We start from the raw sequence: 56306 nt of genomic DNA, 5'->3' as shown, positions 1-56306 counted from the left end.
ATCCCCGACGAATGCCTGGATCGGCGTCAGAATCAGCAGCAGCCACAGCGCCATCGAGAACATCTTCTTGACGGCGGGATCGCGTCGGCCGCGCAGCAGATGCCACGCGCCGACCGCCGCGACCACCAGCCCCGCGACGATGAACGCCGCCAGCGCCATATGCGCGAGCCGGTACGGGAACGACGGATTGAAGATGATCTTGAACCAGTCGAGCGGCACGACATGGCCGTCGACGACCTCGAAGCCCTGCGGCGTCTGCATCCAGCTATTGGACGCGAGAATCCAGAAGGTCGAGATCAGCGTGCCGATCGCGACCATCAGCGTCGCGCCGAAGTGTGCGCGCGGACTCACGCGCTGCCAGCCGAACAGCATGATGCCGAGGAAGCCCGCTTCGAGAAAGAATGCGGTCATCACCTCGTACATCAGCAGCGGACCGGTGATGGGCCCGGCGAAACTCGAGAAGCCGGACCAGTTGGTGCCGAACTGATAGGCCATCACGACACCGGAGACGATGCCCATACCGAAGGCCACTGCGAAGATCTTCGACCAGAACAGACAAAGATCTTTGTAGTAGGCCTTGCCGGTTTTCAGCCAACGCCATTCGAGAACCGCAATGAAGCTGGCGAGACCGATGCTGAGCGCGGGGAAAACGATGTGAAAAGAAACCGTGAACGCGAATTGAATGCGCGCGAGATCGAATGCCGATAGTGCCGAGTTCATGATCCTGTTGTGCGTGATGGCCGCGTGAGCGGAATTACGCGCATCGACCGATATCGGTGCGCACTGCGCGGGGCAGATGGCGCAAGAGTAGGGGATCGAAACAAAATGTGTTGCAATGCGCTGTGCGTCAAAAAACCGCCTTGTTTTATGCGAAATACGCTAATCGATGAGGCAAGCCGTTGATGACTCTCGAGTTTCCTTTGGCGGCCGATGCATGGCCGCATGTGCGTCGTTGCGGGTGCTGCGTCAATCGACCGCGCTGCAGCAATGCTTCTCGCGCGGCCTTGCGCGACAAGGTCGAGAGCGGTGCCCGTCGTCAGCCGACAATCGATCCATCCAAACCGACTTCGTCGGCTCGCGCGCTAGTCAGGCGATTTTTTTGTCTCTACGATTCGGCCGTTTCCGTAGTTCGGTTATCCATTGCCGTATTCGCACGGCGTTCTGTCATGCGTCGCGCGCATGCTTCGTGAGCAGCTTCCGCTTCATCCACCTGCCGGCGACGGCAGACTTCATCGAAAAGGAGTCAGCAGATGAGCACGATCAGGACGAAAGACGGTACTTCGATTTTCTACAAGGACTGGGGCAAGGGTCGCCCGGTCGTGTTTTCGCACGGCTGGCCGCTGACCGCCGATGCGTGGGATGCGCAGATGCTGTTTCTCGGCAGCAAGGGCTTTCGCGTGATCGCGCATGACCGGCGCGGCCACGGCCGCTCGGAGCAGCCGTGGGACGGCAACGAGATGGACACCTACGCCGATGACCTCGCCGCACTGATCGAACATCTCGATTTGCAGGACGCGACGCTGGTCGGCCATTCGACGGGCGGCGGCGAAGTCGCGCATTACATCGGCCGGCACGGCACGGGGCGTGTCGCGAAGGCCGTGCTGATCGGTGCGGTGCCGCCGCTGATGCTGAAGACCGCCGATAATCCGCTCGGCCTACCGATCGATGTGTTCGACGGCATCCGCAAGGGAGTCCTCGACGATCGCTCGCAGTTCTTCAAGGATCTGGCCGTGCCGTTCTATGGCTACAACCGCGAGGGCGCGAAGGTGTCGCAGGGCGTGATCGATTCGTTCTGGCGCCAAGGCATGGCCGGCTCGATCAAGGGGCTGTACGACTGCATCAAGCAGTTCTCCGAAGTCGACTACACCGAGGATCTGAAGAAGATCGACGTGCCGACCCTGGTGCTGCACGGCGACGACGACCAGATCGTGCCGATCGACGCAGCCGGCCGACGCACCGCGGAGATCGTCGAGAACGCGACGCTGAAGGTCTATGCGGGCGGCCAGCACGGCATGTGCACCGTGGAGGCCGACAAGGTCAATGCCGACCTGCTCGAATTCATCGGCGCTTGAGCGATCAGAAACGCGCAATGAAGTGATTTGTTGATTGCGGGGCGGCGCACAGCCGCCGCTCGCGCCGGATGCCAGGCGACCGCGGGCGTCAGGCGAATCCACTTCTCGAACAAAAAAGCAGCTTGAGTTATACGATGTCACATGAACGCGATATTCGTATGTCTTTGTTTTTTAAGATACTAGGAAACTGGCCCCGTGCGGTTTAAGGGTAAATGCGGAGTTGAAATCCGCTGGTTCATCGTCGATAGTACGTTATCGTACAACGTGGGTGTGTTATGCGACGCGCACAGCGCGACCCGCCGGCCGCTCGACCCTCTGTCTGTTCTCTGTAGACCTCGCGCGCGGCGCAGTTAAAGGAACCCCCAAATGAAGAAGATTGCCCTGAGTGGCGCCGGCGGCCAGCTCGGCTCCGTGGTGCGTGCTGAATTCGTCGCGCGCGGCGTGCCGTTGCGCTCGGCCGCTGGCTCGAAAGTGCTGACGCCGCTCGTCGAAGGCGAAGACGTGATGAACGGCGACCTGCGCGATCCGGCGGTCGTCGACCGTCTGCTCAACGGCGTGGACGTGCTGATCCATTTTGCCGGCACGAGCGTCGAGCGTCCGCTGCCCGAGATCATCGAGAACAACCTGCGCGGCCTCGTGGAAGTCTACGAAGGCGCGCGCCGCAACGGCGTGAAGCGCATCGTGTTCGCGAGCTCGAACCACGCGATCGGCATGTATCCGGTCACCGAGCATCTGAGCCTCGACTGCGAACTGCGCCCGGACGGCTTCTATGGTCTGTCGAAGGTGTGGGGCGAAGCGCTCGCGCGCATGTACTGGGATAAGCACGGCATCGAAAGCGTGTGCGTGCGCATCGGCAGCTGCCTCGAGCGTCCGACCGAGCAGCGTCACCTGAGCACCTGGTTCGGCCACAAGGACCTGATGCATTTTCTCGATCGCTGCATCGAAGCGGAAGAGGTCGGCTTCATGACCATCTGGGGCGTGTCGGCCAATACGCGCAGCTGGTGGGACAACAGCGTCGGCGCCGCGCGTCTCGGCTACGAGCCGAAGCAGAACGCCGAAGACTACGCCGAAGACATCCTGTCGCGCCCGAATCCGCTCGATGAACTGGGCCAGCGCTTCCAGGGCGGCGGCTTCGTCGGCATCGACTATTCGCGCAAGGACTAAGTCCCGGGCAGTTCGACGGGCAATGCATCACGAGGAGATGGAGTAGTGAAGATCAAGGGTATTCGCTGGTGGATGGTCGCGCTGGTCGCGGCCGGCCTGATCATCAATTACCTGGCGCGCAACACGTTGTCGGTCGCGGCACCGACGATGATGAAGGAGCTCGACATCACGACCGAGCAGTACGCGCATGTGGTCGTGGCGTGGCAGCTCTGCTATGCGTTCATGCAGCCGGTCGCCGGTTTCGTGCTCGACACGATCGGCACCAAGATCGGCTTCGCGGTGTTCGCGCTGGCGTGGTCGGTGGCTTGCGCGGCGGCGGCATGGGCGACGGGCTGGCGTAGCCTCGCGGTGTTCCGCGGTCTCCTCGGACTCGCCGAATCGGCGGGTATTCCGGCTGGCGTGAAGGCGACGAGCGAGTGGTTCCCGGCGAAGGAGCGTTCGGTTGCCATCGGCTGGTTCAATATCGGCTCGTCGATCGGCGCGCTGCTCGCGCCGCCGCTTGTCGTGTGGGCGCTGTTTCACGGCCGCTGGGAACTCGCGTTCGTGATCGTCGGCGTCGCGGGCATCGTGTGGAGCTTGCTGTGGATCATCGTCTACAAGCATCCGCGCAACCAGAAGCTGCTGGGCAACGCCGAGCGCGACTACATTCTGAGCGGCCAGGAAGCGAAGCATCACGATGACATCAACACGCCGAAGCGCAACTGGCGCGCGATGCTGGTGAGCCGCGATTTCTGGGCGATCGGTATTCCTCGGATTCTGTCCGAGCCGGCCTGGCAAACGTTCAACGCGTGGATTCCGCTGTACATGATGACCGAGCGTCACATGAACCTGAAGGAAGTCGCGATGTTCGCGTGGATGCCGTTCCTCGCCGCCGATATCGGCTGCGTGCTCGGCGGTTATCTGAGCCCGCTGTTTCACAAGTACGCAAAAGTGTCGCTGTTCACTTCGCGCAAGATGGTGTTCGTGGTCGGTGCGCTGTTCATGATCGGGCCGGCGTGCGTCGGTCTCGTCGAGAGCCCGTACATGGCGGTGGCGCTGCTGTGCGTCGGTGGCTTCGCGCACCAGACGCTGTCGGGCGCACTGTACGCGATCACGTCGGATATGTTCGGCAAGCACGAAGTCGCGACCGCGACGGGCATGGGCGGCATGGCGGGGTATCTGGGCGCTGCCGCGTTCACCGCGTTGTTCGGTGTGCTCGTCACGCAGATCGGCTATAGCCCGCTGTTCGTCGTGCTGGCGGTGTTCGATCTGATTGCCGCGGTCGTGGTGTGTCTGATGGCCAGGAGTTCGGAGAAGATGCCGGAGCCGCAGTGGGTGTCGTCCGATGCGGTGGCGGCGAAGTAAGGCGAAGTGGGGTCGGATTGTGTGGGCCGATCCGGCGAAAGAAACGGCGCTCATGAGGTGGGCGCCGTTTTTTTTTGGTCGGTTGTGCGGCCGTTTTCGAGTTGGCGATGTCGCGCCGTGAGTGTTGCAGCCGACAAGCAGACTAGTCGCCCAGTAGACGGTTTTAATTCTTCTTAGAAGGATGCGGGAGCACCGGGACAAACTACTCGATGAGAAGCCTCTTTAATTCGTCAAGAAATGAGGCGGTCGTGTAGCCCCATAGTTTGGGAGAAAAATCTTGACCATAGGCATCTTTGAACGCTGAGTCCAAATCGTCCCGGTGTTCGCCCATAAATGAATTGATTTCATGAACCATCTCGAGGTGGCTCTCGCGTGGGCAGTCCCTCTTGTAGCAAGCGATGATATCGGGAATCGTATCTCCCCATATATCGAAATCCTCATTCAGGTATACGCCAAACAGCTGATACATTTTGGGGTAGCGAGTTGACAGCATAAATTCTCTCTATTTAATGTAAGCAGTGACGATATAGTATGGCATTCCGTTGTAGGTTTGATATTTCAGAACGACTACAACCTCATTCATGGGCGTCAGTTTTCCTGTCTCCCTCGTTATGCCATAGCCGACGTTACCCGCCACGCGCCGCGTCAGAGCGAGAGGGCCGCCTCTGCCCGAAGACTGCGCCCATTCCCGAATGATGGTCGCATTGGCGCGCATGACTTCTGAGATGGCCGATTCGGCCCGCTCAAGGTTTGTGAACGACGAAACCTTCTCTCGACGCGGCTCGCGGTTGAGTCTTTCTCGCAACTGCGCTTCGGTCCGTCCGACATGCTTCAAGAGCGTGTGTCCGCCAATCCCGCTCCCTGCTTTCGCTTCGTGCATGTCCAGACTGATCCGGCCCATCGCGATACGCGAAGCCCGTATAGCCTTGATCGAACTAGCAAAGCCAAACGGCACGACCATATCGAGCCACAGACCGATATTGTTCGCCATATCGGGACTGGCCTTCATCGCTTCCGCGAGTTTCGTCGTGCCCTGTTGAGTTAGCGTCGCCGTATCTCGCGCCGTCCAGATCTGACGCAAGCCAGCGGCCGCCGTATCCGAGCCATGTACGCCGAACACAACGCATCCAGCCTTGCTCGCCATGGTCGGTTCAGGCATCACACACAGCGCGCCGGCCCCGACCATTTCCAGCAAACCGCCGACAAGTTGCAATCCGCCCCATAACCGGTTGGAAAGCATTTCGCTGTGGCTGATCGATTGGCGGGTCAGCACCGCCGCCAGTTGCGGCGCACTCAGCACGACACGCACGCCGTCTCCATCTTGTTCGCGCGACATTCGGTATTCCTCTGTGATTGTTCGAGGCCGCCAACGTAGCAGTCGACCAAAGGGACAGGAAATGGGCGATGGATGATTCTTGTGTCCCATTAATCCGATGAGCTGCGAGTCATTGACTGCATATCGCTCGTGGTCATGCACTAGCCACGCGGCTTAACGCGCCGGAGCAGACGGCAATCCGAGGAGACACGGGGCGGGGCGTCGCCATCGCCAAACACGATACGAACGTGTCGCGTCACGCGGCGAAAGAGCCCTACGGCCCGGAAGAGGGAAAGGGCATCACGTGCGAACTACGCACGCCCCCAGAAATGCAAAATGCAATCGAGCCGTCCATCGGTCACATGAACACCGACGGACAACCCGATTGCAACGATTTCGAACCTACATCAAATCACGCAGTCTGCTGCCCAATCTCGTGATTCGCGAGCACTTCGAGCGCGCGCACCATCGCCGAGTGGTCCCACGCCTTGCCGCCGTGCGCGACGCACGCGTTGAACAGCGCCTGGCAGGTGGCGGTGTTCGGCAGCGACACGCCGAGCGCCTGCGCGGTCGACAGCGCGAGGTTCAGATCCTTCTGGTGCAGTTCGATGCGGAAGCCCGGATCGAACGTGCGCCTGGTCATGCGCTCGCCGTGCACTTCGAGAATGCGCGACGACGCAAAGCCGCCCATCAGCGCCTCACGCACGCGCGCCGGATCGACACCCGCCTTCGACGCGAGCAGCAGCGCTTCGCCGACCGCTTCGATGGTCGCCGCGACGATCACCTGGTTGGCGACCTTGCACACCTGGCCCGCGCCGACCGCGCCGATCAGCGTGACGTTCTTGCCCATCATGTCGAACATGGGCTTCACGCTGTCGAACGTGGCCTGTTCGCCGCCGACCATGATGGTCAGCGAGCCGGCCTTCGCGCCGACTTCGCCGCCCGACACCGGCGCGTCAAGATAGTCGGCGCCGGTTTCGCGCACGCGCGCCGCGAACTCGCGGGTCGCCATCGGCGAGATCGAGCTCATGTCGACGACGGTCTGGCCGGCGCGCAGCGCGCTCGCGAGGCCATTCTCGCCGAACAGGACGCGCTCGACGTCCGGCGTGTCCGGCACCATGACGAAGATCACGTCCGCGTTGGCTGCGACCGCGGCGGGGTTGTCACATGCGACGGCGCCGGCCTGCGTCAGTTCCGCGGGCACGCCGCTACGCGTGAACGCTGCCAGCGACACGCCGTTTTTCAGAAGGTTGGCGGCCATGGGCTTGCCCATGATGCCGAGTCCGATAAAGCCTGCTTTTTTCATGGAATGCTCCGAAGATATCGTGGCGGCCGCGTTCAAGCTTCGCCCGCCGGTTTCTGCATGAAGTGTTTCTGCGCCGCTTGAGCGGCGCCCTTGAGCAGCCCGAGATCCGCGCAGACGGCGACGAGGCGCGCGCCCATCGACAGATAACGTTCCGCGTCGGCCTGCACCGGCGCGAGAATGCCGCTCGACTTGCCTGCCGCCCGCGCGCGCTCGAACACATGCGCGATCGCCTGCTGCACGTCCGGATGGCTCGCGTTGCCGAGGTGGCCATACGATGCCGCGAGGTCGGACGGACCGATGAAGACCGCGTCGATGCCGGCCACCGCGAGAATGCTGTCGATCGCCTCGACTGCCTTGCGGCTTTCGATCTGCGGGATCACGCAGATATTGTCGTTGGCGAGCGCAAAGTAGTCGGGCACGGTGCCATAGCGGTTGCCGCGATGGCCGACCGACACGCCGCGGATGCCCTGCGGCGGATAGCGCGTTGCCGCGACCGCGCGGGCCGCGTCGTCAGCACTGTCGACGAACGGCACCAGAAAGTTCGAGAAGCCGCTGTCGAGGAATCGTTTGATCACGACGCTGTCGTTAGCCGGTGGTCGGACGACCGGCGCGCTGCCGCTGTCCTTGAGCGCCATCAACTGGGGGATCAGCGTGAGCACGTCGTTGGGCGCGTGTTCGGCGTCCAGCAGCATCCAGTCGAAGCCGACCGTGCCCAGCAGTTCAGTGGCGATCGGGCTGGCAAGCGATGCCCAACAGCCGATCTGGGTTTTTCCCTCGCGCACCGCGCGCCGGAAGCGGTTGGGCAAGGATTCGTAAGGCGTGACGGCGGGCATGCGGTGTCTCCTCGAACTACGATGTGTCGGGAACAAAGCTTCGACGACCGCAATAAACCACGCAGAATGCGAGGTTATAAGTCGTCGTATGACTGTGGCAGATTAGCACCGAGCCCCTTGGTTGTAACGGTCGTGTAAACCCGAATGACCCTGTCCGACAAGCGTTTCGGGTTGCATGGAGCCCCCGCAATGTTGTAGGATGACCTATATCTGAAGCCTTCATTCAAGGAAAGCCACAATGCCCATTACCGGCGAAATGCTGATCGGTCGCAAAGCAGTGCGCGGCGAAGAAAAACCGCTGCGCGCGTTCAATCCTGCCACGGGTTCCGAGATTGCCGAACCGGTGTTCGGCAGCGGCACCGTCGAGAACGTCGAGCAGGCCTGCGCGCTCGCGCAACAGGCGTTCGACGCCTACCGTCAACTGCCGCTCGCAGTGCGCGCTGAGTTTCTGAATCGTATCGCGGACGGCATCACCGCGCTCGGCGACGAGCTGATCGAACGCGCGATGGCTGAATCGGGCCTGCCGAAGGCGCGTCTGGAAGGCGAACGCGGCCGCACCACCGGCCAGCTGAAGCTGTTCGCGCAAACCGTGCGTGCGGGCCAGTGGCTCAACGCCACGCTTGATTCGCCGCTGCCGGAACGCAAGCCGTTGCCGCGCTCGGATCTGCGCATGCAGAAGATCGCGCTCGGCCCGGTCGCCGTGTTCGGCGCGAGCAACTTCCCGCTCGCATTCTCGGTGGCGGGTGGCGACACCGCCGCGGCGCTCGCTGCCGGCTGCCCGGTCGTCGTGAAGGCGCACCGCGCGCACCTCGGCACCTCGGAGCTGGTCGGTCGTGTGATCCAGCGCGTCGCGCAGGAAATGGATCTGCCCGAAGGCGTGTTCTCGATGATCGTCGGCGCGGGTAACTCGGTCGGCGAGGCGCTGGTTGCGCATCCGGCCATCAAGGCGGTCGGCTTCACCGGTTCGCGCGCGGGCGGCACGTCGCTGATGCGCGTCGCGGCGGCACGTCCGGAGCCGATCCCCGTCTACGCGGAAATGAGCAGCATCAACCCGGTGTTTTTGCTGCCGAACGCTCTGACGGCACGCGGCGACAGCATCGCGCGCGGTTTCGTCGACTCGCTCGTGCTCGGCGCGGGCCAGTTCTGCACGAACCCGGGTCTCGCGATCGCGATCGACAGCGACGCGCTGAAGGGCTTCGTCGCGACGGCATCGGAAGCGCTCGCCGCCAAGCCGGCGCAGACCATGCTGACTTCGGGCATCCACGCCGCGTATCAAGACGGCGAAGGCAAGCTGGCTGCAACCAGGGGTGTCGAAGTCGTGGCACGCGGCGTCGCCGGTACCGGCCCGACCCAGGCTTGCGCGGCGCTGTTCGTGACCGACGCGCAGACGTTCCTCGCGAACCCGGCGCTCGAAGACGAAGTGTTCGGCCCGGTGTCTACGATCATCCGCTGCAAGGACGAGCAGGAAATGCTGAAGGTCGCCGAGCACTTCGCCGGCCAACTAACCGCAACGCTGCAGATGGACAGCGCCGACGTGGCGGCTGCGAAGAAGCTGGTGCCGATTCTCGAGCGCAAGGCCGGCCGCATTCTGGTCAACGGCTTCCCGACCGGCGTCGAAGTGTGCCACGCGATGGTCCACGGCGGCCCGTTCCCGGCAACGTCGGACAGCCGCGCGACCTCGGTAGGCACCACGTCGATCGACCGCTTCCTGCGCCCGGTTTGCTACCAGGACTTCCCGGCCGAGCTGCTGCCGCAAACGCTGGCCGACGGCAACCCGCTGGAACTGTGGCGTCGTCGCGATGGCGAACTCACGCGCGGTTAATCGCGTGACGCCGTCCTGAACGGATGCGCGCCTGGTGCCGAGATCGACACCAGGCCCGCATCGAAGGGAAGGGCAGTTGCAATCACAAAAAAAATGGCCGGGAATATTCCCGGCCATTTTTTTCGCCTGCGTGCTTCGTGAAAATCAGCTGTTCGCGTCGTTCGCTTCATTCGCGCGACGCAACCGCTCGCGGCTATTCGACAGATGCATGCGCATCGCCGCCCGCGCGCCTTCGGCGTCGTGCCGGCTGATTGCCTCGAGGATGCTTTCATGCTCGAGGTTCACGAGCGACAGATATGCATCTGGATCGGCGCGCGCGATGCCGGCCGAGTCGAGCCGGTTGCGCGGAATCAGTGCGCTGCCCATCTGCGACAGGATGTCGACGAAATAGCGGTTGCCGGTTGCGCGCGCGACCGAGATGTGGAACTGCAGGTCGGCCTCCACGCTGTCGAGTCCGTTGTGACGCGTGGCCTCGATCGCGTCGAGTGCGGTACGCATGTGCGCGAGGTCGTCCGGTTTCGCGCGTTGCGCGGCAAGACCGGCGCATTCGGTTTCGAGGCTGATGCGCAGTTCCAGAATGGACAGCACGTCGCGCAGCGTGGTGGCGGGCACCATGTCGATGCCGAGTTTTTCGCGCTGCGGCTCGAGCACGAAGCTGCCGATACCGTGCCGCGTCTCGATGATTTTGCCTGCCTGCAGGCGGGAGATTGCCTCGCGGATCACCGTGCGGCTCACGCTGAGCGTGTTCATCAGCTGCGATTCGGTCGGGAGTTTGTCGCCCGGCTTCAGCACGTTGGCCGCGATCTGCTCGGTGACGTAATTGACGACGAACTCGGCAAGATTGCGAGCGCGTCGTGGCGGTGCCGCGGATGCTAGTGGTGTAGCCATCGAAAACGCTCCTTGTTTGAAAAATCGCGGGGAATCCTGCATTTTTATTATATCGTCGTCTGACGACTGATTATATAAGCGCCGGATCGAATTCGGCGCGATTGTCACATATATCGGCGGATGCCTGAAGTTTGGCGCCTCGGTGCGCACGGCTCGCGCGAGGCGCCGGGCGTCCGCCGGCCGGAAGTACGATAACCGGAACGATAACTGAGCCTATAACTGGCTCACGCCGAGCGCAATTCGACTCGCCGGATGTCCTTGACGATCACCAGATAGCTGATCACCGTCATCAGGGCGTTCGCGCCGACGAACACCAGCGCGCCATTGAACGAGCCCGAGCGCGCGACCAGATAACCGATCACGATCGGCGTCACGATGCCGGCGATGTTGCCGAACATATTGAAGATCGCGCCGGACAGACCGAGCGCTTCCTTCGGCGCCGTATCGGCGACGACGGCCCAGCCGAGCGCGCCGATGCCCTTGCCGAAGAACGCGAGCGACATCAGCGCGACGACGATCCAGTCGGTCGACACGTAGTTGCAGCCGATGATGCAGGTCGACAGCAGCATGCCGCCGACGATCGGCGCCTTGCGCGCTACGGTCAATGACCAGCCGCGGCGGATCAACCCGTCCGACAGCACGCCGCCGAGCACGCCGCCGAGAAAGCCGCAGATCGCCGGCAGCGAGGCCACGAGGCCCGCCTTCAGGATCGTCATGCCACGCGCCTGCACGAGGTAGATCGGAAACCACGTCAGGAAGAAGTAGGTCAGCACGTTGATGCAGTACTGCGCGAGATAGACGCCGAGCAGCATGCGGTTACCGAGCAACTGACGCACGAGCGTCCAGCCGCCAGTCTTCGAGACGTCGTCCGGACCCGTCTTGCGCGCACCGCTGACGAGGCCGCCGCCTTGCTCGATGTACTCGAGCTCGGCGCGCGACACGCCCGGGTGATCGGCGGGATTCTTCATGACCCTCAGCCACGTCAGCGCGAGCAGCAGCCCGACCACGCCCATCACGACGTAGACCGTCTCCCAGCCGAACGCATGCGTGAGCCACGCCATCAGCGGCGTGAACACGACCGCGGCGAAGTATTGCGCGGCGTTGAAGATCGCCGATGCGGTGCCGCGCTCGTTGGTCGGGAACCAGCTCGCGACCACCTTCGCGTTCGCCGGAAACGCCGGCGACTCCGCCGCGCCCATCACGAAGCGCAGCACGAACAGCGCGGTGATCGCCGCACCGGCGCTGCCGAGCAGGCCGACCGAGCTTTGCAGCAGCGTGAACAGCGACCACGAGAAGATGCTCGCCGCGTACACGCGGCGCGCGCCGAAACGGTCGAGCAGCCAGCCGGCCGGCAGTTGCGACAGCACGTAGGCCCAGCTGAATGCGGAAAAGATATAGCCCATGCGGATCGCGTCGAGGCTGAACGCGGTGCGCATCGCGGAACCGGTGACGGACAGCGTCGCGCGGTCGGCATAGTTGAGGGTGGTGATCACGAAGATCAGCGCCAGAATCCCGTAGCGGACCTTGGTGCGTGCCGCGCTAGAGGCGGCGTCGGTCGAACTGGCCGTGCGGCTCAAGTCCATGGGTCATCTCCTGTATCGTTGGGCGAGGTGTGGTCGCTGCGCCGGGCGGTCCGCAGACCACCCGCCTGTCGCGCAAATGCACGAACGCCCGGCAACGTTGCCGTGCCGGGCGTTCGCAACGGGGCCGTCTATGCAGCCCTCGTCGATGAGGCTCGCGAGCTTCTTCGCTCGAAGCCCGACGCCGGTGCGTTACTGCGGTCCGAGCTTCTTGATCAGCGCGTCGAGCTGTTCCAGTTCTTCCGGCGTCAGGTCGGTCAGCGGTGCGCGCACCGGACCTGCGTCGTGGCCGACCAGCTTCGCGCCAGCCTTGACGATGCTGACCGCATAGCCTGCGCGGCGGTTGCGGATCTTCAGGTACGGCAGGAAGAATTCGTCGATCAGCTTGCCGGTCGTTGCGTGGTCGTCAGCGGCGATCGCGCGGTAGAACTCCATCGCGGTCTTCGGGATGAAGTTGAACACCGCCGACGAGTACACCGGCACGCCCAGCGCCTTGTACGCGGCAGCGTAGACTTCCGCGGTCGGCAGGCCGCCGAGGTACGAGAAGCGCTCGCCGAGGCGGCAGCGGATCGTCACCATGTTTTCGATCTCGCCCACGCCGTCCTTGAAGCCGATCAGGTTCGGGCAACGGTCGGCCAGACGCTCGAGCATGTCGGCGTTGAGCTTCGAGTTCGCGCGGTTGTAAATGATCACGCCCATGCCCGGAACGGCCTTGCAGACCTCTTCGGCGTGCGCGGCGATACCGTCCTGGCTTGCTTCGGTCAGGTAGTGCGGCATCAGCAGGATGCCGTGCGCGCCGAGGCGCTGCGCTTCCTTCGCGTAGGCGATCGCCACGCGGGTCGGGCCGCCTGCGCCGGCGAGGATCGGTACCTTGCCTTTGCAGACTTCGACCGCGGTCTTGACGACTTGCGTGTAGTCGTCTTGCGTCAGCGAGAAGAATTCGCCCGTGCCGCCGGCGACGAACAGCGCCGAAGCGCCGTACGGAGCGAGCCATTCGAGGCGCTCTGCGTAAGTGTTGGCGCGGAAGTCGCCGTTAGCGTCGAAGTCGGTGACGGGGAAGGACAGGAGGCCTTCCGAAACGATCTGCTTGAGTTCCTGCGGTGTCGTCATGATCTAAATATCCCGGCGTCGGATGGGGTCGTTGGTAGGATCCAACTAGTACGACAGACGTCGTACTAGTAGAAAATCTTGGAAAACAGATTTCTTATACGTCATCGTACAACAACGAATCCCGTAACTCAACGGGGTGTTAGCGGCATAATGCTGTCCATAGGGTAAATACGGAACATCCGAGCAAACTTTAGCGTTGTAGGATGACGTATGATTGCTGGCGAAGCAGGCCTATCACGCCTCAAGGATTGATCAATGGAACAAACTCCGCTCTACATCCGCGTTCATCCCAATGACAATGTCGCGATCGTCGTCAACGACGGCGGTTTGGGCGAGGGCGCGGTATTTGCCGATGGGCTCAGGCTGCGCGAGCGTGTGCCGCAGGGCCACAAGGTCGCGCTGGCCGATCTCGCCGAAGGCGACGAGGTCATCCGCTACAACGTCGTGATCGGTTATGCGCTGAAGCCGCTGCCGCAGGGCAGCTGGATCAACGAGCACGTGATCCGCATGCCGAGCCCGCCCGGACTCGAAGACCTGCCGATCGCCACGACCAGGGCGCCGGACATGCCGCCGCTCGAAGGCTACACGTTCGAGGGCTACCGTAACTCGGACGGCTCGGTGGGCACGCGCAACATCCTCGCGATCACGACCACCGTGCAGTGCGTCGCCGACGTCGTGCAACACGCGGTCACGCGCATCAAGGCCGAGCTACTGCCGAAATATCCGAATGTCGACGATGTCGTGAGCCTCGGCCACACCTACGGCTGCGGCGTCGCGATCGACGCGCCCGACGCGATGGTGCCGATCCGCACCGTGCGCAACATCGCGCTGAACCCGAACTTCGGCGGCGAAGTGATGATGGTGAGCCTCGGCTGCGAGAAGCTGCAGCCCGAGCGTCTGATGCCGCCGGGTACGATCCCGATCGCCGCGGCAGCGGTGGTCGACGACGTCGCCGACATCGGCGATGTCGCGCTGGACCAGAACGGCGACGTCGTGGTGCTGCAGGACGAATCGCACGTCGGCTTCCAGTCGATGATCACGTCGATCATGAGGATGGCCGAAGGGCATCTGAAGCGCCTGAACAACCGTCGTCGCGAAACCTGTCCGGCGTCGGATCTGGTGATCGGCGTGCAGTGCGGCGGCAGCGACGCGTTCTCGGGCCTGACCGCGAACCCGGCCGTCGGCTTCGCGACCGACCTGCTGGTGCGCGCCGGGGCGACCGTGATGTTCTCGGAAGTCACCGAAGTGCGCGACGGCGTCGATCAGCTGACCGCGCGCGCGGCCAACGCGGAGGTCGCGGCGGCGATCATTCGCGAGATGCAGTGGTACGACGATTACCTGAAGCGCGGCGGCGCGGACCGCAGTGCGAACACGACGCCCGGCAACAAGAAGGGCGGCCTGTCGAACATCGTCGAAAAGGCGATGGGCTCGATCATCAAGTCGGGCAACTCGGCGATCTCCGGCGTGCTGTCGCCCGGTGAGAAGGTCAATCAGAAGGGCCTGATCTACGCGGCGACGCCGGCCAGCGACTTCATCTGCGGCACGCTGCAGGTTGCGTCGGGCATCACGCTGCACGTGTTCACGACCGGCCGCGGCACGCCGTACAGCCTCGCCGAAGTGCCGGTCATCAAGGTGGCGACGCGTTCGGACCTCGCGCGTCGCTGGCATGATCTGATGGACATCAACGCCGGCACAATCGCGACCGGCCAGTCCAGCATCGAAGAGGTGGGCTGGGAGCTGTTCCGCCTGATGCTCGATGTCGCGAGCGGCCGCAAGGAAACCTGCGCGGAGAAGCTCGGGCTGCACAATGCGTTGACCCTCTTCAACCCGGCGCCGGTGACCTGATCAGGCAACCCGCACCATCCAATCTCAGGCGAGCGCCGGTCCAACCGGCGCTCGCTTTTCCGTTCAGAAGACCCGATCGCAATCACAACAGCAAAGAGACATGACCGATTTGAACGTTGACCGCTCCGCGGCAAAGAAACCCTTCCGCCGTCTGCTGCTCACTGGCGCCGCGGGCAACCTCGGCAAGCAACTGCGTCCCGCTCTCGCGCAGTGGGCCGACATCGTGCGCGTATCCGATATCGCGCCGCTCGGCGAAGTCGCCGCGCACGAGGAAGCCGCCGTCGTCGATCTCGCCGATGTAGCGGCCGTGCACGCGCTGCTCGAAGGCGTGGACGCGGTGGTGCATCTCGGCGGCATTTCCGTCGAAGCGCCGTTCGAAGACATCCTCGAAGCGAATATCCGCGGCCTGTACAACGTGTACTCGTCGGCGCAAAAGCACGGCGTGAAGCGCATCGTCTACGCGAGCTCGAATCACGCGGTGGGTTTCCATCCGGTGACGTCGGTGCTCGGCACCGACGCGCCGCTGCGTCCGGACGGCATGTATGGCGTGTCGAAGTGCTTCGGCGAATCGCTGTCGCGCTACTACTTCGACCGCTTCGGCCTCGAAACCGTGTGTCTGCGGATCGGCTCGTCGTTCGAGCAGCCGAAGACCGCGCGCATGCTCGTCACGTATCTGAGCTACCGCGACTTCATCGAGCTCGTGCGCTGCTCGCTGTTCACGAACCGCGTCGGCCACGCGATCGTCTACGGCGTGTCGAACAACCGCACCGCGTGGGTCGACAACACGAACGCCGCGTTCCTCGGCTACCGTCCGCAAGACAGCTCGGCGCAGTTCGAACACCTGTTTCCGCCGAGCGCCCCCGACACGCGCTTCGACGACCCGACCCAGCTGTACCAGGGCGGCCCGTTCGTGCTCGCCGGTCCGATGGAGCCGAAGCGGGAGCCTAAATAATGAGCGCGAATCCGCAAGTGGAACGCTTCGAAGCGGCCGGTCCGTTGCCCGCGGCCACCGGTGAAAGCCCGGTCTGGCGCGCGGCCGAGCAGGCATTGTACTGGGTCGATATTCCGGCGAGGAAAATCGTGCGCGGCTCGCTCGAAACTGGCAAGCGCACCGAATGGCAACTGCCGGAGCAGGTTGCCTGTATCGCGTTCGATCACGCTGGCGCCGTGCTCGCCGGCTGCGAGACCGGCTTGTTCGCGGTCGCGCTCGCCGACGCGTCGAATGCGCCGGGCGGCGAGCCGCTGACAGCGTCGCTGCGCAAGCTCGCGGCGCCTGAATTCCCGCATGGCGGCATGCGTTTCAACGACGGCCGTTGCGATAGGCAAGGGCGCTTCTGGGCCGGCACCATGGTGATGGACATGGCGGCGGCGATCCCGGGCGGCGCGCTGTACTGCTTCGATGAGAAGGGCGTGCTGTCGGCCCCGGTCGTCGATTCGCTGATCACGCAGAACGGCCTCGGCTGGTCGCCGGACGGTACGACGATGTATCTGTCGGACTCGCATCCGCTGCGCCGGCTGATCTGGGCGTTCGACTACGACGTCGACACCGGCGAGCCGCGCAACCGCCGCGTGTTCGCCGATCTGCATCACTATTCGGGCCGTCCGGACGGCGCGGCGGTCGATGCGGACGGCTGCTACTGGATTTGCGCGAACGACGCCGGTCTGTTGCTGCGTTTCACGCCGCAGGGCAAGCTCGACCGGCAGATTCCCGTGCCGGCCATCAAGCCTGCGATGTGCGCGTTCGGCGGCCGCGATCTCGATACGCTGTTCGTCACGTCGATTCGCCCGGCCAACGGCGCGAGCGAGCACGACGGCCATGTGTTCGCGCTGCGGCCTGGCGTGAGCGGGCTGCCTGAGCCCGAATTCGCGGGCCAACTGTAATCTTGCTTACATGAGACATGCGCCGGGACGAAGTTTTTCTCCCGGCGTTTTCATTTTCGGGGTCGTTCGTGTGGCCCTTTATTCGTCACTCGTCATACAACATTTGGCGCAGGACCATGTTCCCGCATCTTTGTTCGGCAAAAATACAACAATTCCGGAGACCCATGCCCATTCGCTCTCATTCAGCGCCAGACGGCGCGGGGCTTGGCGGCGTGCCATGCCGGTCATAGGTGCCGGCGCTTTTCCTGATGCGGGTAAATACCGTCTGTACAAGTTAAAACCCCTTTTATAGACTTCATATGTCGTCGTACAACATATAAGTCCCAACAAACGGCTTTCTGTGTTTGTGTGACAAGTGCAATTCGGTAGGTTTTCAGGTCGGTTGTGCGGCTGTGGTCGATGCCGCATCCATGTCGGAAGCCGGCCGGCATGATTGAAGTAAGTAGTCGAGCTATCGACTGGAGTGCTGGGTCAACTGTGCCGGGGAAGTTGCACAGCCAGTACGGCCAGCGCCCGCACCTGCGAAGGCGGCGGGCGCGAAGCCGGAGACGCGTCAAAACCATGTCACATCCGCTGTCGCTGGGATGGTCTTTTTTCAAGGAATGTCACGATGAACAAGAAGTTTGCCTCTTCCCGTGTTTCGATGATCGTCGCAGCCGCGGCGTTGGCGTTCAGCACGATGTCGGCTGAAGCACGCGTGTTCCGCGTTGCCGATGTACACGGCGACACCTTCCCGACCAACATGGCCGTGAAGTACATGGGCGAGCAGATCAGCAAGGCGACCGACGGCAAGGACTCCGTGAAGGTGTTCGGCAACAGCGCGCTCGGCTCGGAAAACGACACGATCGACCAGGTACGTATCGGTGCGCTCGACATGACGCGCGCGAACGGTGCTGCGTTCAACGAAATCGTGCCGGAATCGATGATCCCGTCGCTGCCGTTCCTGTTCCGCGACGTCGATCATTTCCGCAAGGTCATGTACGGTCCGGAAGGCCAGAAGATCCTCGACGCGTTCACCGCGAAGGGCATGATCGCGCTGACGTTCTACGAGAGCGGCGCACGCTCGATGTACGCGAAGAAGGCGATCAAGTCGCCGGCAGACATGAAGGGCCTGAAGGTTCGCGTGCAGCCGTCCGACCTGATGGTCGACGAAATCAAGGCAATGGGCGGCACGCCGACGCCGATGCCGTTCTCGGAAGTCTATACGGGCCTGAAGACCGGCCTCGTCGACGGCGCCGAAAACAACATCCCGTCGTACGAAGAAACCAAGCACTTCGAAGTCGCTCAGGTCTACTCGGAAACCCAGCATTCGATGACCCCCGAAGTGCTGGTGTTCTCGAAGAAGGTGTGGGACACGCTGTCGCCGCAAGAGCAGCAGATCATCAAGAAGGCCGCGGCTGACTCGGTGCCGTACTACCAGAAGCTGTGGACCGCGCGTGAAGCCGACGCGCAGAAGACCGTCACGAAGGGCGGCGCAACGGTGGTCGCGGCTTCGCAGATCGACCGTGCGGCTTTCGTGAAGGTGATGCAGCCTGTGTGGACGAAGTACGAAAAGACCCCGCAGATGAAGCAGATCGTCGACGAGATCCAGGCAATCAAGTAAGTCTCGCGTCCCGGGCGCAATCAGCAATAGCAACGTTTGTCGCAGCAGCGGCGTGAATGGTCCGCGAGGAAACTCGCGAGACATTCCGCCGCGCTGTTTCGCGTGCGCGGATCGCGTCGGGACGGCTGAATTTCAAGCACAGGTCGGACGTAAGCAAGGACAGGGTCATGAGTTTCCTGAAACGCCCAAATGATTTTCTTTTTCGCGTGCTGCTGGTCGTGGCGTCGGTTAGCCTCGCCGCACTTTGCCTGCTCGTGATTTATAGCGTGGTGATGCGCTACGTGTTTAGCGACGCACCCGATTACGTTGAGCCCATCGCATTGTTGCTAGTGATCCTGATCGCGATGTTCGGCGCCGCACTGAAGGTTCGCGAGGGCGGTCACATCGGACTCGACTCGCTCGTCAAGAAATTGCCCGAGAAGGGCCAGGTGATCGCGAAAGGGATTCAGCACCTCTGCCTGATTGCTTTCGCGGTGGCCGTTTTCGTCGGTTGCTTCGAGATGGCCGAAACCACGATGGGCGACCGCATTCCGATCATTGGCGTGCCGGAAGGCGTGCGCTACTGCATCCCGATCTTCGCGAGCGTGTGCATCGCGTTGTTCTCGATCGAGCATCTGCTCGAGCTCTTTGCCGGGAAACGGGAAGAGCCAGCGCTCGAACTCTCCGCCACGGAATAAAAGTAGAGCCATCATGGAACTTGCCCTCCTTACCGTCAGTTTTCTGGTTTTCCTCTTTCTAGGGGTTCCGGTTTCATTCGCGCTGGGCCTGTCCTGCGTCCTGACGTATCTGTTCGAAGGTCTGCCGACCGCAACCGCGATGCAGTCGATGATCTCCGGCATGAACGGTTTCTCGTTCCTCGCGGTGCCGTTCTTCATCTTCTCCGGCGAGCTGATGCTCCACGGCGGCATCGCCGACCGCATCCTGCGCTTCGCGCAGGCCACGGTCGGCCATTTCCGCGGCGGCCTCGGCATGGCCAACGTGGTCGCCTGTACGCTGTTCGGCGGCGTGTCGGGTTCGCCGACCGCGGATACGTCGGCAATGGGCGGCGTGGTGATCCCGCTGATGAAGCGCGAAGGCTATAGCGCCGCCTACGCGGTCAACGTGACCACGCACTCGTCGCTCGCCGGCGCACTGATGCCGACGTCGACCAACATGATCATCTACGCGTTCGCGGCGCAAGGCGTGAGCGGCGTGCTGAACGGCAAGCAGATGAGCGGCGTGTCGATCGGCGATCTGCTGTTCTCGGGTCTGTTGCCGGTGCTTTGGGTGATGGGCCTCGTGCTGATCGCCGCTTACTGGCAGGCCGTCAAGTTCGGCTATCCGCGCCGTCCCGACGGTTCGACCCAATTGCAGCGTTTCCCGGGCTGGATGGCGGTGCTGCGTACGTTCATCGGCGCGGTGCCGGGTCTGATGGTCATCGCGATCATTCTGTTCTGCGTGGCGCGCGGTATCGCCACTGCGACAGAGGCGGCCGCGATCGCCGTGGGTTATTCGCTGATATTGACCATCGTCGTGTATCGCACGCTGACGCTGAAGAAGCTCGGCCATGCGCTCGGCAAGGCCGCGAAAACGACCGGCGTGGTGCTGCTGCTGATCGGCGTGTCGAACATGCTGCGCTTCCAGATGGCCTATCTGGAGATCCCGGACGCGATCGAACGCATGCTCGACGGCGCGACCTCGCTGCCGTGGCTGATGTTGTTGTACATCAACGTGATTCAGGTGTTCCTCGGTACGTTCGTCGACATGGCGGCGCACATCCTGATCACGACCCCGCTGTTCCTGCCGATGGCGATGCACAACGGCGTGGGCCCGGTTCAGTTCGGCATCATGATCCTGCTGAACTGCGCATTGGGTCTCGTGCATCCGCCGATTGGCTCGGTGCAGTTCATTGGTTGCGCAATTGGCAATGTGTCGATAGGGGAAACTACTAAGGTGGCGTGGCCGTATTACCTCGCTATCTTCTCGGCCATCAATATTGTCACTTACGTACCGTGGTTCTCGACGTGGTTGCCGAGCGTCATCAACGGTCATCCGGTGTTCTGATTCAAATAAAACGTCTTACCCACACTCTGCGGCGCTTGCATAGCGCTGCTTCAAAAAGTTTTTAACAGAGGAGTAGAAATGAAAAAGACTCTCGTGGCTTCGGCAGTGGCGTTGGTCGCGCTTGGTGCACATGCTCAAAGCAGCGTGACGCTCTACGGTATTGTCGATGCTGGGTTGGGCTGGCAGAACAGCTCGACGTCGTTGAGCGCACTGGGATCGTCGAAGCCCTCGCCCGGTGGTGCTTCGAAAGTCCAAATGATCAACGGCGTCTGGGCTGGTAGCCGTTTCGGCCTGAAGGGCTCGGAAGATCTGGGCGGCGGCACGAAGGCAATTTTCCAGTTGGAACAAGGCTTTAACAGCGCAACCGGCGCGCAAGGCGTGTCGGGTCTGGCATTCAACCGCCAGGCATGGGTGGGTATGACGAACGGCCAGTTCGGTACGCTGACGGCCGGCCGCCAGTACACCTCGTACTACACGCTGCTGTCGCCGTATAGCCCGACCACGTGGCTGACCGGTTTTTACGGCGCGCACCCGGGTGATATCGACTCGCTGGATACGCTGTACCGCTCGAACAACTCGCTGGTCTATACGTCGCCGAGCTTTGGCGGCCTGACGGTCAGCGGTTCGTACTCGCTGGGCGGCAACGCAGGCAGCTTCGCCGCTGGCCAGGTTTGGAGCGTGGCAGCACAGTACCTGAACGGCCCGGTCGGCATCGCAGCAGGTATCCAGCGTATCGACAATGCGGGCATCTTCACCCCCGCCACCGCCACGGCCGCAGCCAGCACGAACTGGAATTCGGCGATGTCGAACAACGGCGCACAGCCGGCGGTCTCGGCAATCAACAACGGCTTCCAGACTGCAGCGAAGCAGCAGCGCGTCGCAGTGACGGGCGGCTACGCGTTCACCTCGGCGTTGGACGTTTCGTTCGCATACTCGAACGTTCAATACGCTGCGGGTTCGGGCTCGTTGTTCCACGGCACCCAAATCTGGAACACGGGTGGCGCAGTGCTGCACTGGAAGCCGATCTCGGTGCTGGACCTGGCCGCTGGCTATAGCTACACCCGTGCAACGTCGTCGAACGGCATTTCGGACACGGCTAGCTACAACCAGTTCAACCTGTCGCAGTACTACACCCTGTCCAAGCGCACCGGTCTGTACGCGCTGGAAGCCTATCAGCGTGCTAACGGCAAGACGCTGGCAGGCGACGGCAAGACGATCATCAACGCACAAGCAAGCATTGGTGACGGTCAGAACAGCGCGCCGGCATCGTCGCGCAGCCAGGTCGCTGTCGGCGTTGGTATCATCCACAAGTTCTAAACAGTTACTGAATACGTGGCGGCACGTTGTTTTGCCGCCACATCGACGCGATTTTTTTCGCGTTGTAAGCCTCGAAAGCTGCGCACCTCACGTGCGCAGCTTTTTTTTCGATGCCTCGTTTTTATGCATCGAAGCGCTGGTCTCGCCAGCGCTTTTCCGGGTCGATCAGGCCTCCGACCACAAACGCCCACCCGTCGCCCAGTTTTCGCGCTTCACGTCGGTCAGGATGATGTCGACCGAGTTCGGCTCGACGCCGAGCGATTCGCAGGTGGCTTTCGTGATCGCTTCGACGAACTGGCGTTTCTGTTCCAGCGTACGGCCTTCGAAGAGTTCGATATGAAACGTGGGCATGACGTTGCTCCGTGGGGTTGAGAGTTGGGACTGGAATGAAGCGGACCGGCTCGGGCGTTCAGGCGCGATAGCCGCGATCGAGTCGATCGAGCTTGCGCAGCAGCGCGGGCCATTCGAGCGCGCCTTCGATCGCGCCGCCATCGTAGAGCTGCTCCGCCGTGCGTGCGGCGACCGCGTCGCTCGGCACCACCAGCGGCGCGCCGCAGCTTTGCGCCTGAATCTGGATTTCACAGGCTTTCAACAGCGTCGCCATCAGCACATAAGCTTCGGCAACCGTGCGTCCGAGCGTCAGCGTGCCGTGATTGCGCAACAGCATCGCGGGATGATCGGCGAGATGCGCGACGAGGCGCTCGCCTTCGGCCGGCGTGAACGCGAGGCCTTCGTAGTCGTGATATGCAAGCTGGCCGTAAAAGCGCAGCGCGTGCTGCGACGCCGGCAGCAATCCTTCCGGCTGCGCGGACACGGCCACGCCCGCGGTGTTATGCAGATGCATCACGCAGAACGCGTCGTCGCGCGCGGCATGCACGGCCGCGTGCAGCGCGAAGCCGGTGGCGTTCACCGGATGTTCGCTGGCGCCGACGATATGGCCCGCGATGTCGATTTTCACGAGATTCGACGCGCATACCTCATCGAACGCGAGGCCGAACGGATTGATCAGGAAGTGGCCCGGTTCGCCGGGCACGCTTGCGGAAATGTGTGTGTAGATCAGATCGTCCCAACCGTTGAGCGCGGCGAGACGATAAGCGGCGGCCAGATCGATGCGGGTTTGCTGTTCCGCTTCCGACAGCGGACCGGTCTCGGCGATGCGGCCGGCGGGTGAGTGGGCGAACGACATATCTGTCTCCTGTCGGCTGGAGTGAGTGTTTCAGCACTGACTCCGGCGCCATGCGATTGATCGCCGACGCAAGAAGGTTGCTGAATGCGAGGCCGCGCGACGCGGGAACCGGCTTGGGATGCTACCGCACAATGCCGTGCGGGTGGCGACAGCGCACGACCCATCCGTTACGCGCTGCGGCGCCCGAGCGACTGCATGCTCCACGTTGCGAGCACGAACGGCGCGGTCATCGTAAGCCAACCGCAATGCAGCGCGGCCGCTTGCAACAGCACCGACATCGCGATGCCGCCGAGTGTCGCCGCGTAGCCCGAGTCGGCTAGCGCGAGCGCGGTCAGCGCCCCGTTGAACCCCCACAGGCCGGCGTCGAATGAAGCAACGCTCGCGCCGAGCAACAGGTGTGCCGCGCTCGCCAATGTCGCGCCGCCCAGCGCATAGAGCGCGTGTTTGGGCGAGGCGGCGGCAATCCCGAGCAGCACCAGCACACCCGCTGGCGCGCCCGACGCGAAGCCGGTCTGCGCAACGCCCGCGAGCACGCCGCTGACGAACCGCATCGCGTCGAGCGGATGAGCGGCGTCGGGACCCGCCGACAAGGAACGGCTCGCGATCAGCGGCAACCATAGCCACGTGACGATCAGGCACGGACTCGACAGATAACCGAGCCCACGCACACGCAACCAGCGCGACCACGGTCGCAGCAGCCATGCGGTGGCCGTCGCCGCAAGAATCGCGACGGCCGACGCGCGCGCCGGATCGCCGATGAAGCTGAACGCGGCGAGGCCCGCGAGCGCGCCGTTGAAGCCGGGCAGGCCAGCACGCAGGTCGGCGTCAGCCGAACCGGCGAGCATCGCGCTGACGTTGGCCGCGATCGCGCCGAGCAGCGCGGCGCACACGAGACGCGGCTCGCTGAGAAGCCACGCGCCGAGCATGCACACGCCGGTCGAGGCGTTCGATTGCAGCACGATCTGGCCGAGGCTGCGCAGCAGCGTGCGCAGCGGGGCGCTGAGCGAGGAAGAGGGGGCATCGGTCGCGGCGGCGTGCATCGGCGGCGGGTTCGGAGTCACGACAAACCGCGAGCATAGTCGAGCGGCCAACACTCAGGCATCTAGCGCGTGGATACTGGCTATTTGCCGGCCGTAAGCGCCTGGGTCGGGATTGACTCGCGCGCGCACTTTCGCGCTACGATGAAAGGCCGGCGCGCCCACTGCGCCGTTTCGTGAGGAGACGCCGATGCGTGAATTACGATGGGCCTCGGAAGAGGGCGACGGCATCGAACATCTGGTATTCGATGCGCGCGACGACGGCTTCGCCGTGGAAAGCGTCGTGATCGGGCAGCGCTATGGCAAGGCGTACGGGCTGCATTACACGGTGCGCTGCGACGCGCGTTGGCGCACGCGCTATGCGCACCTGAAGATCGTCGGCGGCGGCGAGCTGGAATTGCATGGCGATGGCGAAGGCCATTGGCACGACGGGCACGGCCTCGCGCTGAGTGCGATCGAGGGCTGCATCGATATCGATATCGCCGCGACGCCGTACACCAATACGTTGCCGATCCGCCGGCTGCAACTGGCCGAGGGCGAACGTCAACCGATCGAAGTCGCGTACATCTCGACGCCGGACTTGCAGGTTACGCGCGCCGAGCAGGCATACACGTGCATCGAGTTGAATGGCGAGTACCGCTACGAAGGCATTTTTCGCGAGTTCACCGCCAATATGCGCGTGGATAGCGATGGCCTCGTGATCGACTATCCGACCTTGTTCGCGCGTTTGCCGCGCGCGCGTTAGGTTTAGCTTTCGGCGTCGCGGTTGCTACGCCGCGCCGTGCGCGCGGCGGACTACCCGTGCGTGCCGCCTGCCGCGTTTGAAACGTCGTCGGGCCCGGTCGATGCGCCGCGGCCGAGCGTGCGTTGCATCAGTGTCGTGTCGAGCCAGCGGCCGTGCTTGTAGCCGACCGCCTTCAACGTGCCGGTCAGCTCGAAGCCGAGCTGCGTATGCAATGAGAGCGAGCCGCCGCTGCCGCCATCGGCGATCACCGCGATCATCTGACGCCACGGTCCGGTCTCGCAACGATCGATCAGCGCCTGCAGCAGCAAGCGTCCGATGCCGCGTCCGCGATATGCGTCGTTCACGTAGATCGAGTCTTCGATCGTGTTGCGATAGGCGGCGCGCGGGCGATACGGCGTCGCATAGCAATAGCCGGCGACCTCGCCGTCGATCTCCGCGACCATATACGGCAGTCCGTGGCTGCGCACGCTTGCGAGCCGCGTGCGCAGGTCGTCGACGGACGGCGGGGTTTCTTCGAACGACGCGACACCGGTCAGCACGTGATGCGCATAGATCGCCTGAATCGCGGGGAGGTCGGCTTCGGTGGCGTCGCGGATCAGCGGGGCGTCGAGCGGAGGGCGGGGTGAACTCATGCGTGGTCCGGTCGTGGCAGGCTCAGTTTGGTGGAAGCCTTCACTATGCCTGTGGCCGGCGCGGATTTGAAGCGGGTCAAAGATCGAATTGGTCGAACTCGCTCTGCAACTCGCGATTGCGCGCCACGCGTTCGTCGATAGCCGGTCCGCGCCGTTCGACGACCGCCGAGATCAGCAGGTTGAACAGGCACGTCAGCGGCGCGAGCGAATCCCAGAACTGACCGACGTCGGTCTTCACCTGCAGCAGGTCGCCGTCGAAATCGCGCGCCCACGGACAGTAGATATCGGTGACCAGCGCGAACGGCAGACCGCGTTGCGAGGCCGCCTGGCAATAGCGTCGCGCGATCGTCGAATAGGCGCGCGTGTCGGTGACGATCAGATACGGCGTGCTGAACTCCGAGTTCAACGAATCGACGTAGGAACCCGACATGCCATCCGAATAAAACACGCGCGGGCGGATGTATTCGAGGTAGCTGTAAAACGCGTTGCTGATACCGCGCGTCGACTGGATGCCGAGGATATAGACCGCATCGGCGTTCGCGATGCGCTCGGCGACGCGCGCGAAGGTCGGCGAGCGCGCGAGTTCGTATACGTGCTGGATCGCGCCGATCTCGAGTTCGAGCGATTGGGCGAGCGCCGCGTCGCGCGGCGAAGCGCCGTCAGCAACGCCCGGTTCATGCGGCTCACGGGGTTGGGGGCTGTCGCTCGGTCCACGGCGGAACGCGTCGAGCCGGTCCGTAATCAGCCAGGGCCGCTGCTGCGTGCCGCGCAGCTCGCGTTTCAGATCGTCGAGATTGCGATAGCCGACGCTGCGCAGAAAGCGGCCGACCGAAATGCCGCTGGTGCCGGCTTGCTGCGCGATCTGGTCGGCGGTCTCGAGGCCGAGCCGGTCGAGGTTCGCGAGCATGTAGCTGGCGACGCGTTTCGATGTCGGCGTGAGTTCGGCAAAACGGGCTTCGACGGTTTGGGCAAAAGCGGTCGTCATCGTCAGTCGCGGCGCAAGGCGCTGGTTGTGCCAATCTGCGAAATGATGACATATCGACCCACGACTCGCGCAATTCGATCGTGAAAAAGACTGTTCGCCGTGCGCTGGTCGAGCCGCGTCAGGCCGCCCGCCGCGCCGGCGCCGCGCGCGAAAAATGCCGAGCGCCCGCCACGCAGGCGACCACGATCACGGTGACGATGATCATCGACGGCGGGACCTGTTCGTGCAGCAGCACGCCGGCGAGCAGAAGCCCGAAAAACGGCTGCAGCAACTGCAGTTGACCAACCGCCGCGATACCGCCGAGCGCGAGTCCGCGGTACCAGAACACGAAGCCGATCAGCATGCTGAACAGCGACACATACGCGAGTCCCCACAGCGCGGCGGCGCCGACACCATCGAACGACACGGGGCGCGTCCACCAGGCGAGCGGCAGCATCAATGGCAGCGACAACACGAGCGCCCACGAAATCACCTGCCAGCCGCCGAGGTGACGCGACAGCCGCGCGCCTTCCGCGTAGCCCAGCCCGCACACGATGATCGCCGCGAGCATCAGCGCGTCGCCGAGCGGCGACGCGCTGATGCCGTGCCGCAACGCGAACGCGGCCACCGCCGCGCTGCCGAGCGCCGAGAACAGCCAGAACGCCGGCTGCGGCCGCTCGCCGCCGCGCAGCACGCCGAAGATCGCGGTGGCGAGCGGCAGCAAACCGATGAACACGACCGCATGCGCAGCGCTCACATGCCGCAGCGCCAGCGCGGTCAGCAACGGAAAGCCGACCACGACGCCGAGCGCGACCACCACGAGCGGCAGCAGATCGCGGCGCTGCGGCCGCGTCTCGCGGAACACCAGCAACAATAGAAGACCGAGAACGCCCGCGATCGTCGCGCGCGCCACGGTCAGAAACACCGGATCGAGTCCCTGCACGGCAAGCCGCGTGGCCGGCAGCGAGCCGCTGAAAATCAGCACGCCTGCGAAACCGCTGAGCCAGCCGTTGGTGGTCTTGTCCATTGCGTACATCCCTGCGCTCAAAGAGTCACATGATGCGCGCCGCGGCAGTAAACGTTAAGCTACAGATCAGTACAGTTCGCACAAACTGTACCGAACATGGAGCAGTACAGATGGCGGGAACCGACAACAACGAGACGGTGCCGGGCACGCGCGTCGGCCTCGTGATGGACAATCTGCGCGAGCGCATCGCGAGCCGCTCGCTGATGCCGGGCGCGCGCGTGCCGTCGATTCGCGCGATGACCGACACGCTCGGCGTGTCGAAATCGACCGTGGTGGAAGCCTACGACCGGCTCGTCGCGGAAGGTGTGATCGTCGCGCGGCGCGGCTCAGGGTTCTTCGTGTCGGGCCATGCGCCGCCGCTTGCGCTCGCCGATCTCGGCCCCCGGCTCGATCGCGAGGTCGATCCGCTGTGGCTCACGCGGCAGTCGCTGGAGACCGGCTCGAAAGCGCTGAAGCCAGGCTGCGGCTGGATGCCGGCTTCGTGGCTGCCGGAAGATGGCGTGCGGCGCGCGCTGCGTGCGGTCGCCCGTGATCCGCAGTCACTGCTCGCCGACTACGCGAGCCCGGCCGGCTTGCCGGCGCTGCGTCAGCAGCTTGCGTGGCGGCTCTCCGCGCACGGCGTCGATGCGCCGCCCGAGCAGATCCTGCTGACCGACGGCGGCACCCATGCGCTCGATCTCGTGTGCCGCTTCCTGCTCGAACCGGGCGACACGGTGTTGATCGACGATCCGTGCTACTTCAATTTTCAGGCGCTGCTGCGCGCGCATCGCGTGCGGATTGCGAGCGTGCCGTACACGCCGCAGGGACCGGATCTCGCGGCGTTCGAGCGCGTTCTGGTCGAGCAGCGTCCGCGGCTCTACGTGACGAACTCGGCGATCCACAACCCGACCGGCGCGACGCTCGCGCCAGCCGTCGCGCACAGGCTGCTGAAGCTCGCCGGCGAGCACGATCTGCTGATCGTCGAGGACGACATCTTCGCGGACTTCGAAGACGAACCTGCGCCGCGACTCGCCGCGTTCGACGGGCTCTCTCGCGTCGTGTCGATCGGCAGCTTTTCGAAGACGCTGTCGGCGGCGGTGCGCTGCGGCTATATCGCCGCGCGGGCCGAATGGGTCGAACCGCTGATCGATCTGAAGCTCGCGACGTCGTTCGGCAACGGCCAACTCGCGGCGAGCGTCGTGCATCGGATGCTGGTCGACGGTACCTATCGTCGTCATCTCGAGGCGATGCGCGCGAAGCTGGCCGATGCGATGGGAGAGACCATCAGGCGACTCGGCTATGCGGGCCTCGATATCTGGACACGGCCGCGCGCGGGCCTGTTCGTGTGGGCGCGCTTGCCCGAGGCGCTCGATGCCGCCGACATCGCCCGTCATGCGTTGACGGCGGGCGTCGTGCTCGCGCCGGGCAACGTGTTCAGCGCGTCGCAGGCGGCGGCGGGCTTTCTGCGTTTCAACGTGTCGCAATGCAATCGCCCGAAGGTGTACGAGGCGTTGCAACGGGCGATGGATGCGTGCGCGGTGTCGGCCGACGCGGGGCCCCAGCGCGTCTGAAACGAACTGAATCGAATCAGGCGCGCGGTCCTTGCTACGGCGTTATTTGCACAGCAGAAGCATCCGCTCCTGTTCCGAGCAGGGCGTATGCGGTTTCGGCGCGGGTTGCGCGGCCGCCGCGCTCATCGCCGCGGTGCGGTTCGCGAGACACGCGCGCAGGTGCTTCTCGACCGGACCGTAATACTTCCACCCGCGTACGAGCGTCGGCAATTCGAGCTTCACCTGTTTCCATTTCGGATGGCCGTGCTCCTGCAGATTGTCGAAGTTCGCGCACAACGAGTCGGCGAAATGATTCAGATTGCTGACAGTGTCGCGCAAGCCATAGTCGTAGGTGACCAGAAACGCTTTGACCGTGAGGCCCGGCACGTCTTCCTTCAGCCAGCCTGGGTAGCTGCTCTGACGGATCGTCGTCGGAAAGTAGGTCTGCTTTGCGCGGTTCGTCTCCGGCGCGTTGGGATCGGCGGGCAGCAGACGCAGTTGTGACAGCAGGTCGGGCTTCATGCTGGTGAATAGATTCGCGGGTTGCCCGACCACGATGATCGCGACGTCGATTTTCTTCACGATCAGCGCGGCCAGCGCGTCCTCGTTGCTCAGATGCACGACGTTCTGCTCGGGAATCGGCTGGCCGAACATCAGGCGGTAGAGCGTCGTTGCCGACTGCGCGGTGCCGCTGCCCAGCAGGCCGACGCTGATGGTCTTGTCCTTGATGTCGGCGAGCGTTTTCAGCGGCGAATCCGCCCGCACGACGACGTTAATTTCCTCGTCGTAGAGCGGCATGATCAGTCGCAACGGCCGGATCGTCGTGCCCGCATCGGGGTTGCCCGTGTTGGCCATGTCGATGAACGCCTGGTATACGTCGGACTGCACGAGCGCGAGCTTCACGCCGGGCTCGAAACGCATGCGCTGCACGTTTTCGGCCGAGCCTTTCGACGCCACCACTTCGAGGTCGATGCCGACCGGCTGGGCCACCCATTTCGACAGGTCGTTGCCGATCTGGATATAGGTGCCGCGCTCCGGCCCGGTGACGATCTTGTAGTGGGCCGGTTCCGCGCCGGCCAGCGAACATACGACCAGTACCACCAGCCCCAGCCAGCCCGCGAGAAGTCTCTTCAGCATGGTCATTCTACCTATCGGTCAGGTTGATCCCGCTTCACGCGTGGCGCGTGGAAGCACCAGTGATCCGGTTGCCATGTCATGTTCAAACTGCTGTCAGGGCCGCTCCGTCTGTTGCCGCTCAGAGGGCGAATGATTATGTGGGAATCGGCACAGACGGCGACCATTCGATCTGCTATGCGAAGCAATGTTTGGGCGCGACGGCGCAGTCGTTGGCGTCTCCGCGACCCTGAGCGGAGGGTTGCGTCGCGCTTGAGCGCTAGTTGCTCCGCGGCGTCGCGGTTCTCACGACGCCGGCGTTCGTTGCGGTCGCGGCAAGCGCGCCGTGCTCCAGCATGCCGGCGGGCAGCGGTACCTGCAGTTGCGCCTGCGCGAGCGGCGCGCCCGGCGCGGCGTCCGCTGCCGCATGCGGCGGAGTCAGCGGCGCCCAGCCGGTCTCGCGAATCACGCGCTCGAGGATCACTTTCGCCGCGTCGTTGCTGCTGTCGATCGCGAGCGCCTCGTTCGCGTGCTGACGCGCGCACGGCCACGACTGCTGCGCGACGCAGACCTGCGCGGCCTGCAGCGCGGTATCGCGACGCTGGACGAGCGGCCGCATCTGATCGGCCAGAACCTGCGCATCGCTGTTTCCCGGTTGTAACGTTTGCGCGGCCGCGAGAGCGGCCTGCCCGGCGGACAGGTCGTTGGCGCGGAACGCGGTCCTCGCGACCTGCAACGCCTGTGCGGCGTCGTGGAATTGCATCGCGGGCCGCACGGGCGTCGTGGCCAGCGGCGGCATGACAGGCGGCGCAGCCGGTGTCGCTGGAATGACGGGAACCGTGGGCACGACGGGCGCGGGCTTCGCCGCCAGTTCGCTCACGGGCGGAGGCGCAGGCCTGGCCGCGGCCGGCGCGTGTGCGGTCTGTGCCTGAGCCATCACCGGTGCGGACGCAAGCGGCGCGATCATGCCGGTCGTCGTGGTGCGGACATCCTGAGTAATCTGCTCGACGCCTTTATCTTCCGATTCGCCACCGTCGCTGAATAACGTATAAGCGATATACGCCAGGCCGATCGCGATGACCGCGCCGATCACGTATAGCACGCGCCAGATCGTCTGCGCAGTGTTGCGCGGCGCGTACATCGGATCTTCGTAAGGTGGGATAGCGGTGTCGGTCGACACGAGCGCCGTGTGCATGATCGGCTCGCTCTGCAACAGAGATTCGGACGCCATCGCGGCCGAGGCGATGACGGGTTCATCCCGTGTGCCGAGCTCGTCGTCGAAGCGGGGCAGCGGCTTGTGCGTGGCGCTCGCGCGGCTGCCTGGAATACCGGTGCGGATGTGCGGATCGTCTTGCTCGAACGGATGCGCAGCGCCACAGTAGGGGCAGGCGTCGACTTGTCGGTACAGTGCGCCGCCGCAGCGTTTGCAGGGCGTGGGGAAACTTTGGCCGGTTGCTGTCTGGGTGGACATGCCGTGGACCCACCTTTGGAAAACGATGCCGTAAAGGCATGCTCCGGATCGTGTTGAGGCAGGAGCCTTGTCCGCGGAATCACGATCCACATGCGCCGGAGGTCGCGGAGACGTAGGCCGCGCCTGCGTTTCCACGGTTTCCAATATGTGATGTTTCACGGGGGACGTCAACGCGGTAGGCCCCTGGATTGTGTGCGCTACCGCTCATTCGGAGGTATGAAGAAACTTTGCCGATACGCTCAAAAACGAATGTATGTGTCTGTTGTTTCACGACAAATGCACGGGCGCGCCCCATCTAGTGAACGCGACAAAAAAACAACGAGGCCGACGCGCTGCGCGTGCGGCCTCGTGATCGCCCGGCTATTGGATGCTTGCCGGTAAGTGTTTGCATCAGCATCCGGATCAGGCGCAGAAGAACGCTCAGTGCTTTCGCAACGGATGATCCTTCAGCAGCCACGCCAGCGCGAAGGCGAGCACCACGACGCATGCGGCCGACAGATACACGGTATGCAACGCGCCAGCGAACGCATGCAGATAGTCGTTGCGCAATGCTTCGGGTAGCTGACGAATCGCGGCGGGACCCAAGGCCTGCGGAAGTTCGGTATCGGGCGGGATCAGCTTTTCGAGGCGTGAGGCCAGTCCGTTCGAAAACACCGCACCGAAACCGGCCACGCCGATCGAGCCGCCGATCGAGCGAAACAGCGTAACGCCCGACGTCGCCACCCCCATATGCTTGAACTCGACGGTGTTCTGGACCGCGAGGACCAGCACCTGCATCACCATGCCGAGGCCACAGCCGAGCAGGCCCATGTACAGATACATCACATGAATCGGCGTATCGATCTGCAGGCGCGCGAGCAGCAGCATCGCCACGGAGACGAGGAACGTGCCAATGATCGGGAACAGCCGATACTTGCCGATCTTGCTGATCAGACGGCCCGTCACCATCGACAGAATGAACAGGCCGCCCATCATCGGCAGCATCTGCATGCCGGCTTGCGACGGCGTGGAGCCCTTCACGACCTGCAGATAGAGCGGAATGAACGTAACGGAGCCGAACAGCGATACGCCGATGATGAAGCTCACGAGGCTGCTGATCAGAAACGTGCGCTGCTTGAACAGTCCGAGCGGCATGATCGGTTCGACCGCGCTGCGCTCTTCGTGAATGAAGCCCCAGATCGCTACGAGGCCCATGCCGAGCGTGAACCACAGTTGCGGCGAGGTCCACGGCAGGATCGTGCCGCCCTGGCTCGTGAACAGGATGATGCAGGTCAGCGCGCCGGCGAGAAAAGCGGCGCCCATGTAGTCGATCGTGTGCTTGACGTGGCGCACGTGCGGCTTGAACACCGCGCCGATCACGATCAGCGACAGGATGCCGAGCGGCAGGTTGATGTAGAAGATCCAACGCCAGGTCAGATGCTCGACCAGAAAGCCACCGAGCAACGGACCGATGACGGTGGCGAGACCGAAGATGCCGCCGAACACGCCCTGATACCGGCCGCGCTCAGCGGGCGGAATCACGTCCGCGATCGCCGCCATCGTCACGACGAGCAGGCCGCCGCCGCCGAGACCTTGCAGCGCGCGCAGCACGATCAGCTGACTCATGTTTTGCGCGATGCCACACAGCGCCGAGCCGACGAGAAAGATGACGATCGCCGTCTGTAGCACGATCTTGCGGCCAAACAGGTCGCCGAACTTGCCGTACAGCGGCACGACGATCGTCGAGCTGAGCAGGTAGGCGGTCACGACCCACGACAGGTTATTGAGCCCGCCCAGATCGCCGACGATGGTGGGCAGCGCGGTCGACACGATCGTCTGGTCGAGCGCGGCGAGCAGCATGACCAGCAGCAGCGCCGGAAACAGCAGCCGGATCGGCGGATGATCGGCTGCGTCTGCGGCCGAGGCCAGGCGCGGTTCCTCGGGCGCGGAGTCGACGGACAGGGTCGTAGCGGGTTGTTCCATGGCGGCAACGCGTTGAAATTAATTAACTGAACGATTAATATAGGCGACATCGCCTCTCACGTCAAATTCAATGCAATGACAAGGATCTCGTCTGATGACGCCGCGGCGGACCACGTCGTGACAGATGCGGGGCCACCCGCGCGAATTGCCGCGAAAAAGCGTGGCGCGTCGAAGCCCAAACTCGAGGCGACGCAAGCGGATACGCAAACCGCGAATCTCACAAGCGGCGCGCCAACCGGGTCGCCCGCCCGCCGCCCCGGCCGGCCGACGGGCGCCGCGCGCGGCCCAGAGCAACGTGCGCGCTTGCTCGACGCTGCGCTGACGTTGTTCGCAAGGCAGGGCATCGTCGAGACATCGCTCGGTGAGATCGCCCGCGAGGCCGGCTTCACACCCGCGATGGTGCACTACTACTTCAAGACACGCGACCAACTGCTCGATGTGCTGATCGACGAGTGTTTCGCGCCGTTGCGCGCAAGCCTCGGTCTGCCGTTCCGGGAAAATCCCGACGCTCCGGTCGCGGCGATCACGCAGTTCACCGAGCGGCTCGTGCAGATCGCGAGCGATAACCCGTGGTTCGCGTCGCTGTGGATTCGCGAAGTGATCAGCGACGGCGGTCTGCTGCGCCAGCGCATGCATGAGCGTTTCGGCTTCGCGCATCAGAAGGAGTCGCTGCTCGCGATCGCGCGTTGGCAGAAGGAGGGGCGCCTGAATGCATCGCTCGAACCCGCGCTCGTGTTCGTCACGCTGCTCGGCATGACGATTCTGCCGCTGGCCACCTCGAAGCTGTGGCGTAATGATCCGTTGCGCCGCAATATCGGCGGCGCGGAGATCGCACGGCATGCGGTGGCGTTGCTGGTGCAGGGCATCGGGCCCGCCAAGGGCGCTTGAACCGGCGGCCGGTGTGGTGCACCGGTCGCCGTGTCGTTTGAAAAGGCCCTAGACTTTGCGGTTTTTCTTCCACTCGTCGAACGCCGCTTTCGTCTCGTCGTTCGGCGGATAGGTGCCGGGAAGCGCGGCGCCGGCACGAATCCTTTCGGTCAGAAACGCTTCGAGCCGTTCCTGCTCGGCCGCGGCTTGCGCGACGTCGTCGGCCATCTTCAGCGGAATCACGACGACCCCATCCCCATCGCCGACGATCACGTCGCCCGGAAACACCGCGACGCCGCCACAGCCGATCGGCACGTTGATGTCGACCGCGTGATGGCGGATCAGATTGGGCGGCGCGCTCGCGCCGGCGCAAAACACCGGCATGTCGAGCGCGGCGATCGTCGCGCTGTCGCGCACCGGGCCGTCGGACACCATGCCGGCCACGCCGCGCACCTGCAAACGCAGCGACAGAATCGAACCGAACGACGCGCTGCCGCGCTCGCCGCGGCAATCCTGCACGAGCACATGGCCCGGCGGAATGGTCTCGACGCATTTGCGTTGCGCGTAGTCAGGGTCCGCGAATAGCTCCAGCACGTCGATGTCTTCGCGCGACGGGATATTGCGCAGCGTGAACGCCGGCCCAACCAGATTCGCGGCGCGGCGCGGACCGAGTGGTGCGACGCCCTGCATGAAGGTATTGCGCAGACCGCGCTTGAATAGCTGCGTGGTCAGCGTGGCGGTGCTGACGTGACGAAGGATCTCGAGCGTCGCGGTGCAAAGCGCGGACGATGTGGCGGACATGGTGTCGGGTGGCCTCGGGTTGGGATGAGTGGACATCGATAGACGCGTGCGGACGGCCGCGAACCGAAGCATGCCGCGCATGCGCGCCCACGATGATAGCGCCGCGGCGCCAACGGTTAGCGGGTAAGCGCCAATTCATCTTTGTGTCATCGACACGCGCGACCCGGCCCCTCTTCACGTGACGCGAACCCCTGCAGCAAGGCACGCGACATGCTTGCAGAGTCGTCGGATGCGAGCGGCGCAACACGAACGACAGCGCCGCGTCGCGCAAACAATACGAAGGACGGAATCGAGACCGGGCGGAGAAGGCCGTACGAACGGGGTTCGTGCGAACCGCGCCGGAACATCGGGTGCCGGCAATCGGCGAGCCGCGGAAAAACTGCGGACACTCAGCAGCTAAATCGCGGCATGCGTCGAGCGCCGTTTTTTCATCGACGTGCAATTTTGGCGCGTTACCGTGCGCACGCGTTGTACTCGGGAAGGTGCTCAGCAATGTTTTACAATCGCGGACCTGTCTGCAACTCGGCGTGCGAAATCGAGTCGGAACCATGGACAGCAACACCTCGGCCGCGCAAATCGGCGGCAATCAGCAGAGTGAAACATTGGCCACTTCCGATGGCCTAACCGGTTTTCCAGAGCAACAACATACGATGAATGCAGCAATGAGGCTCGATCAGGCCACGATCGTGCTGGTAGAGGACGACCCCGACAGCCGGGAATCGTTGACCTTGCTACTCGAGGCGGAAGGCGCGAAGGTATGCGCGGTCGCCGATGCGGAAGAGGGTGTCGTGGCGGCGATGGAGTTGCTTCCCGACGCGGTCGTCTGCGACCTCGACTTGCCGACCATGGATGGCTTCTATCTGATCCAGCGGCTGCGCGATCACGAGATTTGCGGCGGCCATTCGCCCGCGGTGGCGGTGGCGCTGACCGGCCACACCGACGACGCATATCGCCTGCGCAGCATCGGCGAAGGCTTCCAGCATTTCATGACCAAACCCGCGTTACCCGAAGCGCTCGTGACGTTGCTGCGCGACGCGATCGACGCCCGCGCGGCGGGGTGATCGCCGCTTCGTAGCGGGCTCGCAGCGGGCTTTCGTGGAGAGCGAGTAGTAGCAGGCCGGCGCGCGGCGGGAAGACGTCGTTTCGCGGAACAGCGCGCGGCCATCGGCGCTTCGCAGCGCATCCCACCGCGTTGCGCACCTGACGCGTAGCGCGCCGCTATTTCGCCGCGGCCACCGGCGCGGCTTCGCCAGCCATTGCGGCCGCCTGACAGGCCGCACAGAGGCCCTTCAACTCGATTTCGTCGCTCGCGAGCCGATAGCCCGCGTCTTCGATCTGCGCGATCAGGGCCTGGCGCAGCTTCGGTTGATGCAATTCGGTGACGCTGCCGCATTGCTGGCACACGACGAGAATGCCGTGCTGGCATTGCGTCAGATCATGGCAGACGGTGAACGCATTGATCGACTCGATCCGATGCACGAGTCCCGCCGACAGCAAAAAATCCAACGCGCGATAGACGGTGGGCGGCGCCGAGCCCGGGTGAATCTGGCGCATTTCGTCGAGCAGTGAATAGGCCTTGGTCGCGCGTCCCGAGTTCAGCAGCAGTTCGAGCACCTTGCGCCGGATCGGCGTGAGTTTTTCGCCGCGTTCGCGGCAATATTGCTCGGCCAGTGCGAGAGCCGCTTCCTGCGACGGCTGATGCACGTCGTGATGCGCATGATGCTCGTGCGCATCGGCGGCGGAGGCGGCAGGTGCGGGAGTGACCGGATGGCCGGTTGCGGCGGGGTTGGGGGTTTTCATGCGTCGATTATAGAGGCATGCGCGGTGGGTCGCCGCGCCGGTCGGGGGATCGGCGCGGCACAGGCGCGGCACAAGCGCGCGGGCGGCGCTTACGAAGTCGCCAGTGAACCGGCCGTTCAGGTCAACGGAAAATCCACGTACTTCTTGAAGCCGGTGCGCGTCGTCAGACGCGAATACCAGCGCTCCAGACTCGGCAGCGGCGGCCGCTGCAAACCGTCGAGGCCGAACCAGCGCTTCGCGTACGCGCCGATCACGATATCGGCGAGCGTGAACTTTTCGCCTTCGAGAAAGAAGCGGCCCTGCAGATGCGTGTCGAGCAGGCGCCACAGCACGGTGACCGCCTTCACGTCGGCGGCGAGTTTGGCGGCGTCGCGCTCGGCCTCCGGCGTGCGCACGAGCGACCAGAACACGGGACGTTCCACCGGCTGCAGCGTCGACAGCGACCAGTCCAGCCAGCGGTCGATGCTCGCGCGCAGTTTCGGCTCGGCCGGATACAGCAGGCTCGATTCGCCGTATTGCATCGCCAGATAGCGCAGGATCGAGTTGGATTCCCACAGCACGAAGTCGTCGTCGACCAGCGTCGGGATCTTGCCGGTCGGGTTCATCGCGAGATAGTCGGGTTCGTTGTTGCGGCCGAATTGCAGGCCCGCGTCGATGCGGTCGAATGGCAGTACGAGTTCGTCGCAGCACCACAATACTTTCTGGACGTTGACTGAATTGGTACGTCCCCAGATCGTAATCATCCGGTAAATCCTTTTCTCTTACGGTTGGCAAGCCGCGCCTCGCGCGCGGCGTTCAGCCAGTTACGATACACGATGCGCGAAGCTTTGCGCGGCATCCGAAAGGCGCCCTCCGCGCGAGGCGGCGCAGCCTCGCGGATGCGACGCCCGCCACCGCGTTGCGTACAATGACCGCACCCCGAATTGCGCACTGAGCCGACACGCGTAGGCTCACGCATCCAAACCCAATAAGGCATCGCATGGCCCGCATTGTTCCCGACGACTGGAAGAGCCTCGAAGCGACCGGCGCGGCGGCGCGCGAGCGCGAAACGCTCGCGCTGCTCGAACAGGCACTGCCCGCCGATTACACCGTCTATCACGGCGTGCATTGGACTCGCCTGAACCAGAACTTTTCGGTATTCGGCGAGGCCGACTTCGTGATCGTGAGTCCTGCCGGGCGTCTGATGATCGTCGAGCAGAAGACCGGCTTTCTGCGTGAAACGCCGAAGGGGCTCGTCAAGGTGTATCTGCAGACCGAGCGCAACGTCGCGATCGCGCTCGCGCATACGATCGAGAGTCTGCACCGGCGTTTTACCGCGGCGTTCGGCGCCGGCACGTATTTCATCGAGGAACTGCTGTACTGTCCCGATCACATCGTCAAGGATGCGGCGATCGCCGGTGTGAATCCCGCGCGCATCGTCGACGCGACGCGGCGCGAACGGCTCGCGGCGATCATTCGCGAAGCGCTGCCGGCCGATGAGCCGCGCCTTCCCAGCGCATCGAAAATCCATCACTTTCTCGCCGACGAACTCGCGCTGGCACCGGACACGAGCGCGCTCGTCGGCCAGGCGGGCACGCTCGTCACGCGCCTGTCGGGTGGACTCGCCACGTGGGCCCGGCGGCTCGAATTCACGCCGTTCCGTTTGCGCGTGGTCGGCACGGCGGGCTCCGGCAAGACGCAACTCGCGGTGCAGGTGATGAAGGACGCGGTCGCGCGCCGTGAGCGGCCGTTGTACGTGTGCTTCAACCGGCCACTCGCCGATCACATTGCGCGGGTCGCGCCGCCGGAGGCGAAGGTCGCGAACTATCACCAGCTGTGCGACTGGATCATGCGCGACGCGGGCCGCGCGCCCGATTTCCAGTCCGCGCAGGTATTCGATCAACTGGAGGCCGGATTCGCCGACACGCCGATCGAGCCGCGCTGGCAGTTCGACGTGCTGATCGTCGATGAAGGGCAGGATTTCCAGCAGTCGTGGATTGCCTCGCTCGAGCGGCTGCTGCGGCCGGGCGGCGCGTGGTGGTGGCTCGAAGACCCGCTGCAGAATCTGTACATGCGCGAGCCGGTGTCGTTACCCGGCTGGGCCACGCTGAAGGAAACCACCAATTACCGCAGTCCGCGTGACATTCTCGACTATTTGCGCGATGTGGTCGGCTCGTCGGTGCCGCTTGCCGCGGCGCTCGCGTCGGGCAGTCCGTTCGACGGCTCAGACGTTTCGGTGTCGGTCTACGACGAAGCGCAGGCCGCCGAAAGCAGTATCGACGCGACCAAGCGCGCGATCACCCACGCGCTCGGGCTCGGCTTTCGCAAGCAGGACATCGTGGTGCTGTCGTTCCGCGGCAGGGACGGTTCGGCGATGAGCGCGCTCGATCATCTCGGACCGCATCGGCTGCGCAGCTTCACCGGCAAATACGATCTGTTCGGCAACCCGGAGTATCGCGACGGCGACGTGCTGTTCGAATCGATCTACCGCTTCAAGGGGCAGGCGGCGCCGTGCGTGATCTTCACCGAGATCGACTTCGACGCGTTCGACGAACGCGTCGCGCGCAAGCTGTTCGTCGGCGCGACGCGCGCGACGATGAAGCTGATCGTCGTCGCGTCGCAGCGAGCCGCGCGTCATTTGCAGTTGCGCGAGGGGAAGGACAAGTAGAGAACGCTGAGCTCGGCTCAACTCCACGCCCTTGCGCTCACCAGCATCCCCGTGCGCGTCAGCGCATCCCACCAGATCACGCGCAACAAGGGCGCCTGCTGCGCGATCAGCAGCGCCTGCACCGGATCGCTTTCGACGAAGTGAGTGACACCCGAGCGCAGCGCCGCGCTCGCCTTGTGCGCGGCCGCGCCGGAGGGGCTGTCGTCATGCAGGCCGGGCGCGCGCATCACCAGTTGCAGATGAGCGAAGCCGTGTCGCGCGAGCCACGCTTCGGTGCGCGCGCGATCCATCTCCGGGCGGCCCGTGATGATCGTGCGCACGTGTTGCAGGTCGATGCCGGGCAGCACCTCGAACGGCAGCAGCGCGTCGCGCTCGGCGAGCGCGCCGGCAAGGTCTTCGTCGTAGCGCGCGAGCGGTACGTCGGGCAGCAGGATGCCGTCGAGGTCGATTGCGTAAGCCGCGTATTCGTGGTCGTTGGCCATCGCCGGCGCGGCGCCGGCTTCGACGCGTGCCCAGTCGTCGCGGTAGCGCTCGGTGTACGCCTGGCGCTCCCATGGAAAGAGGGCGAAGTAGCCGCGCGCGTCGATCGCGTAGTCGGGCTGCACGCGGCTCAGTTCATCGACCGCGGCGGTCAGCGTTTTGACTTCGAGCCCGTGCGACTGCAGGAACGCGATGCAATCGGCGAGCGTAAAACCGCGTCCGGCGATGTCCTCGCACAACAGCACTTTCGAGCCGGCGGGGGGGATCGGCAGCGTCGACTCCCATGCGACCGCGCGCGTCTGGCGATCGTAGCGCAGGAACGCGACCGGCGCGCCGACCGCGTGCGACACCATCAGCGCGAGCGGCGCGCCACCGCGCAGAATGCCGAGCGCGATCGTGAAACGCTCGGCGAGCAACTCCGGTTGCAGCGATTCGATCCAGTGATCGAGCTGTTCGTACGTCAGGGGCAAGACCGGCTTGTTCATGACTATCGGGTTTTTGAGTCAGCGCATTTTGGCGATATTATGCATGCGGGTCAAAGGTCGCGTGTCGGGGTGGCACGCGTTTGACTGCACGGTATGGCGCAACACTTCGCTGGCATAAGATCGGCTGACCGTGGCGCCGCCCACGGTCCGGCGAATCAACTAAAACGGATAAAAAAAGCAAATGGCCAACCTGATTGCAACGCTGCGCAATGCAGCCGGCGAAACCGGTGTGCCCTCGCGGATGCGCTGGCTGGCGGGGCTCGCGGGACTGATCGTCGGGCTTACCGTCTATGGCGCGCATGCGCAGCCGGGCGTGCGGCAGTCGCCGGCGCTGGCGCTCGACGTCGAGGGCAAGATCGGCAACACCAACGACGCCGCGCATCACACCTATCACTTCGACGAGGCTCAACTGCTCGCGCTGCCCGTGCATACGATCACGACTTCGACCACCTGGACACCGCGCTCGACGTTCGCCGGTCCCAGGCTCGCCGACATCCTGAAGGCCGTCGGCGCGCGCGGCAGCGAAATCGAGCTTCACACGTACGACGATTACACCTACACCGTGCCGGTCGCGGACTGCGAACGCTACGGCGTGATCGTCGCGTACAGCATGAACGGCCAGCGCCTGAAACTCAGCGACTTCGGGCCGCTGTTTCTGATCTATCCGCGCGACGCTTTTCCGGATGAACTGACTGGCGCGGTCGGCGACTCGAAATTCGTATGGCAGATCAAGGCCCTCATCGTCAAATAGCGCGTCGTCCGTGGCGGCGCGCGATGTACGTGCTGATCTGGCTGATGGCGCTCGCCGCGCCCGTCGGCGCGATCGGCTACCTGCTGTATGCGAACCTGTTGAACCCGCGCGCGACCGAGCAGTTGACCGGCACCTACGACGGTTTCTACTGGGACGCCGCACAACTGCAGATCGCCTACGCTCGCTTCGAGAACCAGCTGCTGCTGTATCAGTCCGGCGCCGACGACGACTATCAGCGGTTGCTGCTGCGCTTTCAGCTCCTGCAATCGAAGCTGCGCGTGATGGCCGGCTCGACGCAGCGGCTCTCCGCGCAGCTCGCTCTGTTGCAACGGCAGATCGACGAAATCAGGACGCTCGAGAATGTGCTCGACGACATCCAGCCCGAGATCGACGTACTGCCGCGCGACCGCACCCGTGCCGCGCGGATCGACGCGCAGCTGCGCCAGCACTGGAGCGAGGTCAACGATCTTGCGCTGTCGCGCCGTTTCGCCGATGTCGCCGACCGCGAAGCGATGAACCGCGATTTCATCGACAAACGCCGCCTCCTTTTCGCGGGTGGTCTGGTGCTGCTGTTGCTGTCGGCGGCGGCGACGCTGCTGCTCGTGCTCAACGGCCGGCGCCGCACGCGGCTCATGCGCCAGCAGCGCGCGGCGCTGGAAGCCGAGCATCAGGCAAGCCGCGCGGCGCGCGAGGCGAGCCTCGCGAAAGATGCGTTTCTCGGCATGATCAGCCATGAGCTGCGCACGCCGTTGCATGCGATCGTGTCGTCGGTGGAACTGCTCGGCTTCCACTATCACACGGAGGCCGACCGCAAGGTGATCCAGCGGCTCGAAACCGCGGCGCGCCATCTCGAAGCGCAGATGAAGGACCTGACCGACTACGCGCGCCTCGGCGCCGGCAAGCTCGAACTGCGGCACCAGCATTTCGAGCCGCGCGAGCTGCTGGCGTCGATCGTCGATGAACACACGATGTCCGCCAAGGCGCGCGGCCTCAAGCTCGAAAGCGAGGCGAGCGGCGCGAGCGGGCTCGTCGAGTCGGACCCGCACCGCATCCGGCAGATCGTCAACAACCTCGTCACCAACGCGATCCGCTACACCGAGACCGGCACGGTGCGCGTCGAGCTGCGCCAGCAGCCGGCGCTGCTGGTTTTCGTCGTCAGCGATACGGGACCAGGCGTGCCGTCCGAGCAGATCCCGCTGATCTTCGAGGAGTTCACTCAGCTCGATGCGAAGCGCTCGCGCCGTTTCGAAGGCGCCGGCATGGGGCTGACGATCGTGCAAGGGCTCGTCAAGCTGTTCGGCGGCACGGTGGATGTCGCGAGCACGGTCGGCGAGGGCACCCGCTTCACGGTGACGATTCCGGTCGTGCCGGTCGCCACCGTCGAGCCGGCCGACGTCGCGGCGCAAGCCGAGCCGGACGGCGCGCAACCGTGCGTGCTGATCATCGACGATAACAGCCTGATCCGCGAGTCACTCAGCGAAATGGTCGCGCACATGGGCTACGACTCGCTCGCACTCGGCAACGCCAACGACGCGCTCGCGTGGCTCGATACACACCGGTGCGAAGTGGTGCTGCTCGATCTGCATATGCCGGGGCGCGACGGCTACACGTTTCTCGAGGACTTCGCGGTGCGCGGTGGACCGTCGGCGGGCGTGCCGGTGATCGTGGTCAGCGCGTACGCGCCGGAGGTCGTGCGGGATGATGAAGGTGGGGTGACTGGCGCGCCGTCGGTGTTCGAGGCGCTGTTAAAGCCGGTCCATTACGAGGATCTGAAGCACGCGCTGCAGCGCGCGCTGGCGGCGCGGCATCAGGCGTGAGGGCGGCGCCGCGCCCGGGGCGCGCATCGGCGCCAGCGGATCAGGGGCGATTCAGCCGCTTCGACAGATCGGCGACGAGGATCGCCATGCGCGCGGGCTTTTCGTAGCACGCGACGTCGTAATCGCGGATCACCTCGCTGATCTCCGATTCGCTGGCCTTGCCGGTCAGCAGCTCGCCGGTCAGCACGAAGATCGGCGCGTCCGGGTTCTCCGACGCGCGCACCGCGCGAATCGCGGCCGCAGAAGTTTGCGAGCCGAACAGCCAGTCGATGATCACGCCGTCGAACACCTGCGTTTGCAACTGCTCGCTGAAGGCCGCGAGCCCATAGATCGCGACCGCCGCGAAGCCGCTGCGCTCCAGATAGTCGCGCAGGTTATCGGCGCTCGCGCAATCGTCGTCGACGACCGCGATGGAAGGCTTGTCGGTTTCGGCGCGGCGTGGATAGATCTCGATCTTGTGGACTTCATAGGCGCTCTGATACAGCGCGCCATCATGTCGCGAGACACGCCATTGACCGAGCCGCGAATAGGCGACGAACTCCGGACGGCTACCCGGTTCGAGCGCGGCGCCGACCCACGCGGTACAGGCGATTTCGGTCGCGCCGATGCAGAACACCGCCTCCTGGGCGATCGCGCCGACCACGCCCGGATCGAGCGACTGCGCGCCGAACAGCTGCGCCGCCGGTTCGTCGAACACCTCGGCGACTTTCTTGATCTGCGACAGCGTCCATGGACTATTGCCGCGCAGTTTGCGGTGCCCCTGGGAAAAACTCAGATCGAGGATGCGGCATAGCTCCGTGGTTTGCTGGCGCTTGCCGATTCCATGCCGGCTCATCAACTCGCGCACGCGCTCGGCAACCGCGATGGAGTCCGGTGAGTGTGTTTCGTTGGCCATACTGCGTGAAAATCCGCGAGTTAAAAGGTACAGGTGGTACGCGGTCGACAGGCGCAAGCCGACCTTGCGCATGCAATGCGCATGAATCGGCCACGCGGGGACAGCAAATGTACCGTAAAAAAATTCACTGTTTATGATTTTGTCAGACCGTCGCCGAGGCCGCTAATGCAAGCGACGCAGCCGTCGCGCGGGTGACTTTTGATGCATTGAGCATCAAAAAGCATTCTACCGGTGAAACGATGACGAAACCGTAGGGAATCCACGAATGAGTTGTGCGCAAGCCAACGGTTCCGGCTTCTGGCCGCAAAGCGTTCAACTCGCCGGCATCGTGTCGAGCCGGGCCGCCGAGTTTTGAAGTCCCTTGAAAATCCGCTCGGCGACCTTGCCCGGAAAGCGCTCGGGCAACGCCGCCGACACCCGTTCGATCACGCCGGGCGTCTGCTCGATCAGACGCTGGATCAGCGGCTCGGCGTCGGCGCCGTACGAACACTTCAACGCCATCGCGTTGAAATGACGCCGCTGCACGTCGCGAAACGCATCGTGCTTGCTGCGCGACCACAGACCCATCGCAAGCCGCGCCTGGTACCAAGACCATTGGTTCGGGCCGTTGCCTTCGACCGGCCAGATCGACATCACGTCGTAAAGCGGCGTCAGACGGTACTGGCCACCCGCGAGCAGACGGATGCTGAAGTTCTTCGCGTGGCCGTCCGGCGCGGCCAGCATCCAGAACAGGATCTGGCTCGCGAGCAAGGTATCGAGGTCCTGCCGCGCATCGACCGACTGCTGCAGGATCCGCGCGAGGTCGAGCACGCCGGGGCCGCCCTCGTTCTCGTACTTGCGATGCGACGGCACGCCGTACACCTGGCAGAAATCTTCCTGCGGCAAACGCAATAGCCAGCTGCCGCTCGAATGCATCTGCCGGTCGAAGCGTTCGACGGCGAGCACGCGCTGCTGGCCGAAGCTGAGCACCTCGGTGTTCGCGACCGGCAGGCCGAACTCGCGCAGAATCCGCATGCACAGCCACTCGTTTTCGACCGACGTGCTCAGATCGGCGAGCCGGTTGCCGACTAGCCCCAGCGGCAGCTTGAAGATATGCGTGGTCGGCGTCGCGCCGTGCGGCCGCTGCCATTGGCCGTCGTGCCACAGCAGCGCGGTTTTCTCCTGCGCGCCGGCGAGCGAGATGCGGAAGTCGTCGGGTTCGTCGGGCGCGCCGAGCGTCGGTTTGCCGACCGTTTGCGCGAGCAGCGCCTCGATGTCGTCGTCGGAGAGCGGCGTGCCTTCGATGCGCTGAACCCCGACCGGCGCGTCGTCTTCGCCGAGCAGCTGGACCGCGCCGACGCAGTCGCGGCCGATGGCCCGCAGCAGGTCGAACGCGTCGAGCGTTTCGGTCCGGTAGCGCTGCGCGATGCGTTTGCGGATAGCGTCGCTGTCGGGCAGCAGGTTGTCGAAGTAGTTGAGCACCCGCGGCCCTTTGTGCGTCATGTTGCCGGGCGTGAACGGCAGCGACAGCGACAACGGACGACCCGCCGGCGACGCGATCCAGGCGGCGTCGTAGGCGAACTCCATCGGACCACGCGCGGGCAGGCGCCAGACGCCGACGCGCTCGCCGTTGGCCCAGACCGACAATGCCTTCGAGGCGGTTTGCCGGGCCATCTCACCACTCGACGTTCGGTGCCGGCTCGGCGCTCGGCTGATTTTTGTCGCGCAACTGCAGTTGCAGGCCGTAGGCGCCGCACAGCGCGAGCAGCTGCGTAAGCGTGAGCCCGCTCGCATCGGTTTCGAGCGCGGAAATGCGGCTTTGGCTCACGCCGACGCGCGCGGCCGCCTCGGTCTGCGTGAAGCCGGCCTGGCGGCGGCTGGCCGCCAGCAACTGCGCGAGCTGGTCCGACGTGGTGATCAGATGGAGCATGGCGGATTATTTGCGAGACGAATAAACGCAATTTATGCGTTACACGAATATTTGTCAAATATTTGCATGACAGATAAGCGACGGATATCCGTGTGACGGATAATCGCGGAATCCGGCAGGAGCCCGCGCGTCGTCCTGGCCGCGACCAGCAGCGGTGCCGAACTCACGCGGCATTGCGGACAATGGCCGCCACTGCGAAGATGACGCCCACGTCTCCAACCCGCCCAACCAATGACCACGACTTACCCGCTGCACTCGACCTTCACGCCCGCCGATCAACAGTTTCCCAGCCGCGCCGACGTCGTGATCGCGGGTGCCGGCATCATGGGCTGCGCGGCCGCTTATTACCTGGCGCGGCGCGGCCTGTCGGCGGTGGTGCTCGACAAGTCGCGGATCGCCGGGCAGCAGTCATCGCGCGCGTGGGGCTTCGTGCGCCAGCAGGGTCGCGAAGCCGCCGAGGTGCCGCTGATGATGGCGTGCATTCCATTGTGGAAAGAACTCGAGCGTGAGCTGAATTTCGATCTCGAATGGCGCCAGGGCGGTTGCCTGTATGTCGCGACCAATGACGAAGACTGGACCTCGTTCCAGCAATGGCTCGAGGTCGCGCGTCAGCATGGCCTCGACACTCGCACGCTCGACCGCGGGCAGATCGACGCCGTCGTCACCGGCATGCAGGGGCCCGCGCTCGGCGGCCTATACACGCCAAGCGACGGTCAGGCCGAACCGCGCCGTGCGGCCGCGGCGTTCGCGGCGCGCGCGGCCGAAGCCGGCGCGCTATTTTTCGAGGGCTGCGGCGTGGTCGGCGTCGAACGCGCGGGTGGCGCGATCGCCGGCGTGGTCACGGAGCGCGGCACGATTCGTACCTCGCGTTTGATCTGCGCGGCCGGCGCGAGCAGTTGGCGGCTCCTCAGGACGCTCGGTCTCGAACTGCCTCAGCAGGCGGTGCGCGGTACCTGCATGCGTACCAATCCGCTGCCGCCGATCACGGCGTCGACGTTCTGGGGGCACGGCCTCGGCATCCGGCAGCGCGCGAACGGCGCGATCAACCTCGCCGACGACATGCAGGTCGACGTCGACATGACACTCGGCCATTTCCGCGCGCTCAAGTGGTTTTTGCCAGAACTGTGGACGCAGCGCGAGAAGTTCAGCTTCCATCTGAACGGCGCCTGTCTGCGCGATCTGCGCGAGCGTCTGCCGGGCGGCGTGCCCGACGCCGAACGTGTGCTTTATCCGCGCGACCCGCATCCGCAGCCTAACCCGAGCCACGCGCCGCGCGCGCTGAACAAGCTGCGCGCGCTGTTTCCGGCGTTGCGCGACGCCCAGGTGGTCGAGGCGTGGGCCGGGCTGATCGACGTGTTGCCCGATGGAATTCCTGTGATCGATGCGCCGCCGCAGGTCGCTGGCCTGACGATCGCGACCGGTTTTTGCGGACATGGGTTCGCGATGGGGCCGATCGTCGGCAAGCTGCTCGCGGAACTCAACGATGGCGGCAACGCGTCGCTCGATCTGTCGGCGTTCCGTTTGCAGCGTTTTTTCGACGGCACGATGAAGCGGCCGCGCAGCATGCTGTAACCGCGCGCAACGCGACCCGACCCGATACCACTCAACCCGACCGATACCACCGATGACCGAACCCGTTCTCCGTCACGCCGACGTCCCGTACTACACGCAATGGGGCAGCCCCGAGTGGGTGCGCGACATCGTCGAACAGCAGCGCGATCCGTGCGACGATCCACACTGGCAGCGCAGCGGTTTCGCCGACCCCGAGCGCTATCGTTTCTGGGCGCAACGCCTGTGCGGGCTGACGTGCCTGGAGTCGGCGCTCGACTACTGGGGCATCGATCACCCGCCACGCGCCGCATTGCTCGACGACGCGTTGCGGCACGGCGTGTATCGGCTGCGCGACGATGGCGGTGTCGACGGGCTGATCTACCGGCCGTTCGCCGACTGGGCGGGCCCGGCCTTCGGCCTCGATGTCGACGTGCTGCCGCAGGCGTCGCTCGAGGAGATCGCGGCGCGGCTCGACGCCGATACGCTCGCGATCGTGTCGGTGAGCCCCGAGATCCGCTATCCGGAGCGGCCGAACCTGCAGCGGGGCGGTCATCTGATCCTGCTGCACGGCCGGGATCGCGACGGCGTGTGGTTCCATAACCCGTCGGGTGTCGCGCCGCATCAGTCCGACGTGTACCTGCGGTTCGCGACGATGTCGCGTTTCTATGCGGGGCGGGGGATGACGCTCGGCCGCAGCACGAGCTAGCTGGCGCGCTGGGCATGACGCGGCCTTCGCGATTCGGGTCTGCTTCCTGCTGAGGCAGCATCTTCGACGTGCGACCTATCGGAGCTCCCATGAATCGAGCCTTCCGCCTGCTTGCCGCCAGCCTCGTCGTGCTCGACGCTGCCGGCGCCGCGCAGGCCGCGACCCGCGAAGAACAGGCCCATGCGTGCCGTCATGATGCGTTCCATTTCTGCGCCGCGGAGATTCCGCACCGGGCGAAGATCATCGCCTGCATGAAGCGGCACCTCGACGAACTGAGCCCGGCGTGTCGGGCGATGTTCGGCACCGGCAACGGTAACGGCAACGGCAACGGCAAGAACGGCGACCAGAATCGCGACGGTAACGGCGGGAAGTAGCCGCCCACACGACTAGTCAATTTTCTTGCGCTCGGTTACGGTGACGCCGTGCCCACTCCATCCAGCATTGGACCGTCCCGCCCATGACCCGCCCGACCACGCAGATCTTCGACGCCGCCGCCACCGCGCGGCTGATGCCTTATGCGGCGCTTGTCGACGCATTGCGGCGCGCAAGCATCGACTACGCGCAACGACGCATCGTGAGCCCCGAACGGCTCGTCGTGCCGCTGAACGCCGGCGGCATCATGTTGTCGATGCCCGCCACCGCGCCCGATCTGGCGATCCACAAGCTCGTCAACGTGTGCGCGAGCAACGGCGCACGCCATCTGCCGACGATCCACGGCCAGGTGATGGCCTTCGATGCCGATACCGGTGAGACGCTGTTCGTCCTCGACGGTCCGACCGTGACGGGCCGTCGGACCGCGGCGATGTCGATGCTCGGCATCGCGACGTTCGCCGCGCGCACGCCGCGCGAATTCCTGCTGATCGGCACCGGCACGCAGGCGCTCAATCATCTGGAAGCGATCGGCGAACTGTTTCCCGACGCGTGCGTGTGGGTCAAGGGCAGCGCGCCCGCGCGCGCCGAAGCGTTCTGCGCGGCGCAGCGCGGCAAGGTGCGTGAGTTGCGGCCGCTCGCGGAAACCGGCGCGACAATTCCGGCTTCGGTCGAGATCGTGATCGCGTTGACCACGAGCAAACAGCCGGTCTACGACGAGACGGCGCGCGCCGAGCGGCTCGTGATCGGTGTCGGCGCTTTCACGCCGCAGATGGTCGAGATCGGCGCGACGACGATCGCGGGCAGCGCGCTGTTCGTCGACGACGAGGCCGGCGCGAAGCACGAGGCCGGCGATTTCATCCAGGCGGGCGTCGACTGGGCGCGGGTGGGCGGGATCGCCGCGGTGCTCGGTAAGACGCAGCCGGTGCCGGCGGGACCGGTGGTGTTCAAGAGCGTCGGCTGCGCGGCGTGGGATCTGGCCGCGTGCCGGGTCGCGCGAGACGCGCTGGCGCGCGGCTGACCGTCGGCGGGCCACCCGCCAAAATCGCGCAAAATATCCCGAAAAAACAACCGCGTGGCGCGCAAGCTTGGCAACTTGCGCTAACCTGCGGCAGATGTTGCCGTGCAAACTATCTCAAAACGTTGCACCATAGAAGTTTGCCGGAAAAAGCGCCATACCGGACGTGAGCGATAGCCCGTCCGCCCGCCGCCGATTCCTGATCGACGCCTTCCCCCTAGACGCTGCGACCGTGCCATGACGACCCAACAAGCTCCTGCCACACCCGACCTGCCGCTCGACATGATCATCTTCGGCGGCACCGGCGACCTGTCGTTCCGCAAGCTGCTGCCCGCGCTGTACATGGCGCATCTGCACTGCAACCTGCCGCCGGACACCCGCATTCTGACGATCGGGCGCAAGCCCTGGTCGCGCGAGGAATACATCAGCGAATTCATGGAGCAGAAGGCTAAGCCCTTCATCGACAAGAAGGCGTTCGATGCATCCGCGTGGGACAAATTTCTCGCGATTTTCGAATACGTGCGGATGGACGTCGATTCGCCCGAGGACTACCAACGCCTGAAAGAAGCATCGCGCGACGGCGTGAACCGCGTGTTCTACCTGGCGACGTCGCCGGATCTGTTCACCAATATCTGCGACAACCTGTCGGCGGCCGGGCTTGTCGACGCCCATTCGCGCGTGGTGCTCGAAAAGCCGCTTGGCCACGATCTCGCGTCCGCGCAGGAGATCAACAACGCGGTCGGCAAGCATTTCGAAGAATCGCAGATCTACCGGATCGACCACTACCTCGGCAAGGAAACCGTGCAGAACCTGATGGTGCTGCGCTTCGGCAATCCGATTTTCGGGCCGCTGTGGCAGGCGCCGTACATCAAGAGCGTGCAGATCACGGTGGCCGAAACGGTCGGCGTGGGCACTCGCGCGGGGTTCTACGACAAGACCGGCGCGCTGCGCGACATGGTGCAGAACCACCTGCTGCAACTGCTGTGCATCGTCGCGATGGAGCCGCCAGTGTCGCTCGATCCCGACGCGGTGCGCGACGAAAAGCTGAAGGTGCTGCGCTCGCTGCGGCCGATGACACCCGAGGACATCGCCCGCGACACCGTGCGCGGCCAGTACACGGCGGGCGCCGTCGATGGCGAGGCGGTCAAGGGCTACCTCGAAGAAGAAAACGTGCCGGCGGGCAGCCGCGCCGAAACCTTCGTCGCATTGCGCGCGCGGATCAACAACTGGCGCTGGGCCAACGTGCCGTTCTTCCTGCGCACCGGCAAGCGGATGCAGAAGAAGCTGTCGGAGATCGTCATCGAATTCTCCGAGCTGCCGTTCTCGATCATTCCGAGCAATGGACGCACCTACGGCAACCGGCTGGTGATCCAGTTGCAGCCGGAAGAGTCGATCCAGCTGCAGGTGCTCGCGAAAGAACCCGGCAGCGGCATGCATATGCTGCCGGTGAACCTGAACCTGGACCTGCAGCAGGCGTTCACCGAGCGTCGCGCGGAAGCCTATGAGCGGCTGCTGATCGACGTGATCCGCGGACGGCTGACACACTTCATGCGCCGCGACGAACTCGAAGCGGCATGGGCGTGGGCCGAGCCGATTCTCGACGGCTGGGCGAAGTCGGGCGAGCGGCCGCGCTCGTATTCGGCGGGCACGTTCGGACCGGCGGCATCGACCTCGCTGATGACGCGGGAGAACGCCGTGTGGGCGGAGGAATCGCAGTAATGCGCCTTTGACGGCGCGCAATTCGAGGCGGCTCGCGACGTTGCAGTGGCGTCGCGAGCCGCTTTTGCTTGCGCTGTCGTTGTGCGTTGATTGTTCGTCATTCACATGGCTTGCGCCTATGATGGTTTCCTTGTCCGCGTCACTCAGCGGCATTTCAAAGGAGGCATCGATGAGGCGAATTCTCGTGGCATTGATCTGGGCGGCAAGCGTGGCAATCACACTCGATCTCACGGCTTACGCCAGCACCGGTGTCAATGCCCGAAGCGATCCGCCGAAGGTGATCATCGACAGCGACTACAACACGCTCGGCGACGACGGGCAACTCGGCGTGATGGCCGCGCAATTGCAGGCGCAGGGTTCGCTGAAAGTGCTCGGCATTACCGTGGTGTCCGGCAATCAGTGGCTCAAGCAGGGTGTTGCCGATGCGTTGAAATCGGTCGAGCGGCTCGGCGTCGAACAACAGATCGGCGTGTATGCGGGCGCGAATTACGCGCTGTCGCACGACTTCACGACGATCCAGCGGGAACTGAAAGAATTCCCCGGCGGGGACGGTTACATTGGCGCATGGAGCAAGCCCGAGCCGAAATCGGCAAGCGAGCTCGTCGCGCCGCCGGATGGCTTCGCGACGCACACCAAGGTGCGAAGCCAGAGCGCGATCGACTTCATCGTCGAATCGGTGAAGCGCTATCCGGGCGAGGTGACGATCCTCGCAATCGGCCCGCTGACCAACATCGCGTTGGCCACCCGCGAGCACCCCGAAATCGTGCCGCTGATCAAGCAGATCATCTACATGGGCGGCGCGATCGACGTGCCGGGCAATACCACGCCCACTGCCGAGTTCAACTGGTGGTTCGATCCCGAAGCGGCGAAAACAGTGCTGCATCTGCCGATCAGACAGACGGTGATTCCGCTCGACGTAACGAATACCGTGCAAATGGACAAGGCGCTTTACGACCGCATTGCACACGATCCGGCGAAGCAGACCATCATCACGCAACTGTTCAGGACGCTGAACGGTTACGGCTACGACGGCAAGAACGGCTTCGAGACCAATCCGAACTACACGACGAACATTTGGGACACGCTGACGCTCGCGTATCTGATGCATCCGTCGTTCGCGACGCAGACCGTCGAAGAGTGGGTGGATGTGGATACGGGCATCGGCGCCAACGATGGCAAGGCAACGGGCTACGCGAGTTCGCCGCCGCCGGGTTTGCAGAAGATGACGGTCGTCAAACGATTTGATAATCCGGCGTTTTTCAATTTCTATGTCGATCTGTTGACGAGGCCCGTGCCGGTGCGGCCGATGGACTAATCAACGCGCGAGCGCCGCGCGCCCGCACCCGCTTCATGCGGGATGCAGGCCGCGCAGCAACTGACGCACGCGCGACAGATCCTGCTCGACGTGGCCGGCCTTCTCGAACAGCTCCGCGAGCCAATCGACGAACGCGCGCACGCGCGGCGACACGCGGCGGTTTTTCACGTACGCGACCGAGACCGGCATCGGCACGGGTTTCCATTGCGGCAGCACTTCATGCAGCAAGCCCGAGTCGAGGTAAGGCTGTGCGGCGATGCGCGCGGGCTGGATCATGCCGAGGCCTTGCAGTCCGCAGGTGAGGTACGCCTGTTCGTCGCTGACCTGCACGAAGCCGTTGAGCTTGACCTTGCGCGCTTCGCCGTCCACTTCGAAATCGAAGTCGCATTCGCGGCCGCTATGCGGCGACACGCAGTTGACCGCGACGTGCGCGCGCAGCTCGTCGAGATCGGCTGGCGTGCCGTGGCGGGCCAGATAGGCTGGACTCGCGCAGGTGACCTGATCGAGCGTGCCGAGTTGGCGCGCGACGAGATTGGAATCGGGCAATTCACCGAGCTGGATGCTGCAGTCGATTGCTTCGGAAACCATATCGACGGTGCGGTTGCTGACGCCGATCGCGAGATCGAGGTTCGGGTAGAGGGCGTGGAACTCGTCTAGCGATGGAAGCACGATTGCGCTTGCTACTGCGCTCGGCATTTCTATGCGCAGGCGGCCGGTCAGGTTGTCGGTCGAGTTGCGGATGCTGGCTTCCATTTCGTCGATGTCGGCCAGTATTTGCGCGCAGCGTTCGTAATAGGCGGCGCCTTCTGGTGTGATGCTCAGGCGGCGCGTGGTGCGGACCAGGAGCGCTGTGCCGAGCAGGGCTTCCAGGTTCTGCACGATCGTCGTCGCCGTTGCGCGGGGAATGTTCAGGGATTCCGCTGCGCGGGTGAAGCTGTTGGTGTCCACGATTCGGATGAATGTGCGCATTGCAGTTATTCTGTCGATCACTGGGATGCTCCAAATGAGGTTTCTCTTTTTTTGCCTGCGGCGGGTGGTTTGTCTTTGTTCTTTGCGGTGTTGGCCTTTCCTTGATTTGTTGTCGGTCTATTAGCGTTGCCCCTGTGCGGGGCGGCACCTACTTTCTTTGCTGCTGCAAAGAAAGTAGGCAAAGAAGACAGATCAAACCGCTTTCTTAAGCGGGCACCGTGCCCCACAAGCGGCAGTGGTGCATCTGGAATCCGTGCCCCCGCACATTCGCCGGCAGTGACAAAGCCGTCATCCATCCCACTCCGCACTACGTGCATCGCGGACCGGTATACAGGGGAAACTAGTGTGTTTTTTTGTGTTAGTGGGGCCATCGGCTGCGCTCGGCGACAAGCCAAAACAACCGATGGTTTGAGAACAGTGCTTCGGCGAGCGCAGCGCCGCCGGAGGTATGACAGCCTTGTCACTAACGCGGAATGTGCGAGGTGACAGATTCCAGATGCACCACTAGCTCAGGCAGACCGAGGAACCCGCTTATGAGCTTGCGGTTTGAGCTGTCTTCTTTGCCTACTTTCTTTGCAGCAGCAAAGAAAGTAGGTGCCGCCCCGCACAGGGGCAACGCTGATAGACCGACAACAAATCAAGGAAAGGCCAACACCCTAAGAACACAGAAAAAAAGAGCGAAGGCAAAAAAACACAACAACAAAACAGAACCCCGCGCCGCGGGCGCAAAAAAAGCCACCCGCTGCGCGGCAAACAAGCAGCTCTTACTTCCGCAACGAATCCATATCAATCACAAACCTGTACTTCACATCGCTCTTGAGAATCCGCTCATAAGCCTCATTGATCTTCTGCATCGGAATCATTTCAATATCCGAAGTAATGCCATGGTCCCCGCAGAAATCGAGCATTTCCTGCGTTTCCGCAATACCGCCAATCAGCGAACCAGCAAGGCGCCGCCGCTTGAAGATCAGATTGAACACCTGCGGCGACGGATGATCGTGCTCCGGCGCACCAACCAAGGTCATCGTCGCATCGCGCTTCAGCAGATTCAAAAACGGATTGAGATCATGCTGTGCAGCCACCGTATTGAGAATGAAATCGAAGCTATTCACATGCGCTTCCATCTCCTGCGGATTCTTCGAAACAACAACTTCATGCGCGCCAAGCCGCTTCGCATCCTCGATCTTCGACGGCGACGTCGTAAACAGCACGACATGCGCGCCCATCGCCCGAGCCAGCTTCACACCCATATGGCCGAGTCCGCCGAGGCCGACAATCCCGACCTTCTTGCCCGGGCCCACGCCCCACGTGCGCAGCGGCGAATACGTGGTGATGCCCGCGCACAGCAGCGGCGCGACACCCGCGGGGTCGAGATTCTGCGGCACGCGCAGCGTGAAAGCTTCGTCGACGACCAGTTGCGTCGAATAGCCACCGTACGTGATCTGTCCGTCGACGCGATCGACACCGTTGTACGTGCCCACCCAGCCGTTCTCGCAATACTGCTCGAGACCTTCCGCGCAGCTCGAACAGGTGCGGCACGAATCGACCAGACAGCCGACCGCGACCAGTTCTCCGACCTTGTACTTCGTTACGTTCGGACCGACCGCAGTCACGCGGCCCACGATTTCGTGGCCCGGCACAACCGGGTAGATGGTGTTCTTCCATTCGTTGCGCGCCTGATGCAGGTCGGAATGGCACACGCCGCAGTACAGCACTTCCATCTGCACGTCATGGGCGCGCGGTGCGCGGCGCTGGAATTCAAATGGGGCGAGCGGCGTGGTGGCGTCGGTCGCTGCATAGGCATACGTCGTGCTCATGGGTAGCTCCAGCAAAGAGGGTAATGGCGCAACATGCGACGCGCCGGCGATGCGCAACACTGGGTTGCGGATGCGGCGGGCCGCAGCATGAACCGGAGTCGGGGAGCGTGCATAGGTGGCCAACATCAGCGTCCAGCAGACTGATGGTGGCCAATTACCGCGCACGCTGCGCGCGGCGAAAAGGGCGATCCGGCAGGGTTCCCATCTTAGGAGTCCGACACCCACCGGGGAATACCTGATTGTCTTGAAGGTTTGCCTAAAACTCTGGAGGAGCAGCGCGATACACTGTTTGGTGCTAAATTCCAGGCATTATTCTCCTGGCTGTCACCATATCGTCATGTCCACTCAAGCTCTCGATTCCGTTACGAACGATGCGGCGCAGCGCCGCGTGCTCGAACTGTTCAATCTGCTCGCGCCGAATGCCGGCATTACGCGTTCGAGCCTCGAAGGCGTCGACCTGCTGCGCGCGAATCAGCCGATGGCGCGCAGGCCGGTGATGTACGAGCCGAGTATCGTGATCGTCTGCCAGGGACGCAAGCGCGGCTTTATCGGCGATCAGGTGTTCCAGTACGACGCGCAGCAGTACCTGGTGTTGTCGGTG

The 56306-nt window shown here is 64.0% G+C and carries 52 protein-coding genes (2 of these 52 running past the window's edge); 25 read left to right on the top strand and 27 right to left on the bottom strand.

The features are described from left to right. Positions 1-720, bottom strand: partial view of a cytochrome ubiquinol oxidase subunit I gene (locus AB3X94_RS28985; RefSeq protein ID WP_368613383.1) — the 5' portion only. The gene continues 705 nt to the left of window position 1, outside the view; the window shows 720 of its 1425 coding nt (coding positions 1-720); its start codon is at positions 718-720; the stop codon falls past the left edge of the window. A 530-nt stretch (positions 721-1250) separates the two neighbouring features. Between AB3X94_RS28985 and AB3X94_RS28980 the strand changes: the two genes are divergently transcribed. From AB3X94_RS28980 to AB3X94_RS28970, 3 genes are all read left to right on the top strand, one after another. Further along, complete coding sequence (locus AB3X94_RS28980; RefSeq protein ID WP_368613382.1) at positions 1251-2072, top strand: alpha/beta fold hydrolase; 822 nt, start codon at positions 1251-1253, stop codon at positions 2070-2072. 366 nt (positions 2073-2438) lie between these two features. Continuing rightward, a complete protein-coding gene (locus AB3X94_RS28975) occupies positions 2439-3236 on the top strand; it encodes an NAD(P)-dependent oxidoreductase (protein WP_176105699.1) in 798 nt (265 codons plus the stop codon). Between the two features lie 45 nt (positions 3237-3281). After that, complete coding sequence (locus AB3X94_RS28970; RefSeq protein ID WP_176105700.1) at positions 3282-4580, top strand: MFS transporter; 1299 nt, start codon at positions 3282-3284, stop codon at positions 4578-4580. A 202-nt stretch (positions 4581-4782) separates the two neighbouring features. On the opposite strand, the gene AB3X94_RS28965 is transcribed toward AB3X94_RS28970, so the two are convergent. The 4 genes from AB3X94_RS28965 to garL form a co-directional block, all read right to left on the bottom strand. Beyond that, on the bottom strand, positions 4783-5073 hold the full coding sequence (locus tag AB3X94_RS28965) for a contact-dependent growth inhibition system immunity protein (RefSeq protein ID WP_368613381.1): 291 nt from the start codon (positions 5071-5073) through the stop codon (positions 4783-4785). A 9-nt stretch (positions 5074-5082) separates the two neighbouring features. Further along, complete coding sequence (locus AB3X94_RS28960) at positions 5083-5916, bottom strand: RNase A-like domain-containing protein (protein WP_176105701.1); 834 nt, start codon at positions 5914-5916, stop codon at positions 5083-5085. Positions 5917-6307: 391 nt separating this feature from the next. After that, on the bottom strand, positions 6308-7237 hold the full coding sequence (locus AB3X94_RS28955) for a 2-hydroxy-3-oxopropionate reductase (RefSeq protein WP_368613380.1): 930 nt from the start codon (positions 7235-7237) through the stop codon (positions 6308-6310). Continuing rightward, a complete protein-coding gene (gene garL / locus AB3X94_RS28950) occupies positions 7234-8034 on the bottom strand; it encodes a 2-dehydro-3-deoxyglucarate aldolase (protein ID WP_368613379.1) in 801 nt (266 codons plus the stop codon). Before garL ends, AB3X94_RS28955 begins: the two co-directional genes overlap by 4 nt. A gap of 238 nt (positions 8035-8272) precedes the next feature. Here garL and AB3X94_RS28945 point away from each other — a divergent pair, with 238 nt between their 5' ends. Next, complete coding sequence (locus AB3X94_RS28945; protein WP_368613378.1) at positions 8273-9856, top strand: aldehyde dehydrogenase (NADP(+)); 1584 nt, start codon at positions 8273-8275, stop codon at positions 9854-9856. A gap of 144 nt (positions 9857-10000) precedes the next feature. Here AB3X94_RS28945 and AB3X94_RS28940 read toward each other — a convergent pair whose 3' ends face one another. The 3 genes from AB3X94_RS28940 to kdgD all read right to left on the bottom strand — a co-directional run bounded on the left by AB3X94_RS28940 (position 10001) and on the right by kdgD (position 13434). After that, positions 10001-10744: a FadR/GntR family transcriptional regulator gene (locus tag AB3X94_RS28940; RefSeq protein ID WP_176105705.1), complete on the bottom strand. Its 744-nt coding sequence runs from the start codon at positions 10742-10744 to the stop codon at positions 10001-10003. A 224-nt stretch (positions 10745-10968) separates the two neighbouring features. Then, entirely contained in the window at positions 10969-12327 is a 1359-nt protein-coding gene (locus AB3X94_RS28935; RefSeq protein ID WP_176105706.1) for an MFS transporter, read from the bottom strand. Between the two features lie 189 nt (positions 12328-12516). After that, positions 12517-13434 carry a 5-dehydro-4-deoxyglucarate dehydratase gene (kdgD, locus tag AB3X94_RS28930; protein ID WP_368613377.1) on the bottom strand — a complete coding sequence of 306 codons (918 nt, stop codon included), beginning with the start codon at positions 13432-13434 and terminating at the stop codon, positions 12517-12519. Between the two features lie 255 nt (positions 13435-13689). Between kdgD and garD the strand changes: the two genes are divergently transcribed. The 7 genes from garD (at position 13690) to AB3X94_RS28895 (ending at position 22123) form a co-directional block, all read left to right on the top strand. Further along, complete coding sequence (gene garD / locus AB3X94_RS28925) at positions 13690-15279, top strand: galactarate dehydratase (RefSeq protein ID WP_368613376.1); 1590 nt, start codon at positions 13690-13692, stop codon at positions 15277-15279. 100 nt (positions 15280-15379) lie between these two features. Continuing rightward, positions 15380-16231 (top strand): NAD-dependent epimerase/dehydratase family protein, encoded by an 852-nt coding sequence (locus tag AB3X94_RS28920; protein ID WP_368613375.1) that lies wholly within the window; start codon positions 15380-15382, stop codon positions 16229-16231. Beyond that, a complete protein-coding gene (locus AB3X94_RS28915) occupies positions 16231-17160 on the top strand; it encodes an SMP-30/gluconolactonase/LRE family protein (RefSeq protein WP_176105710.1) in 930 nt (309 codons plus the stop codon). The genes AB3X94_RS28920 and AB3X94_RS28915 overlap by 1 nt, the downstream gene beginning before the upstream one ends. A 610-nt stretch (positions 17161-17770) precedes the next feature. After that, a complete protein-coding gene (locus AB3X94_RS28910) occupies positions 17771-18763 on the top strand; it encodes a TRAP transporter substrate-binding protein (RefSeq protein ID WP_176105711.1) in 993 nt (330 codons plus the stop codon). A gap of 167 nt (positions 18764-18930) precedes the next feature. After that, positions 18931-19440 (top strand): TRAP transporter small permease, encoded by a 510-nt coding sequence (locus AB3X94_RS28905; RefSeq protein ID WP_176105712.1) that lies wholly within the window; start codon positions 18931-18933, stop codon positions 19438-19440. A gap of 13 nt (positions 19441-19453) precedes the next feature. Further along, complete coding sequence (locus AB3X94_RS28900; RefSeq protein ID WP_176105713.1) at positions 19454-20806, top strand: TRAP transporter large permease; 1353 nt, start codon at positions 19454-19456, stop codon at positions 20804-20806. 78 nt (positions 20807-20884) lie between these two features. After that, positions 20885-22123, top strand: coding sequence for a porin (locus AB3X94_RS28895; RefSeq protein WP_176105714.1), 1239 nt, complete (start codon positions 20885-20887; stop codon positions 22121-22123). A 165-nt stretch (positions 22124-22288) separates the two neighbouring features. Here the strand turns inward: AB3X94_RS28895 and AB3X94_RS28890 are convergent, their stop codons facing one another. The 3 genes from AB3X94_RS28890 to AB3X94_RS28880 form a co-directional block, all read right to left on the bottom strand. Further along, entirely contained in the window at positions 22289-22615 is a 327-nt protein-coding gene (locus AB3X94_RS28890; protein ID WP_176105715.1) for a 4-oxalocrotonate tautomerase, read from the bottom strand. Then, entirely contained in the window at positions 22533-23309 is a 777-nt protein-coding gene (locus tag AB3X94_RS28885; RefSeq protein ID WP_368613374.1) for a class II aldolase/adducin family protein, read from the bottom strand. Before AB3X94_RS28885 ends, AB3X94_RS28890 begins: the two co-directional genes overlap by 83 nt. 167 nt (positions 23310-23476) lie before the next feature. Then, the gene (locus tag AB3X94_RS28880) at positions 23477-24349 is read right to left on the bottom strand and encodes an urea transporter (RefSeq protein ID WP_368613407.1); all 873 of its coding nucleotides are present in this window, start codon (positions 24347-24349) and stop codon (positions 23477-23479) included. 187 nt (positions 24350-24536) lie between these two features. Between AB3X94_RS28880 and AB3X94_RS28875 the strand changes: the two genes are divergently transcribed. Further along, on the top strand, positions 24537-25091 hold the full coding sequence (locus AB3X94_RS28875) for a putative glycolipid-binding domain-containing protein (RefSeq protein WP_176105717.1): 555 nt from the start codon (positions 24537-24539) through the stop codon (positions 25089-25091). 50 nt (positions 25092-25141) lie between these two features. Here AB3X94_RS28875 and AB3X94_RS28870 read toward each other — a convergent pair whose 3' ends face one another. From AB3X94_RS28870 to AB3X94_RS28860, 3 genes are all read right to left on the bottom strand, one after another. Next, positions 25142-25723 (bottom strand): GNAT family N-acetyltransferase, encoded by a 582-nt coding sequence (locus tag AB3X94_RS28870; protein ID WP_176105718.1) that lies wholly within the window; start codon positions 25721-25723, stop codon positions 25142-25144. 76 nt (positions 25724-25799) lie between these two features. Then, positions 25800-26708 (bottom strand): sap1 transcriptional regulator SapR, encoded by a 909-nt coding sequence (sapR, locus tag AB3X94_RS28865; RefSeq protein WP_368613373.1) that lies wholly within the window; start codon positions 26706-26708, stop codon positions 25800-25802. 118 nt (positions 26709-26826) lie between these two features. Beyond that, entirely contained in the window at positions 26827-27714 is an 888-nt protein-coding gene (locus AB3X94_RS28860; protein WP_176105720.1) for a DMT family transporter, read from the bottom strand. Between the two features lie 110 nt (positions 27715-27824). Between AB3X94_RS28860 and AB3X94_RS28855 the strand changes: the two genes are divergently transcribed. Beyond that, on the top strand, positions 27825-29264 hold the full coding sequence (locus AB3X94_RS28855) for a PLP-dependent aminotransferase family protein (protein WP_368613372.1): 1440 nt from the start codon (positions 27825-27827) through the stop codon (positions 29262-29264). Positions 29265-29306: 42 nt separating this feature from the next. Here the strand turns inward: AB3X94_RS28855 and AB3X94_RS28850 are convergent, their stop codons facing one another. From AB3X94_RS28850 to AB3X94_RS28840, 3 genes are all read right to left on the bottom strand, one after another. Then, positions 29307-30380, bottom strand: a complete 1074-nt coding sequence (locus AB3X94_RS28850) for a TAXI family TRAP transporter solute-binding subunit (protein WP_176105722.1) — start codon at positions 30378-30380, stop codon at positions 29307-29309. Positions 30381-30636: 256 nt separating this feature from the next. Beyond that, positions 30637-31827, bottom strand: coding sequence for a hypothetical protein (locus AB3X94_RS28845; protein WP_368613371.1), 1191 nt, complete (start codon positions 31825-31827; stop codon positions 30637-30639). 420 nt (positions 31828-32247) lie between these two features. After that, a complete protein-coding gene (locus tag AB3X94_RS28840; RefSeq protein ID WP_176105724.1) occupies positions 32248-33789 on the bottom strand; it encodes an MDR family MFS transporter in 1542 nt (513 codons plus the stop codon). Positions 33790-33864: 75 nt separating this feature from the next. On the opposite strand from AB3X94_RS28840, the gene AB3X94_RS28835 reads away from it, so the two are divergent. Next, a complete protein-coding gene (locus AB3X94_RS28835; RefSeq protein ID WP_368613370.1) occupies positions 33865-34677 on the top strand; it encodes a TetR/AcrR family transcriptional regulator in 813 nt (270 codons plus the stop codon). Positions 34678-34725: 48 nt separating this feature from the next. Here AB3X94_RS28835 and AB3X94_RS28830 read toward each other — a convergent pair whose 3' ends face one another. Then, entirely contained in the window at positions 34726-35457 is a 732-nt protein-coding gene (locus AB3X94_RS28830; RefSeq protein ID WP_368613369.1) for a ribonuclease activity regulator RraA, read from the bottom strand. 548 nt (positions 35458-36005) lie between these two features. On the opposite strand from AB3X94_RS28830, the gene AB3X94_RS28825 reads away from it, so the two are divergent. Next, the gene (locus AB3X94_RS28825) at positions 36006-36518 is read left to right on the top strand and encodes a response regulator (protein ID WP_176105726.1); all 513 of its coding nucleotides are present in this window, start codon (positions 36006-36008) and stop codon (positions 36516-36518) included. Positions 36519-36675: 157 nt separating this feature from the next. On the opposite strand, the gene AB3X94_RS28820 is transcribed toward AB3X94_RS28825, so the two are convergent. Then, positions 36676-37257 (bottom strand): Fur family transcriptional regulator, encoded by a 582-nt coding sequence (locus tag AB3X94_RS28820; protein ID WP_176105727.1) that lies wholly within the window; start codon positions 37255-37257, stop codon positions 36676-36678. Between the two features lie 116 nt (positions 37258-37373). Next, on the bottom strand, positions 37374-38000 hold the full coding sequence (locus AB3X94_RS28815) for a glutathione S-transferase family protein (protein ID WP_176123133.1): 627 nt from the start codon (positions 37998-38000) through the stop codon (positions 37374-37376). A gap of 236 nt (positions 38001-38236) precedes the next feature. On the opposite strand from AB3X94_RS28815, the gene AB3X94_RS28810 reads away from it, so the two are divergent. Next, positions 38237-39904 (top strand): ATP-binding domain-containing protein, encoded by a 1668-nt coding sequence (locus AB3X94_RS28810; RefSeq protein WP_368613368.1) that lies wholly within the window; start codon positions 38237-38239, stop codon positions 39902-39904. 17 nt (positions 39905-39921) lie between these two features. Here AB3X94_RS28810 and AB3X94_RS28805 read toward each other — a convergent pair whose 3' ends face one another. Next, entirely contained in the window at positions 39922-40869 is a 948-nt protein-coding gene (locus tag AB3X94_RS28805) for a phosphoribosyltransferase (protein ID WP_176105730.1), read from the bottom strand. A gap of 181 nt (positions 40870-41050) precedes the next feature. Here AB3X94_RS28805 and AB3X94_RS28800 point away from each other — a divergent pair, with 181 nt between their 5' ends. Continuing rightward, positions 41051-41620 (top strand): molybdopterin-dependent oxidoreductase, encoded by a 570-nt coding sequence (locus AB3X94_RS28800; RefSeq protein ID WP_176105731.1) that lies wholly within the window; start codon positions 41051-41053, stop codon positions 41618-41620. Beyond that, on the top strand, positions 41590-43437 hold the full coding sequence (locus tag AB3X94_RS28795; protein ID WP_368613367.1) for a hybrid sensor histidine kinase/response regulator: 1848 nt from the start codon (positions 41590-41592) through the stop codon (positions 43435-43437). The genes AB3X94_RS28800 and AB3X94_RS28795 overlap by 31 nt, the downstream gene beginning before the upstream one ends. A 40-nt stretch (positions 43438-43477) precedes the next feature. On the opposite strand, the gene AB3X94_RS28790 is transcribed toward AB3X94_RS28795, so the two are convergent. From AB3X94_RS28790 to AB3X94_RS28780, 3 genes are all read right to left on the bottom strand, one after another. After that, entirely contained in the window at positions 43478-44332 is an 855-nt protein-coding gene (locus AB3X94_RS28790; RefSeq protein ID WP_176105733.1) for a helix-turn-helix domain-containing protein, read from the bottom strand. Positions 44333-44644: 312 nt separating this feature from the next. Continuing rightward, positions 44645-45985, bottom strand: coding sequence for a type II toxin-antitoxin system HipA family toxin (locus AB3X94_RS28785; protein WP_368613366.1), 1341 nt, complete (start codon positions 45983-45985; stop codon positions 44645-44647). Position 45986: 1 nt separating this feature from the next. Further along, entirely contained in the window at positions 45987-46241 is a 255-nt protein-coding gene (locus AB3X94_RS28780) for a helix-turn-helix domain-containing protein (protein ID WP_018433135.1), read from the bottom strand. A 231-nt stretch (positions 46242-46472) separates the two neighbouring features. Between AB3X94_RS28780 and AB3X94_RS28775 the strand changes: the two genes are divergently transcribed. From AB3X94_RS28775 to AB3X94_RS28750, 6 genes are all read left to right on the top strand, one after another. Then, on the top strand, positions 46473-47813 hold the full coding sequence (locus AB3X94_RS28775; RefSeq protein ID WP_368613365.1) for an NAD(P)/FAD-dependent oxidoreductase: 1341 nt from the start codon (positions 46473-46475) through the stop codon (positions 47811-47813). A 52-nt stretch (positions 47814-47865) separates the two neighbouring features. Beyond that, positions 47866-48498 carry a C39 family peptidase gene (locus tag AB3X94_RS28770; RefSeq protein WP_368613364.1) on the top strand — a complete coding sequence of 211 codons (633 nt, stop codon included), beginning with the start codon at positions 47866-47868 and terminating at the stop codon, positions 48496-48498. Between the two features lie 89 nt (positions 48499-48587). Then, on the top strand, positions 48588-48872 hold the full coding sequence (locus AB3X94_RS28765) for a hypothetical protein (RefSeq protein ID WP_368613363.1): 285 nt from the start codon (positions 48588-48590) through the stop codon (positions 48870-48872). 83 nt (positions 48873-48955) lie between these two features. After that, positions 48956-49888, top strand: coding sequence for a bifunctional Delta(1)-pyrroline-2-carboxylate/Delta(1)-piperideine-2-carboxylate reductase (lhpI, locus tag AB3X94_RS28760; protein WP_176105738.1), 933 nt, complete (start codon positions 48956-48958; stop codon positions 49886-49888). A gap of 234 nt (positions 49889-50122) precedes the next feature. Next, entirely contained in the window at positions 50123-51604 is a 1482-nt protein-coding gene (zwf, locus tag AB3X94_RS28755) for a glucose-6-phosphate dehydrogenase (RefSeq protein WP_176105739.1), read from the top strand. A gap of 169 nt (positions 51605-51773) precedes the next feature. Then, positions 51774-52919: a nucleoside hydrolase gene (locus AB3X94_RS28750; RefSeq protein ID WP_368613362.1), complete on the top strand. Its 1146-nt coding sequence runs from the start codon at positions 51774-51776 to the stop codon at positions 52917-52919. Between the two features lie 33 nt (positions 52920-52952). On the opposite strand, the gene AB3X94_RS28745 is transcribed toward AB3X94_RS28750, so the two are convergent. The 3 genes from AB3X94_RS28745 to AB3X94_RS28735 all read right to left on the bottom strand — a co-directional run bounded on the left by AB3X94_RS28745 (position 52953) and on the right by AB3X94_RS28735 (position 55705). Continuing rightward, on the bottom strand, positions 52953-53909 hold the full coding sequence (locus AB3X94_RS28745) for a LysR family transcriptional regulator (protein ID WP_026228225.1): 957 nt from the start codon (positions 53907-53909) through the stop codon (positions 52953-52955). After that, entirely contained in the window at positions 53906-54184 is a 279-nt protein-coding gene (locus AB3X94_RS28740; RefSeq protein WP_368613361.1) for a hypothetical protein, read from the bottom strand. The genes AB3X94_RS28745 and AB3X94_RS28740 overlap by 4 nt, the downstream gene beginning before the upstream one ends. Positions 54185-54652: 468 nt before the next feature. Further along, positions 54653-55705, bottom strand: coding sequence for an NAD(P)-dependent alcohol dehydrogenase (locus AB3X94_RS28735; protein ID WP_368613406.1), 1053 nt, complete (start codon positions 55703-55705; stop codon positions 54653-54655). 337 nt (positions 55706-56042) lie between these two features. Here AB3X94_RS28735 and AB3X94_RS28730 point away from each other — a divergent pair, with 337 nt between their 5' ends. Then, on the top strand, positions 56043-56306 hold the beginning of the coding sequence (locus AB3X94_RS28730; protein WP_176105742.1) for an AraC family transcriptional regulator. The gene runs 705 nt beyond the window's last position; only the first 264 of its 969 coding nucleotides appear in the window; the start codon lies at positions 56043-56045; its stop codon lies beyond the right edge, outside the window.

Source organism: Paraburkholderia sp. BR10923 (assembly GCF_040948765.1).
GTDB classification, from domain to species: Bacteria; Pseudomonadota; Gammaproteobacteria; order Burkholderiales; family Burkholderiaceae; genus Paraburkholderia; species Paraburkholderia youngii.
The sequence above is the reverse complement of the archived record's forward strand: the minus strand, read 5'-3'. Positions and strand labels throughout refer to the sequence as shown.

Coding starts and splice junctions, on each gene's coding strand:
- AB3X94_RS28980 (WP_368613382.1), top strand. CDS start 1,251: ATGAGCACGATCAGGACGAAAGACGGTACTTCGATTTTCTACAAGGAC.
- AB3X94_RS28975 (WP_176105699.1), top strand. CDS start 2,439: ATGAAGAAGATTGCCCTGAGTGGCGCCGGCGGCCAGCTCGGCTCCGTG.
- AB3X94_RS28965 (WP_368613381.1), bottom strand. CDS start 5,073: ATGCTGTCAACTCGCTACCCCAAAATGTATCAGCTGTTTGGCGTATAC.
- AB3X94_RS28960 (WP_176105701.1), bottom strand. CDS start 5,916: ATGTCGCGCGAACAAGATGGAGACGGCGTGCGTGTCGTGCTGAGTGCG.
- garL (WP_368613379.1), bottom strand. CDS start 8,034: ATGCCCGCCGTCACGCCTTACGAATCCTTGCCCAACCGCTTCCGGCGC.
- AB3X94_RS28945 (WP_368613378.1), top strand. CDS start 8,273: ATGCCCATTACCGGCGAAATGCTGATCGGTCGCAAAGCAGTGCGCGGC.
- AB3X94_RS28940 (WP_176105705.1), bottom strand. CDS start 10,744: ATGGCTACACCACTAGCATCCGCGGCACCGCCACGACGCGCTCGCAAT.
- AB3X94_RS28935 (WP_176105706.1), bottom strand. CDS start 12,327: ATGGACTTGAGCCGCACGGCCAGTTCGACCGACGCCGCCTCTAGCGCG.
- kdgD (WP_368613377.1), bottom strand. CDS start 13,434: ATGACGACACCGCAGGAACTCAAGCAGATCGTTTCGGAAGGCCTCCTG.
- garD (WP_368613376.1), top strand. CDS start 13,690: ATGGAACAAACTCCGCTCTACATCCGCGTTCATCCCAATGACAATGTC.
- AB3X94_RS28920 (WP_368613375.1), top strand. CDS start 15,380: ATGACCGATTTGAACGTTGACCGCTCCGCGGCAAAGAAACCCTTCCGC.
- AB3X94_RS28915 (WP_176105710.1), top strand. CDS start 16,231: ATGAGCGCGAATCCGCAAGTGGAACGCTTCGAAGCGGCCGGTCCGTTG.
- AB3X94_RS28910 (WP_176105711.1), top strand. CDS start 17,771: ATGAACAAGAAGTTTGCCTCTTCCCGTGTTTCGATGATCGTCGCAGCC.
- AB3X94_RS28905 (WP_176105712.1), top strand. CDS start 18,931: ATGAGTTTCCTGAAACGCCCAAATGATTTTCTTTTTCGCGTGCTGCTG.
- AB3X94_RS28900 (WP_176105713.1), top strand. CDS start 19,454: ATGGAACTTGCCCTCCTTACCGTCAGTTTTCTGGTTTTCCTCTTTCTA.
- AB3X94_RS28895 (WP_176105714.1), top strand. CDS start 20,885: ATGAAAAAGACTCTCGTGGCTTCGGCAGTGGCGTTGGTCGCGCTTGGT.
- AB3X94_RS28890 (WP_176105715.1), bottom strand. CDS start 22,615: ATGGCGGCGCGATCGAAGGCGCGCTCGAATGGCCCGCGCTGCTGCGCA.
- AB3X94_RS28885 (WP_368613374.1), bottom strand. CDS start 23,309: ATGTCGTTCGCCCACTCACCCGCCGGCCGCATCGCCGAGACCGGTCCG.
- AB3X94_RS28880 (WP_368613407.1), bottom strand. CDS start 24,349: ATGCACGCCGCCGCGACCGATGCCCCCTCTTCCTCGCTCAGCGCCCCG.
- AB3X94_RS28875 (WP_176105717.1), top strand. CDS start 24,537: ATGCGTGAATTACGATGGGCCTCGGAAGAGGGCGACGGCATCGAACAT.
- AB3X94_RS28870 (WP_176105718.1), bottom strand. CDS start 25,723: ATGAGTTCACCCCGCCCTCCGCTCGACGCCCCGCTGATCCGCGACGCC.
- sapR (WP_368613373.1), bottom strand. CDS start 26,708: ATGACGACCGCTTTTGCCCAAACCGTCGAAGCCCGTTTTGCCGAACTC.
- AB3X94_RS28860 (WP_176105720.1), bottom strand. CDS start 27,714: ATGGACAAGACCACCAACGGCTGGCTCAGCGGTTTCGCAGGCGTGCTG.
- AB3X94_RS28855 (WP_368613372.1), top strand. CDS start 27,825: ATGGCGGGAACCGACAACAACGAGACGGTGCCGGGCACGCGCGTCGGC.
- AB3X94_RS28850 (WP_176105722.1), bottom strand. CDS start 30,380: ATGCTGAAGAGACTTCTCGCGGGCTGGCTGGGGCTGGTGGTACTGGTC.
- AB3X94_RS28845 (WP_368613371.1), bottom strand. CDS start 31,827: ATGTCCACCCAGACAGCAACCGGCCAAAGTTTCCCCACGCCCTGCAAA.
- AB3X94_RS28840 (WP_176105724.1), bottom strand. CDS start 33,789: ATGGAACAACCCGCTACGACCCTGTCCGTCGACTCCGCGCCCGAGGAA.
- AB3X94_RS28835 (WP_368613370.1), top strand. CDS start 33,865: ATGACAAGGATCTCGTCTGATGACGCCGCGGCGGACCACGTCGTGACA.
- AB3X94_RS28830 (WP_368613369.1), bottom strand. CDS start 35,457: ATGTCCGCCACATCGTCCGCGCTTTGCACCGCGACGCTCGAGATCCTT.
- AB3X94_RS28825 (WP_176105726.1), top strand. CDS start 36,006: ATGGACAGCAACACCTCGGCCGCGCAAATCGGCGGCAATCAGCAGAGT.
- AB3X94_RS28820 (WP_176105727.1), bottom strand. CDS start 37,257: ATGAAAACCCCCAACCCCGCCGCAACCGGCCATCCGGTCACTCCCGCA.
- AB3X94_RS28815 (WP_176123133.1), bottom strand. CDS start 38,000: ATGATTACGATCTGGGGACGTACCAATTCAGTCAACGTCCAGAAAGTA.
- AB3X94_RS28810 (WP_368613368.1), top strand. CDS start 38,237: ATGGCCCGCATTGTTCCCGACGACTGGAAGAGCCTCGAAGCGACCGGC.
- AB3X94_RS28805 (WP_176105730.1), bottom strand. CDS start 40,869: ATGAACAAGCCGGTCTTGCCCCTGACGTACGAACAGCTCGATCACTGG.
- AB3X94_RS28800 (WP_176105731.1), top strand. CDS start 41,051: ATGGCCAACCTGATTGCAACGCTGCGCAATGCAGCCGGCGAAACCGGT.
- AB3X94_RS28795 (WP_368613367.1), top strand. CDS start 41,590: ATGGCAGATCAAGGCCCTCATCGTCAAATAGCGCGTCGTCCGTGGCGG.
- AB3X94_RS28790 (WP_176105733.1), bottom strand. CDS start 44,332: ATGGCCAACGAAACACACTCACCGGACTCCATCGCGGTTGCCGAGCGC.
- AB3X94_RS28785 (WP_368613366.1), bottom strand. CDS start 45,985: ATGGCCCGGCAAACCGCCTCGAAGGCATTGTCGGTCTGGGCCAACGGC.
- AB3X94_RS28780 (WP_018433135.1), bottom strand. CDS start 46,241: ATGCTCCATCTGATCACCACGTCGGACCAGCTCGCGCAGTTGCTGGCG.
- AB3X94_RS28775 (WP_368613365.1), top strand. CDS start 46,473: ATGACCACGACTTACCCGCTGCACTCGACCTTCACGCCCGCCGATCAA.
- AB3X94_RS28770 (WP_368613364.1), top strand. CDS start 47,866: ATGACCGAACCCGTTCTCCGTCACGCCGACGTCCCGTACTACACGCAA.
- AB3X94_RS28765 (WP_368613363.1), top strand. CDS start 48,588: ATGAATCGAGCCTTCCGCCTGCTTGCCGCCAGCCTCGTCGTGCTCGAC.
- lhpI (WP_176105738.1), top strand. CDS start 48,956: ATGACCCGCCCGACCACGCAGATCTTCGACGCCGCCGCCACCGCGCGG.
- zwf (WP_176105739.1), top strand. CDS start 50,123: ATGACGACCCAACAAGCTCCTGCCACACCCGACCTGCCGCTCGACATG.
- AB3X94_RS28750 (WP_368613362.1), top strand. CDS start 51,774: ATGAGGCGAATTCTCGTGGCATTGATCTGGGCGGCAAGCGTGGCAATC.
- AB3X94_RS28740 (WP_368613361.1), bottom strand. CDS start 54,184: ATGGATGACGGCTTTGTCACTGCCGGCGAATGTGCGGGGGCACGGATT.
- AB3X94_RS28735 (WP_368613406.1), bottom strand. CDS start 55,705: ATGAGCACGACGTATGCCTATGCAGCGACCGACGCCACCACGCCGCTC.